The sequence below is a fragment of the Pseudoxanthomonas suwonensis genome, from assembly GCF_010093235.1.
GTDB classification, from domain to species: Bacteria; Pseudomonadota; Gammaproteobacteria; order Xanthomonadales; family Xanthomonadaceae; genus Pseudoxanthomonas; species Pseudoxanthomonas suwonensis.
In genome coordinates this window covers 56,084-100,334 of the sequence record NZ_PDWP01000014.1, presented here as the reverse complement: position 1 = coordinate 100,334, position 44,251 = coordinate 56,084, and the positions used below count along the sequence as shown (strand labels likewise).

The window sequence follows — 44,251 nt, the reverse complement described above, 5'->3', positions numbered from 1 at the left end:
ACTCATCTATCTTATCTGTGTAGATATGTTTTTTATTTTTTAAAGGAGCGGCGCACCCCCGAGCGCTCACCAGAGTAGATCGTCGGCAGCGTCAGATGTGTATAAGAGACGGGTGTGGTCGCGCGGCGCATGCGGGTTTTCCTTGCGGCGAGGGACATTCGGGCTCCCGTTCCCATGGGGGCGGGGACTGCCGTCATCAAGCTGAACGAGTGTGCGGGCAAGCCACTAAACCGTTGGTGAAGTCCCCCTTGACCTGCGCATTCCATTTGTTCCGTACGCCCCCGCCCGGAAGCCGGGTGCCGCCGTTGCTGGGTTTGTGCGATCGCAGTTGACACGGGTCGGGGCTACCCCTAGCTTGGGCCCCCTGTCGTGCCACTAGATATAGCGGTCGAACACAACGCTGGCCCCAGTGATGGTGTTTGGTGAATACGCCAAACAGCGGGGCCAAAACGCCGGAGCGGCGAGCGGATGGGACAGGAAACTGCGTACGGAAGCGGCCTTGCCGGCCGCGACAAACCCGGCGCCTGACTCCGGCAGGCGGCGCGCATGGCGTCGCCCGGGGCTTCCCGTTCCCTTCGCACCCTCCGGCCTCCAACTGGATTACGGTGCGAAGGAGTTTTCAAAGCATGAGTACGGTGCGCCTCGAAGTGGTCAACACGGACAAACCCGTGGCGGAGATCCCGCTGCAGCCAGCCTCCCTGGACATCTGGGACAAGAAGTACCGCCTGAAGACCAAGCAGGGGGTGCCGCTGGATGCTGACATCGACGGCACCTACCAGCGCGTGGCCCGGGCCCTGGCCGACGCCGAGCTGACCGAGGAGAAGCGCAACTACTGGTACGAGCGCTTCCTGTGGGCGCTGCGCCGCGGCGCCATCCCGGCCGGCCGCATCACCTCCAACGCCGGCGCCCAGGAACACAAGCCGGCCACCAGCACCATCAACTGCACCGTCTCCGGCACCATCGGCGACTCGATGGACGGCATCCTGCAGAAGGTCCACGAGGCGGGCCTGACCCTGAAGGCCGGCTGCGGCATCGGCTACGAGTTCTCGACCCTGCGCCCGCGCGGCGCGTTCGTGGCCGGCGCCGGCGCCTACACCTCCGGCCCGATGTCCTTCATGGATATCTTCGACAAGATGTGCTTCACCGTGTCCTCTGCCGGTGGCCGCCGCGGCGCGCAGATGGGCACCTTCGACGTCTCGCACCCGGACGTGAAGGACTTCATCCGCGCCAAGCGCGAGGACGGCCGCCTGCGCCAGTTCAACCTGTCGCTGCTGATCACCGACGGCTTCATGCAGGCGGTGGAAGCCGACGGCGACTGGCCGCTGGTGTTCCCGGTCAACAGGAAGGAAGAGGCCGACATCGACCTGTCCAACGCCGACCAGGTGGTCTGGCGCGACTGGCCGACCCACGACGACGCCTACATCATCCGCGACGACGGCCTGGTCGCCTGCAAGGTCTACGGCCACATCCGCGCCCGCCACCTGTGGGACATGATCATGGTCTCGACGTACGACTACGCCGAGCCGGGCTTCATCCTGATCGACCGCGTCAACGAGATGAACAACAACTGGTGGTGCGAGAACATCCGCGCCACCAACCCCTGCGGCGAGCAGCCGCTGCCGCCGTACGGCGCCTGCCTGCTGGGCTCGGTCAACCTGACCAAGTTCGTGCGCGACCCCTTTACCGACAAGGCCTCCTTCGACTGGGAGGAGTACAAGGAAGTGGTGCGCGTGTTCACCCGCATGCTCGACAACGTGGTCGAGGTCAACGGCCTGCCGCTGGAGCAGCAGCGCAACGAGATCATGCGCAAGCGTCGCCACGGCATGGGCTTCCTGGGCCTGGGCTCGACCCTGACGATGCTGCGCATGAAGTACGGCTCGGCCGACAGCCTGGAGTTCACCGAGCAGGTCGCCCGCGACATGGCGGTGGCCGGCTGGGAAGTGGGCCTGTCGCTGGCCAGGGAGAAGGGCCCGGCCCCGATCATGGACGAGCGCTTCACCGTGACCCCGCAGATGCTGCGCCAGCGCCCGGAGATGGCGAAGGACGGCTGGCGCGTGGGCCAGGAGATCGAGGGCAAGGTGCTGCACGCGCGCTACAGCCGCTACATGCAGCGCATCGCCGCCGTGGCCCCGGAGCTGGTGGAGGAGCTGGCCGAGACCGGCGCCCGCTTCACCCACCACAGCTCGATCGCCCCGACCGGCACCATCTCGCTGTCGCTGGCCAACAACGCCTCCAACGGCATCGAGCCCTCGTTCGCGCACCACTACAGCCGCAACGTGATCCGCGAGGGCAAGAAGTCCAAGGAGAAGGTGGACGTCTACAGCTTCGAGCTGCTGGCCTACCGCCACTTCGTGAACCCCAAGGCGATGCCGTTCTCCGACGACCCGGAGGCGCAGCTGCCGGAGTACTTCATCTCCGCCGACGACATCTCGCCGAAGGAGCACGTGGACGTGCAGGCCGCCGCCCAGAAGTGGGTGGACAGCTCCATCTCCAAGACCGCCAACGTCCCCACCGACTACCCGTACGAGCAGTTCAAGGACATCTACCGCTACGCCCACCAGCAGGGCCTGAAGGGCTGCACCACGTTCCGCTTCAACCCCGCCGCATTCCAGGGCGTGCTGGTCAAGGAGAAGGACCTGGAGAACACCCTGTACCGCTTCGAGCTGGAAGACGGCTCGGTGGTGGAGGTCAAGGGCAACGAGGAGATCGAGTACGACGGCGAGACCCACACCGCCGCCAACCTGTTCGACGCCCTCAAGGAAGGGTATTACGGCAAGTTCTGATCGACGCAAGCCGCGCCCCGGGTGAGAAAGGGGCGCGGCAGTCGAGGCAAAGGCCGTGGCGCGCGCTGTTCCGGGCGCCCGCCACGGCCGATCCGACCCACGGCGCCCGGAGCCAGTGAGAGTGTCCCGATGACCACGACCAATGAGCCCAAGGAGGGCACCATGAGCAATGGCAATGGTGTGACGGCGACCCTGACCGAGGACGCCGCCAGGACCCCCGAAGTTTCCACCGACCCCGTCGAGGCCGAAGCCCCGGCGACCCCCGAGGCCCAGGCCCCCGACAGCCTGACCGGGGCCGAGCCGGCTGCCACCGCCGAGCCCACCGACGCCGCCCAGGCCCCGGTGGTCGAGCGGGTGAAGAAGACCGTCGCCAGCACCCGCGCCAAGGTGGCGAAGAAGGCGTCGACCGTCGCGAAGAAGGCCTCCACCGCCGCCGCCAAGGCGAAGGAGAAGGCCGCCGCCGTGGCGAAGAAGGCCAGCAGCAAGGCCAGCACCGCGGCGCAGAAGGCCGGCACCCGGGCCAGCGCCGCCGCGAAGAAGGCCGCCGAGGCCGCGAAGAAGGCCAGGGCTGCCGCCGACAAGGCGCGTGGCACGGCGAAGAAGGCGGCCAAGAAGGCCGTGGCCACCACCCGGACGAAGCTGGAGCAGGCCAAGGCGAATGCGAAGGCCGAGGCCGGCACCGCCCGCAGCCGGATCGCCGACCGCGGCGCCGCGCGCAAGGCCGCGGCGAAGAAGACCGCGGTCAAGAAGGTGGCCGTGGCCCGCAAGGTCGTCGCAGCGAAGAAGGCCGCTGCCACGAAGAAGGCGGCCAGGAAGGTCGCCAAGGCCGCGAAGAAGGCCGTGAAGAAGGCCGCCCCGAAGAAGGCGGTGGCCAGGAAGGTGGTCGCGAAGAAGGCGGTAGCGAAGAAGGCCGCGCCCGCCCGCGCCACGAAGAAGGCCGCAGCGAAGAAGACCGTGGTGAAGAAGGCCACGGCCCGCAAGGCCAGGTAACCCATCCGGCTCCCCCGTCCAGGCGGGGGAGCCAGCGGCCCCGCCGCGAACCCGACACCCATACAAGAAACGAAAGAGCAGAGGATCCGCCCCAATGGCCGTGAAGATCGACAGGAAAATCAAGGGCTACGCCGTCGTCACCCCGGACGACAAGGCGCGCGAGACCGCCGCGCCGGCGCCCGTCGTCGCCGATCGCGAAGCGGCCAGCGAGCCGAAGGACAACGTCATCCACATGCACGAGCGCATCGAGCGCCCGGACGTCCTGATCGGCAGCACCTACAAGATCAAGTCGCCGCTGGTGGAGCACGCCATGTACGTGACCATCAACGACATCGTGCTCAACGCCGGCACCGAGCACGAGCTGCGCCGCCCGTTCGAGGTGTTCATCAACTCCAAGTCGATGGACCACTTCCAGTGGATCGTCGCCCTGACCCGCATCATGTCCGCCGTGTTCCGCAAGGGCGGCGACGTGACCTTCCTGGTGGAGGAGATGAAGGCCGTGTTCGACCCGCGCGGCGGCTACTTCAAGGCCGGCGGCGTGTACATGCCCTCCCTGGTCGCCGAGATCGGCGCCGTGGTCGAGGAGCACATGAAGTCCATCGGTCTGATCCACGACCCGGAGATGAGCGCCCACGCCAAGGCCCTGATCGCCGAGAAGCGCAAGCAGTACGAAGAGCGCGCCAAGGGCGCCAGCGCCGCCGTCAACGGCACCGCCGCCGCCACCCGCGAGGAAGACGTCGCCGTGACCGGCGAAGGCACCAGCTTTCCCCCCAGCGCCACCATGTGCCACAAGTGCAGCACCAAGGCCCTGGTGATCATGGACGGCTGCGCGACTTGCTTGAACTGCGGGTATAGCAAGTGCGGTTGAGTTGATCTAGACGACTTATCCAAGGGCCAGGCGCACAAATGATCTGGCCCTTTTTTTAGGCCCAGCGCACAACGGTACACGCATCAACCACTCAATCAGGCAGGGGGCTGAGTGACATGACAACCGCGGAAATGTTCTCGGCGTTCCTCAGCAATCTGACTATTTCGAACTCCGAAACGATTGGCCTCAGGTACGGGGAACTAACATCCGCTCTGAATCGTCATTTCCGCGAAACCGAATCAAAGGAAGCAAACACACTGCAAGTCGGTTCATTCGGCCGAAAGACCGGTATCAATGACATCTCGGACTTGGACATGCTCTACATCATGCCCAAGACGAAATGGGTTGACTACGACAAAAGCGGCGGTCAGCTCAAGCTGCTGCAAGATGTTCGGGACGCAATATTGAAGCGCTATCCGACCACCGAAATTCGCGTAGATCGCCTTGTCGTGACAGTCACGTACACGAACTTCCATGTTGAAGTGCAGCCTGTCTTTGAACAGGAAGACCAAAGTTACAGGTATCCCGATACGAAGAACGGCGGCAGCTGGAAAATTACAAAGCCCCGGCCGGAGATGCAGGCTGTCGCCGACCTCGACGGGGCCAAGAACTCGAATCTACGCCGTCTTTGCAAAATGACTCGTGCGTGGAAGAACAAGCACGGAGTGAGTATGGGCGGTCTACTCATCGACACTCTTGCGTTTAACTTTCTTAGTTCGACAGCCGCATACGACGCAAAGAGCTTCGGTTGCTACGACGAGCTTGGTCGCGACTTCTTTAAGTATCTTGCTGATCTCCCGGAGCAAAGCGAGTACGCAGCGCCCGGTAGCCGTCAGCGTGTGAAGGTCAAAAAGAAGTTTCAGCGCAAAGCACAAAAGGCTTATGACCTGTGCCTAAAGGCCATCGAGTCCGCGGGAAGCAGCAACGTCAACGACAAGTGGAAGAAGGTCTACGGCCGACCATTTCCTGCGCTTGCAACCACGGATGAGGCGCGCGCCGCGAGGACATGGGATCAGACCGAGGAATTCATTGAAGATCGATTCCCAATCGATATCCGCTGCCACATGAGGCTAAATTGCGAAGTAAAACAGAACGGCTTCCGGAAGTTCTTATTGCGTGATCTCTTGAGGAACAGGCTTCCCCTCCGCTCCAACAAGAAGCTGAACTTCTGGATTGAGGATATTTCGGTCGACCCGCCCTTTGACGTTTATTGGAAGGTGCTAAACCGAGGCGCAGAGGCCGAGCGGCGGAATTGCATCCGAGGCCAAATCGTTCCTGACGGTGGGCATCGAGCAAAGAGCGAGAGCTCCGATTTTCGTGGTGATCATGTCGTCGAGTGCTACTGCGTGAAGGATGGCGTGGTCGTGGCCAAGGACCGCATCCGTGTTCCCATCGAGGCAGACGGACGTGACTATGAATGATGCCGCAAGGGTCCTGGAAGGACAGATACGGGAGTGCTACGGTCGAGTCGTCTACACACATAAAACTCATGAGAAGTGCGCCGACTTGCTTCTTGAGCGTCACAAACGCATCAAGCTCCTCCAAATAATTTTGTCCGCCCTTGTGACTGGCGGAATTCTCACGACGCTGTCAGACGAGTGGGATCTATGGGCAACGGGGATAAGTGCCGTGCTCTCGACGGCACTTCTCGCACTTAACTCGTACACAAAAGACTACGACCTAGGTGAGATAGCCCAGAAACATCGCAGAGCAGCAGCAGATATATGGCTAGTCCGCGAAAAATATCTCTCGCTTCTCTCGGACTTGCGTTCTTCTAGTTCCGCACTAGGAGATGTGCGCATAGTAAGAGACTCTCTTCTCAGTGATCTCCATGCGATCTATACCGGCGCACCCAGCACAAACTACAAGGCCTACAGAGAAGCGCAGAGGGCGCTTCAGAGCCTGGAAGACATGACCTTCTCCGAGGCGGAAATTGACGCTTTTCTCCCCAGGGATTTGAAACGCGGCTCTTAGACTCAGAGAACAACAAAGGAAAGCAAGGTTCAGAGTCGGGTTTCCGCTCTGACCTTTTTGCATCGAGAGGTCGAGTGGTGGAAAAGCCACCGATTTTGAATAGCGGGGTTAGGTTTCCTTTCAGCTGAAGGGGGTAGGTTCACTCCAGCGGACGGGTTCCGGGCACAAGGCACTTCCTGCGGGATATTCGGCCTGAGCCTGTTCTCCGCGCGAGTCGATGCAATACTGCGCAGGCCGCGATGGTGGTTTCCAGGGAGCCATAAAGAAGCTGCTCTTCCTCCTGCTGCTGGCATGCGGAATCGCGCATGCGGAGTCTTCCGTTCCGGACCTCACGGCGGAGCAGTGGCAGGAAGACCTCGCCTTCCTCGCCCGATAACGGGGTCAGGTTCACTTCGGTGCAGAGCGTTCGCGCGTTGTCCCCAACTGGGTAACTCAACCTGACCCTGCTCGGGCCCGACCCTGTTCGGGCCCGGAATGCCCGCGCGCGCTGGCTACAATCGCACCATCGCGGCCAGGCGCTGCCGCCCCGGGGAAGGGCTGATGGCAACAGATTCGGTGTGGAAGTGGGTGTTCCTGCTGGCGCTGCTGCTGGTGGTTGCCGGCGTGGCGTTGCTCCGGCATCGTTCGTGCTGCCCGTTCCGCATCGGGCAGGTGCTGGGAAGCGCACTGATCTTCGGGCTGTTGGGTCCCCCGCTGGGCGGGCTGATGCTGGGCCTTGGTGTGCTGGTGATCGAATCCAGTTCCCGGGGAATCGGGCTGCTGCTCTTCCTGATGCTCGCCTCCTACCTGCTGGGTCTGGTCCCGGCGGTAGCGGGTGGCCTCTGTGCGGGCCTGCTGAGGCCGCTGATCGGCGGCTGGGCGCGCGTCGTAGTGGTGGCCTGGTTGTGCGCACTCACCAGCACGTTGTTCGGCCTGGCCATCTTCGGGCTCAAGGGCACGCCGCTGCTGCTGCTGCTTGGCGGGCTGTCGGGACTGGTGCTGGAGGCCGCCTGGCTGGCTGGGCAGTGTCTGCGCGCCTGGTGCGACGGCAAATCCGAAAACCGGGGTCGGAGTGCAGTTTTGGGGATTTTCTGACAGGCGGCCGCGTCTTGCTGGGGTAGAGCCGGAGTGCGCACCCAGGTTGTGCCGGTCTATTACTGGCATCCAATGCGTAACCGCCGTGATTTCGCCCTTCGCCTGGAGCAAACTCGGTTACCCATCCCCGTCGCCCCGGGTATCAGGGTGCGTAGGGGGGGCAATCCAGCACTGGCCAAGTAGGAGAGCAAGATGAAATGGAAAGTGTTTCTGGTTTTGCTCGTTGTGGTCTTCCAGGCAGAGGCGAAGGACCCGGTGGCGGTCGGCGAAGGCAGGTACATGCTGACGCACAAGGGGAAAACGATCTTCAGCAGCGCAGACAAGATCGTCGCGGACTTGATGGGCCAGGCACACAAGTTCTGTCAGCGAACGACCGGTCACGAGGCAAATCTGCTCGAATCATCCGGGCAGGAGGCACAGGTTGGGAGAGCGGGAGGAGCCTTGGGCACGCAGCCGGCCCAGGGTGCCGTAGGCACCATCTACTTCTCCTGTGGGCCCGCCACGGGAAGTGGCCAAACCGCAGGTGATCGCGGCGACATCTACGAGAACCTTGCGAGGCTCAAGGGGCTGCTGGACTCCGGCGCGATAAGTCAGTCCGAGTTCGATGCCGAGAAGGAAAAATTGCTTCAGTCCAAGGGGCACTGACGCCTCTTTCATCGATTGCCACGCACACGGGTACCTACCCGTGTGCGTGCATGTGGGCGTGCCGAAGCCGGGCTGCTCGTCGGGCGTCCCGGATGCGCCCGTCGGGCTTATCGGCTACTAACGGGGTCAGGTTCACTTCTGACGGTTTCGTGGCTCGGGTGTGCGAAGCGCAGCCGGGGGATTGAGTCGCCTCGTGGCCGAGGTCCCGGATGCGCCCTTCGGGCTTATCCGGGCTACGAGCGCCTCGCGTTGAGCGCCGTGGGGCGCCGGTTCTAGTCGGCCTCGGCCGCCGCGTCGCGGCCCTGCTGGCGGATCAGCGCTTCCTCGCGGGCATCGTTGATGGCGTGGCGTACGCCGTCGATGTCGGGGATGGATTCGTCGTGCTCGAAGTGGCCGGTCAACTCGGTGTCCGGGTGCAGGTCGCCGGCCTCGAACAGGGCCCACATCTCCTCGCCGTACCAGGTGTCCAGCAGTTCGGGAGCCGAGGTGCCGAGATACGCGGTGATGTTGTTGACGTCGCGCAGCAGCATGGTACGGGCGGCGTTGTTGCCGGCGGCGCTGACCACCTGGGGAAAGTCGATCACCACCGGGCCATCGGCGCCGACCAGCACGTTGTAGGGCGAGAGGTCGCCGTGGACCAGACCGGTGCAGAGCATCTTCACGATCTGCCGCACCAGGAAGCGGTGGTAGTCGCGCGCCTGGGCGGGTGAGAGCGCGACCTCGCCCAGGCGCGGGGCGGAACTGCCCTCGGCATCGGCGACCAGCTCCATCACCAGCACGCCGTGGACGTAGCCATGCGGCTCGGGTACGCGCACGCCGGCGTCGCGCAGCTGGTACAGCGCATCGACCTCGGTGTTCTTCCAGGCCGTTTCCTGCTGCTTGCGCCCGTACTTCGTGGCCTTGCCGATCGCGCGGGCCTCGCGGCTGCCGCGGACCTTGCGGCCTTCCTGGTACTGCACGCGCTGCTGGAAGCTGCGCTGGGCCATGTCCTTGTAGACCTTGGCGCAGCGGATCTCGTCGCCTGCGCGGACCACGTACACCGAGGCCTCCTTGCCGCTTTTGAGCGGGCGCAGCACGGCGTCGATCACGCCGTCGTCGATCAGCGCCTGCAGTCCGGCGGGAGTTTTCATGGCACCTCGTGGGGAGTGGTCGGGCGAGGGCCGGGGACCGGCGCCGGCGCGCCGGGGAGCGCGAACGATACACTGCGCGCCCCCGACCCCCATTGCGTGCCGTTCATGTCCAACCCGATCCGACTGGCCCGACGCGTGGCCGAACTGGTCCGATGCTCGCGCAGCGAGGCCGAGCAGTGCATCGAGGGTGGCTGGGTGAAGGTCGACGGCCAGGTGGTGGAACTGCCCGGCCACATGGTCACCGACGAGGTGGTGGAGATCGTCCCCGGCGCCCGTCCGCAGGCGATCGAGCCGGCGACCTTCCTGCTGCACAAGCCGGCCGGCGTGGACCTGGACGCCGCAGCCGGCGCGATCGCCGACCTGGTGCCCCCGGCCAACCGCTGGGACGGCGACACCACCGGCATCCGCATGCTGCGCAGGAACTTCCAGCGGCTGGCCTCGCTCGTGCCGCTGGAGCCGGAGGCCAGCGGCCTGGTGGTGCTGAGCCAGGACGGGCGCGTGCGCCGCCGGCTGGTAGAGGACTTCGCCACGATCGAGCAGGAGTTCGTTGTCGAGGTCGAAGGCTCGCTGGAACCCTGGGGCCTGTCCCGCCTCAACCACGGCCTGTCCTACGAAGGCCGCGCGCTGCCGCCGGCCAAGGTCAGCTGGCAGAACGAGACCCGCCTGCGCTTCGCGATCAAGGGCCCGCGCCCCGGCCAGCTGCGCGACATGTGCGCCCAGGTCGGCCTGCAGGTGATCTCGATCCGCCGCCTGCGCATCGGCCGCATCGCCCTGGCCAAGATGCCCGTCGGCGCCTGGCGCTACCTCCCCACCTCCGCCCGCTTCTAAAACCGGGGTCAGAGTCCACTTTTAGGGGTTTTCCGACAGCGGTCGTTGCGTAGCCCGGATAAGCGAAGCGTATCCGGGGGGCGCAGGCGAGCAACCGCGCCCTGTCCCTGCGCCGCCAACCACTCCCCGGATGCGGCCTGCGGCCTTATCCGGGCTACTCGCTACGAGCCGGAGGCTACGGCCATGCCGTGTAACGCCGTGCATGGATGGCTGGACGGCGCTTGGGCCGGCAGGCGTGGCCTGCCGGCATTTCAAGGGCTGACCACTGTCGGGTGTTGGCAAGCTTGCCTAGAACCCGACAAACCCGTTGCTGTCCAAGACGCCGATTGCTATCAGCGCGACAAATAGAAAGCCCAAGGTGGCGGGATAGGTCTCGCGCAGCAGTCGATGCCAGCGGACTGCTGGGTCGCCCTCGGAGCGGAGAGCATCGATATACGCCTTGTACTGTTTGATATGGCTATGCCAAATAACGGCGAGCACGGACAACGCGATCCACGTGATCAGGCGTCCGTGGCTGAGACAAGACATCCCGGTACCGAAGCCCAGAATCCCGAAGACCTGGTTCGTGGCCGTGAAGTAGTGGCCGAGTCCGTCGTGGACCGGCTCCGAGAGGTTCGCGGGCACCTCGGCGGCATTCACATTCGTCGTATTGGTCATTACTGACTGCTCTCCTTCAACGTGGATTGGAGGTGCACTTGGCGCACCCCGGGCTTCGGTCCTAATGGCCGTAGGTCCCATTCCACGGATAGCAGCAGCGCGGCTTCGCCAAAGTTAGCGACAAGGCCAAACCTGTCTCGTTCAGCTTCCTGGTAGGCCGCGAGCGCAGAGGGCTGCCAGATCGAGGAGTGGGTGGCGCGGATGCGGACGGTGCTGCCATCGTTCGCTGCAGCTTCCGATTCACACCCTGGCAGGGGAGACATAGTCGGCACCCTCGGCGGCCGGGTCGTAGGGCGCCTGCGATTCCCCGGTTATCAGCTGCGTGATCTGCAGCGTGCAGCTCTCCAACAGGGACCGATACGCCCCCCGGGGAGATACGCCCTCACCCGGACAAGCGCCTCCCGGATCATGCGCGATGGAAGCCCGGCCTCGCGCTTCGACCGCGCAAGGCCATGGCGACGCCTGGCGCCATCGCGCCAGGACGGTGGCGCTCCATCAACCCGCCCGCATGGTGTGCTCGATGAGCTTGGCTGCTTCGAGGAGTCCGGCCGACGTCTGCCTGCGGTACGCCCGGATGGCGCGGATCTTCCTGCCTTCCTTCGCGAGTGAAATGACCTTCCCGGAAGGGGGCGGCAGCTCGTCGATCCTCCTGACCCTGTGCATCCGGCCGGACGCCGTCATGAGCAGCACGATGAACACGGCAGTCAAACTGGCGAAGAGGGCTGCACCGAGGTCGGTATTCTCCACGGCCGTTATCCAGTTGAGGGTGATCGTCGGTCAGCGGTTCGCCTGCAGTCGCAGGTCCACGCACTGGTAGTAGATGTCGTCGGCGTCTTCGGCGGCCGGATCATAGGGCGCCTTCGACTCTTCGGTCATCAGCTGGATGATCTGGAGCGTGCAGTTCCCGCACTCCACGTCCGGCAGCTTGACCTGGGCGGTGTAGCGCCTGCCGTTCTCGGCCACGTCGTGGCGGCCGAAGTCGTCGAGCAGCACGGTTTCGTTGTTGTAGAAGTCGCCGTCGCCGCAGTTGGGTTCGCCTTCGGCGCAGGCGCGGCCGGCGGGGGCGATGCTGGCCGGATTCACGAAGTCGTCGTCGCCATCGCTGTCGAAGGCGATGCGGAAGTAGCCCGGGTGCGCCACGAACTCCACCCAGGAGACATCGATGGTCTCGCCGGGCTTGTAGGTATGCACCTTCTCCCCGCGCTCCCCGTCCGGGCGTCCGCAGGGCGGGGACTTGATCTCGCCGGGCCCGTAACGCGATTCGTGGGTGTCGCCCATTTCGACGGCGAAGTGGGCGTGGGCCGCGCCCGCGACCGTACCGGTCAGGAGCAGCAGCAGGCAGGCGGAAAGCCGGGAATGCATGGGCGACTCCTTCGGAAGGGGCGATGCGGACATTACACAAATCTGGCGGGCATTGGCCCCACGTCGTGGTTTCCCCGGTAACCGTTCCGCGCCAGCTCCGAAAGCCGGGTCAGCGTGCAATTTCTCTGAAGTAGGCGAGGGGCGCCCGCAAAGCCCAGAGCTCCAGGCGCAAGGCTCGGAGCTCCAACCGCAAGGCTCTGGGCTTTGCGTGCAAGGCTCAGAGCTCCATCCGCAGGGCTCCGGGCTTTGCGCACAAGGCCAAAAGCTCCAACCGCCAGGCTCCAAGCTCCAACTTCGAAGCTCAGCAACTCCAACGCCGGAGCTTTTTGCCTTGCGCCTGGAGCTCCGAGCTTTGCAGTTGGAGTTCCGAGCTTCGACTTCCGAAGCTCCGAGCCGTGCGCTTGGAGCTCACCAGCTTCGCGCGCAAGGCTTTTTGCTTTGCGCTTGAAGCAAAAAGCCTTGTGATCCGAGCTCCAGGGCTTGCGTACAAGGCTCCGGGCTTTGCCGTTGCAAGCCTCCTTGCCTTGCGGGCAAGGCAGGAGAGCCTTGCGCACGAGGCTCTGGGCCCGAAGTGCAAGGCCTGAAGCCTTGCGTGCAAGCCTCGAAGCCCGACGGTCGGGATTTGGAGCCTTGCGGGCCAGGGCCGGGAGTCCGTGATTCCCCTGCGCCCGGGCGGCCGCGAGGCAATCCGGCCTGGCCGGCCTGGGGATGTGCCGCGTTCCAGTCGTCCTGTAGGGATGGCTCGGGAGTACACCGTCACTGCGCCTGTCTTCGACGCGAACGAGTCCTCGCTCCGGACGCATCCGGTCGACCGCCATGCGGCTCGTCGGCAAATCCTTGGCGACCATGACCCGTGATGGCAGGATTGCCCGCTTTCCAGAGGGGAGTAGTGCCGATGCTGCATAGGGGAAAGCTTGCCGCCGCGATGATCCTGGCCCTGGCGGCCGCCGGCTGCGCGCAGGACACGACGCCGGCCAACGCGGGCGCACCGGCCCAGGCCGAGGCTGCGCCGGCCGAAGAGGCTGAGCCCAGCGAGGCCGCCGCGCCTGCACCGGTGGCCGCGACCGGCGGCAAGACCCGCGCCTGCATGATCGCCGGCGAGTTCGAGATCATGGGCCAGCGCATCCGCTCGCGCGACTGCCTGCAGGCCGACGAGAGCGTGTCGGAGGAGAGTCACCGCAAGATGTGCGAGTCGCTGGCCGAAGGCTCGGCGCAGATCGGCACCGGCAAGGCCGGCGGGATCACCTGGATGGATGCCTGCCCCAGCCCGAACCAGGGCAGCTGCAAGGGCCTCTTCGGCCAGTCCGGACTGACCGCGTTCTACTACGAGCGCAGCGGCGACGGCCTGACCTCGCTGCCGGCCAGCTGCCAGATGGGCGGCGGCACCTGGGAAGGCTGAAAAGCGGGCTCGGAGTGCGATTCCGCCAACGCCGATCCACGCAAGAGGCCAGGGCGCAAGTCCTGGCCTTTCTCGTTGCGGCGTGCGCCGTTGCGCACCATTCGGCGCGCCCGTCAATCCGCTACTGGACGCGGGAACCAGGCACTACAATGCGCGCCCCCGTTTTCCCAAGCAGTGCATGGACATCGTCGTACTCGAAGAGCTCAAGGCCTATATCGATCCGCTGACCAACGACGAGTACGAGGCACTGGAGCGCAGCCTGCTGGCCGAGGGCTGCCGCGACTCCCTGGTCCTGTGGGGCGACATCCTGGTCGACGGCCACAATCGCTACGGCATCTGCCAGAAGCACGGCATCCCCTTCAACACGGTGCAGAACACGCGCTTCCAGTCGATGGAGGACGTGCACCTGTGGATGATCGAGCAGCACCTGGGCCGGCGCAGCGTCTCCGACTACCAGCGCGGCGTGCTGGCCCTGCGCAAGCGCGAGATCCTCGCCCGCCGCCTGCAGGCCCAGCGCGAGGCCGACCTGGAGGCCCTGCGCGCCGCCCAGGCCGCCACTGCCGCCGCCGAAGCAGCCGAGGCCGAAGCCGCCGAGGCGGCGGCCGCGCTGAAGGCTAAGCCGGAGTCCGACGACCTGCCGCCCTGGGATCCGGTGCCGGTCAGCCGCGCCGAACTGGCGCGCGAGGCCAAGCTCAGCGCCAACCAGGTGGCGATGATCGAGCGCATCCACACCCAGGCCGCGCCGGAAGTGGTGGAGGCGTTGAAGGCCGGCGAGATCTCCATCAGCGCCGCGGCCGCGGTCGCCAGCCTGCCGGTGGAAGAACAGCGCAGCGCCGCGCAGGGCGGCAAGGCTGAGCTGAAGCAGGCCGCAAAGCGTGCGCGCGAGGCCAAGAAGCGTCCGCGCACCGAGTCCGCGGGCGAGGGCGCCAACGCGGAAGGCGGGGAAACCGGCGAGGGCGCGGAGTCGGCCACCGACGTGCGCGCCCTGCAGCGCCGCATCACCCGGCTCGAGCGCGAGAACGAAGAGCTGCGCTCCAAGGTCGCCACCCTGCAGAACCAGCTGGTGCGGATGCGCGAGGCCCACGCGCAGTCGGCGGGGTAGCCCGGGGTACGCGGCGCGCACCGCGCCGCTGCAACGTCGGGGCGGTGGCGAGGCCCGGCGCGTCGCCACGCGCTGCAGAAGTTGCCGTCGGACCGCACAGGCGGGTACGACCGCAGGTCTTCGTGGGTGTGGAGTCGGCCCCGGATGCGGCCTCCGGCCTTATCCGGGCTACGCGGGGAATCGAATCGCGCTTTGAGATGGCGAGGCCGTGGCGACGGCCCAGGCGTCGTCGCACTTCGGTCACGCAAGGGCGCGATGCGGCCTTCGGCCTTATCCGGGCTACGTTCCGCATGTCCCGTAGCCCGGGTAAGCGAAGCGCACCCGGCGTCGGGGCGCACGTGTGCCACGGAAGGACGGAGGTGATGGGCGTGGTGGGCTCCCGGATGCGGCCTCCGGCCTTATCCGGGCTACACGGGGAATCGTGCTTTGAGGTGGCGAGGGCGTGGCGACGGCCCAGGCGTCGTCGCACTTCGGTCACGCAGGGGCGCGATGCGGCCTTCCGGGCTACGGGTTGTAGCCCGGGTAAGCGAAGCGCACCCGGGGTCGGGGCGCATGTTGCCACGGAAGGACGAAGGTGATGGGCGTGGTGGGGCTCCCGGAGACGGCCTTCGGCCTTATCCGGGCTACACGGGGAATCGTGCTTTGAGGTGGCGAGGGCGTGGCAACGGCCCAGACGTCGTCGTGCTTCGGTCACGCAGGGGCGCGATGCGGCCTTCCGGGCTACCGGTTGTAGCCCGGGTAAGCGAAGCGCACCCGGGTCCCGACGCGACCGGAATGCATGAGAGGGGTCAGGATCGCCTGACACGCATGAGTGGCATCCACCGCTTCCACGGCGGCGATACCGCCGGAACACTCGTGGCATGGTGCGCTATCGCCGCAATCGGGTGCCCGGTGCCACGTACTTCTTCACGGTCACGCTGCGTGACCGCAACAGCGATCTGCTTGTCCGCCATGTAGGCGAACTCAGGACCGCATGGCGACGGGCGCATGAAAGGTACCCGCACCAGGTGGTGGCAGCGGTCGTGCTCCCCGAGCACCTGCATGCGGTCATCACCATGGCCGAGGGCGGCTGCGATTACGCGGGACTCTGGCGCGAGATCAAGAAGGGATTCACCCGACGCGTGGCGCACGACGGGCAATCGCCGTGGCAGTCGCGGTTCTGGGAGCACACCATCCGCAACGAGCGTGACCTGGCTGCGCACGTGGCGTATGTGCACGTCAATCCGGTGAAGCACGGCGTGGTGGCGCGTGTGGTGGATTGGCCGCACTCGACCTTCCATCGGTATGTGCGTGCCGGTCTTGTTGCGATGGATTGGGGCACCGAGGGCGTGGAGCTGCCTTCGCTGCGCACGGGGGAGTGAAGGCGTGGGGGGGCGGGAGGACATGTGGCGTCGGCCCCGGATGCGGGCTTCGGCCTTATCCGGGCTACGCGGGGAATCGAATCGCGCTTTGAGGTGGCGGGGCCGTAGCGACGGCCCAGGCGTCGTCGCACTTCGGTCACGCAGGGGCGCGATGCGGCCTTCGGCCTTGTCCGGGCTACGCGGTATGGGCCGAAGTCCCGTAGCCCGGGGTAAGCGAAGCGCACCCGGCGTCGGGGCGCACGTGTGTCACGGAAGGACGAAGGTGATGGGCGTGGTGGGGCTCCCGGATGCGGCCTTCGGCCTTATCCGGGCTACACGGGGAATCGTGCTTTGAGGTGGCGAGGGCGTGGCGACGGCCCAGGCGTCGTCGCGCTTCGGTCACGCAGGGGCGCGATGCGGCCTTAGGCCTTGTCCGGGCTACGTTCCGCATGTGCCGTAGCCCGGGTAAGCGAAGCGCACCCGGGGTCGGGGCGCACGTGTGCCACGGAAGGACGAAGGTGATGGGCGTGGTGGGGCTCCCGGATGCGGCCTCCGGCCTTATCCGGGCTACGCGGGGAATCGCGCTTTGAGGCGGCGAGGGCGTGGCGACGGCCCAGACGTCGTCGCGCTTCGGTCACGCAGGGGCGCGATGCGGCCTTCGGCCTTGTCCGGGCTACGTTCCGCATGTGCCGTAGCCCGGGTAAGCGAAGCGCACCCGGGGTCGGGGCGCATGTGTGCCACGGAAGGACGAAGGTGATGGGCGTGGTGGGGCTCCCGGATGCGGCCTCCGGCCTTATCCGGGCTACGCGGGGAATCGCGCTTTGAGGTGGCGAGGGCGTGGCGACGGCCAGGCGTCGTCGCACTTCGGTCACGCAGGGGCGCGATGCGGCCTTCGGCCTTGTCCGGGTTACGCGGGGATTGCGCTTTGAGGTGGCGGGGCCGTGGCGACGGCCCAGGCGTCGTCGCACTTCGGTCGCGCAGGGGCGCGATGCGGCCTTCGGCCTTGTCCGGGCTACGCGGTATGGGCCGAAGCGTATGTGGGCAAGGCCAGGTTATGGAGCGCCCTCCGCCAGTGGCCTCGCCCGCTGCACCAGGGTGAGCAGCAGCTTGCCGGGTTCCTCGGCCAGGATCTCGTGGGCCGAGTGTTCGAACCATTCGAAGTGCTTGTACGGCGCCTCGACCCGCTCGAACCATTCGTGCGCGACCTGCGAGTTGACGGTGCGGTCGTGGCGCCCGGCCAGCACGATCAGCGGGCAGCCCAGGCGGGTCCGTTCGCCGAGGTCCACGCCCAGCACGTCGCTGAGCAGGAACTCCTGCGACCAGCCATTGCCCTCGTAGGCGCGCGCGGCCTCGTCGTCGCTGTACTCCGGCGACAGGCGCACGGCGATGCCGTCCACCTGGCCGGGGCGGTAGGCCATCACCCCGCCGAAGTGGTCGGACCACCTGCGCTCCACGATGATCTTCTCCAGCGGGATGGGTTCGCCCTCGCGCGCATACGGCGCGATGGATTCCAGTTCGGCGACGGCCTGGTGGTTGCCGGCGCGGCGGGCCCGCTCCAGCGCCTCCGCGTAGCCACGGCGCTCGCTCTCTGGGCTGTCCACGGCTTGGCCCATGCCGATATAGGCATGCAGCCGCTCCGGATGGCGCAGCGCGTATTCCAGGCCGATGTAGCTGCCCCATGAGGTGCCGAGCAGGAACACCTTGTCCTGGCGGAATTCGCGCCGCAGCCAGTCCACCAGTTCGCCGGTGTCGTCGATGAAGCGCTCCGGCTGCATGGTCGGGGCGACCGTGGCCGGGTCGTTGGCCAGGAAGGTCTTGCCGGCACCGCGCTGGTCCCAGTGGACCACGGTGAAGTACTCCTCCAGGCCGCGCGTGGCCCACCAGGCGATGCCCGAGGTCGGAAATCCCGGCCCGCCATGCACGATCAGCAGCACCGGATTGGCGCGGTCCTGGCCGCGGATGCTGACGAACTGGTCGATGCCGCCGATGCGGACGTGCTCGTAGCGCTCGACGCCCCCGGGCGCGACGATGCGCCGCAGCTCGCGGATGAGGCCGACGGATTCCCCGCGACTGGAGGTCGCGGGTTCGGCGGCCGTCGCCGGGAAGAGCGCGAGCATGGAAAACGCAGCAGCGAACAACCGGATCGACCGCATGGGCGGGTCCTCGTCGGGCAGGCGTGGGCGGTACTGTAGCCCGGGTAAGCGAAGCGCACCCGGGACCAGGACGCCGACGAGCGCCGGGTATTGGCGCGCCGTCGGGCGTGGCGGAGGCCCCGGATGCGGCCTTCGGCCTTATCCGGGCTACGCGAAGCTCGCGCTTCGAGGTTGCAGGGCCGTGGCGACGGCCCACGCCTCACCGCGCTTCAAGCACGCGGGGGCGCGATGCAGCCTACGGCCTTATCCGGGCTACGCCCGGGACGGACCCTGCGTAGCCCGGGTAAGCGAAGCGCACCCGGGAGCTGGACGCGCGCGAGCGCCGGGTATTGGCGCGCCGTCGGGCGTGGCGGAGGTCCCGGATGCGGCCTGCGGCCTTATCCGGGCTACGGGGCTACGCCTGGGACGGGCGTAGCCCGGGTAAGCGAAGCGCACCCGGGACCAGGACGCCCGCGAGCGCCGGGTATTGGCGCGCGGTCAGGCGTGGCGGAGGTCCCGGATGCGGCCTGCGGCCTTATCCGGGCTACGGGGCTACGCCCGGGACGGGCGTAGCCCGGGTAAGCGAAGCGCACCCGGGACAGGACGCCCGCGAGCGCCGGGTATTGGAGCGTGGTCAGGCGTGGCGGAGGTCCCGGATGCGGCCTTCGGCCTTATCCGGGCTACGGGGCTACGCCCGGGACGGGCGTAGCCCGGGTAAGCGAAGCGCACCCGGGACCTGGACGCCCGCGAGCGCCGGGTATTGGGGTGCGGTCAGGCGTGGCGGAGGTCCCGGATGCGGCCTTCGGCCTTATCCGGGCTACGTGGAGTTCGCACTTCAAGGTCGCGGGGCCGTGGCGACGGCCCAGGCCTCGCCGCGCTTCAAGCGCGCGGGGGCGCGATGCGGCCTACGGCCTTATCCGGGCTACGTGGAGTTCGCGCTTCAAGGTCGCGGGGCCGTGGCGAGGGTCCAGGCGGCGTCGCGCTTCAAGCGCGCGGAGGAGGCCGCTCGGCACGCGCGCGCGACAGCAGCGCATGCAGCAGGATCGCACCGAAGGTGGCGGTGCCGATGCCGCCGAGGGCGAACTCGCCGAACTTCAGGGTGAACTCGCCGGTGCCCAGGATCAGGGTGATGGCGGCCACGATCAGGTTCTTCGTGTCGGAGAAGTCGACGCGGTTGTCGACCCAGATGCGCGCGCCGGCCACGGCGATGAGGCCGAACACGACGATCGACACGCCGCCCATCACCGGCAGCGGGATGGCCTGGATCAGCGCGCCGAACTTGGGCGAGAAGCCGAGCAGGATGGCGATCACCGCCGCGCACACGAACACCGCGGTGGAGTAGATGCGGGTGGCGGCCATCACCCCGATGTTCTCGGCATAGGTGGTCACGCCCGTGCCGCCGGCCGCGCCGGAGATCATGGTCGCCACGCCGTCGCCGATGAAGGCGCGACCCATGTAGCGGTCGAGGTTGCGCCCGGTCATCGCGGTCACCGCCTTGATGTGGCCCAGGTTCTCGGCCACCAGGATGATCACGACCGGCACGATGAGCGTGACCGCACGGGTATCGAACACCGGCGCGTGCAGCGAGGGCAGCCCGAACCAGGGCGCGGCCATCACCGCGGACATGTCCACCGGCTTGCCCAGGCCCAGGCCGTTGGTCAGCGTCGCGTAGACCAGGCTGGCCAGCACCAGGCCGACCAGGATCAGCAGGCGCTGGACCATGCCGCGGGTGAACACCGCCACCAGCGCCACGCACAGGAAGGTCACCGCCTGCATCCACGCGTCGAAGTTGCCGGCGGCCATGTTCCTGATCGGGATCGAAGCCAGGTTGAGGCCGATCACTGCCACCACCGCGCCGGTCACCACCGGCGGCATCAATCGTTCGATCCAGCCGGTGCCGGCTACGTGCACCAGCACGCCGACCAGGGTGTAGACCAGCCCGCAGGCGATGATCCCGCCGAGGGCCAGGCCGATGTTGGGGTTGGCGCCCTGGCTGGCGACGTAGCCGGTGGCGACGTTGACCACGCCGATGAAGGCGAACGAGGAGCCGAGGTAGCTGGGCACCTTGCCGCCGGTGATGAGGAAGAAGACCAGGGTGCCGATGCCGCTCATCAGCACCGCCAGGTTCGGGTCGAAGCCCATCAGGATCGGCGCCAGCACGGTCGAGCCGAACATGGCGATGACGTGCTGCACGCCCATCAGCCCGGTCTGTCCCCAGGGCAGGCGCTCGTCCGGTGCGATGACGCCACCGTCGCGCAGGACGGCCGGGGACCTTCCGGTCCACGAGAACATGCCCATGTCTTTACCCCGGGAGATTGGCCCGGCCGATCCTAGAGGATGACGGGCGGCGGGGAACGCCGACGGGCGTGGACCGGGCCGGTTGCTGCCGGGGGTCGGCTTTGCGAGGATGCGGGCACTGCTTGCAGTGGCGCCCGCACGGAGTGGCGGGGACTTGGGGAAGTCGGCCGCCTGGGTAGCGGCGCAGGGAGGCAGGATGCACTACAGGGGAACCGTGAATGCGCCCGTGGCGGCTTCGGTGCTGCCGTGGCTGCTGGTCGTGGCGCTGCTGGGCGCGATCGGCCTGGCGATGCTCGATCCGGGGAAGGCAGTGGAACTGCTGGGCGACGGCCGCTACATGCTGGTGGACGGCGATGCGCTGCCGCCGCCGCCCGAGCCCTGTCCCACGGTGGCCGCGCCGGCAGCCGCACCGGTTGCCGTGCCGGCACCGCCTGGACCGGCACCCATGCGGGAGAGCGCGATCGCCGTGCAAGCGCAGCCCGTGGCCGCGCGCGAGGCCGCGCCTGCCGCGCCGCGCCAGGTCCAGGGATCGGGCCTTCCGCACGGCGAGGCCGGGCTGGCCGTGCTGATCCGGGCCGGCGTCCTGCGTCCGGGCTCGCCCGCCGAGTTCGACAACTGGCGCAACCGCCATGCGGTCAGCACCGGGCGGATGCCTTCCCGGCGGATGGACGACCTGGGGTACAGGTCGCTGTACACCATCATCGGCCCGGTGGAGTTCCCGCAGGGGCTGACCGGCCCGCACGCGGTGGTCTTCATCCTTGGCGAAGGCGCACCGTACCCCGGCGGCGACCCGGGTCATTCGGTGGTGCTCGACCCGTCCAGCGGCGCCTGCCTGGGCCTGACCTGCAGGATGCTGCTGGCCGATTGACGCGCGCCGGAAGGTCCCCTGCCTGACGGCACATGAGCAGGGGCGTGGCGCGGCCTAAGGTCGCACCGCTTCCATCCGACGGATACGTGCATGTCGATGCTTTCGCTGGTGCTGTTCGCGGCCACGGCCGCAGGTCCCGCCCACGCGCCCGACGCCGCCACGCGCGCGGCCATCGAGGCCACCTGCTTCGACTACCTGGACGGGCAGCTGGAGGGCGATCCGGACCGCGTCGCCCGTTCGCTGCATCCGGACCTGGCCAAGCGCCGGGTGCTCGGCGACACCCCGGACGAACGCCTGGGCCTGCGCCGCATGGGGCGCGACGAGCTGGTCGAACTCACCCGCCAGGGCGTGCTGAAGACCCCGAAGGAACAGTGGGACCGCTCCTGCACCGTGCTGGACGTGGCCGGCGAGGCCGCGGTGGTGCGCGCGGAGACCCCCTGGTTCGTGGACTTCTTCCACATGGGCCGCTTCGGCGACCGCTGGATCATCGTCAACGCACTGTGGCACGCCAGGCCGAGGAAGTAGGCGCGCTCAGCCGGCCGGGGCCGGCGCAGGAGAATCGAGGCCTGCATCCGCGTCTGCCGTGGCGGTGGCCAGGCGGTAGTAACCGAGGCGGCCGAGCATCGACACCGAGGGCATGGCCCGGGCCAGCACGCGGGCGAAGCGCCGGCTGGTGAGGGCCACGACGTCATGGGAGGTCGACATGCGTACCAGCCGCGCCCGGCCGAGGATGTCGCCGCGGTGTTCGGGTATCACCGAATAGCCATTGGCCATGTAGGCATTGCCGCCCATCGCCACCAGGGATCCCGCGCCCACCGCCACGCCATCGACCGTGAACAGGTACAGGCGCACCTCATACGCCTGGCGTAGCCGCGTGGTGGTCTGTTCGAGCCGTGCCAGCGCCGTCCACGGGCTTCCGGCCACGTAGGTGCGACACCACTGGCCTGCATCGTCGGTCCGGACGCAGGCGAAGCGGTGTTCGTCCCGCCCGGTCGTGCCGTTGCAGGCATCGGCGGGTACGAGGATCGCCGCGCAGTCGTGGTCAGGCGCGACGACCGGGTCGTAGCGCACCAGGTAGCCCTCGCGGCCCAGCCTTGCATGGTGGTCGCGCAGGCGTTGCAGCAACGCTGCGTCGTAGCGGAAGCCGGGATGCAGTGGGTAGAACGCGTTGACGTGGAAGCTTGGTTCGGCGGCGCTGCCCAGCAGGGCGCCTCCGGGGGAGAAATCGCGGTCGCAGTCGACGCCGAGCGCCAGCAGGTCGACCTGGAATCGGATCACGTCCATCAGTTCCATCCGGCACCCCGTTCCGTCGGATCTTCCGTGAGGGTAAGGCAATGCGCGGAGGAACGGATCCTGCTGGGCGAACCGGCGAGCCTCAGTCCTCGATCGGATCGGCCTCGGCCCCCAACGAGGCGATGTGCGCGCGCATCTGCTCCAGGCGCGCGGGCGGATGCCCGATCCAGCCGTGTACCTCGCCGACCACGCGCAGCGGGTGCGCCGAGCGGTAGGAGCGGGTGGGATTGCCCGGGTAGCGCTTGTTGGTGAGGTTGGGGTCGTCCTCGATCGGCCCGGTCGGTTCGACGATGTAGACGCGCGCCGGCGCCTCGCCCACCGCCAGTTCCGCGCCCCAGATCGCCGCTTCCAGCGTCGCCGACAGGTAGATGTAGCGCGAGGTCCTGCGGCTGCCGTAGTTCGAGCGGCGACCGGGTTCGAGGAGATCGCCGGGGGCGAGTCCGGCGCGGGTGCCGTGGTAGTAGATCGTAGTGCCGTGCATCGTTGCCTCCACTGTCCTGCCATGCGGCAGGCGGGCGATCCTGCACCACGGCGGCGGCGTTGCCGCAAGCCCCGGGGGCGCGTACAACGTCAGTACGGGAGGCGCAGCGCGCCTCCCTTTTTTTGCCTGACCTGCGCCGTCTTCCGTTCGCCGCAGCGGGGTTTCCGTCGCCACAGGGCGCGCTTCGTCGCGTAGTGCTGGGCATGCGCATGCGCGGCATGCCAGCCTGTGTCCCATCCTTCGGAACTGGAGCGTGCCATGGCGCGACGCATGGACTGGACCGGCGGGCTCGTCGCACTGGCGGTGATGTGTGCGCGACGGCGGCGCAGGCATCGCAGCCGCGATGCGAGGTCGGCAGCTGGCGCCTGGAAGACGGGCGCGTGCTTGATATCGGCCCGGCCGGCGAGGACGCCTTGCGCTGGCGCCTGCCCGACGGCCGCAGTGGCGCGCTGGCGCCGGATGGGAGGGGCGGCTGGTCCAGCACGCTGGGATGGACCGGGCGCCCGGACGGACACCGCGTGGCCTTCGATGGCTGCGAACGCATCCGCTTCGACGGCGTGGCCGGCGGGCGCATCGCCCTGGTGCAGACCGATACGCGATTCCGTGGCAGCGGAGTCGAACTGGCAGGGCGCCTGACGATGCCGCCTGGCCAGGATCCCGTGCCGGTGGTGGTGCTGGTGCATGGCGCCGAACACGATGCCGCGCTTGGGCGGTACTCGCTGCAGCGCGAGTTCGCCGCGGCGGGCATTGGCGTGTTCGCCTACGACAAGCGCGGCACTGGTGCGTCCGGCGGCCGCTATACGCAGGACTACCTGACCCTGGCGATCGATGCGATCCACGCCGTGCGCGAGGCGCGGCGGCTGGCCGGGGCGCGCGCCGGGCGTATCGGCTACCAGGCCGGGAGCCAGGGCGGCTGGGTGGCGCCGCTGGCGGCGCGGATCGCACCGGTGGATTTCGTGGTCGTCAGCTTCGGACTGGCGGTCTCGCCGCTGGAGGAGGACCGCGAGGCGATCGCCGCCGACATCGCGCGCGCCGGCTTCGGCGCCGACGCGCTGGCCGGGGCGATGGAGATCGCCGATGCCACTGCCGCGCTGATCGACAGCGGATTCAGCGAAGGCTATGCGCAGCTGGAAGCGGCCAAGGCCCGGCATGGCGACGCGCCGTGGTATCCGGCAGTGCGTGGCAACTTCACCGGCTACCTCCTCGCACGGGACGAGGCGACCATCCGCCGCGAGGCACCGGGACTGGTGCGCGGCGTGCCAGCGCACTACGACCCGATGCCGGTGCTGGAGACCCTGGACGTGCCGCAGCTGTGGCTGTTCGGCGGCGAAGACCGCGACGCGCCCCCGGGCGAGACGCTGCGGCGGCTGGCCGCGCTGCAGCGTGCGGGCCGGCCCATCGTCACCGCGGTGTTTCCCCGCGCCGAGCACGGCATGTACGAGTTCGAGACCGCCCCCGACGGCGAACGGCTCTCGACCCGCCAACCCGATGGCTACCTGCGCCTGATGGCGGATTTCATCCGTGGTGTGCGGTTGCAGCCGCGTTACGGCGACGCCACGCCTTCAACACCGTAGCCCGGGTAAGCGAAGCGCACCCGGGGCCGGGATGCCTGGGTGAACCGGGTGTTGGCGTGCCGTCATGCGTGGCGGAGGCCCCGGATGCGGCCTCCGGCCTTATCCGGGCTACGCGAAGCGGATGGCGGATTTGATCCGTGGTGTACGGTTGCAGCCGCGTTACGGCGACGCCACGCCTTCAACACCGTAGCCCGGGTAAGCGAAGCGCACCCGGGGCCGGGACGCCCGGGTGCGTTGTGGATGGCGGATGGCGGATGGCGGACGTGGCGGGGGTCCCGGATGCGGCCTTCGGCCTTATCCGGGCTACGCGAAGCTCGCACTTCGACGTCGCGGGGCCGTGGCGACGGCCCTGGCCTCGTCGCACTTCAGGCGCGCGGGGGCGCGATGCGGCCTTCGGCCTTATCCGGGCTACGCGAAGCTCGCACTTCGACGTCGCGGGGCCGTGGCGACGGCCCTGGCCTCGTCGCACTTCGGGCGCGCGGGGGCGCGATGCGGCCTTCGGCCTTATCCGGGCTACGCGAAGCGGATGGCGGATTTGATCCGTGGTGTGCGGCTGCAGCCGCGTTACGGCGACGCCACGCCTTCAACACCGTAGCCCGGGTAAGCGAAGCGCACCCGGGACCGGGACGCCCGGGTGCGTTGGGCGTTGGCGGGCCGTCATGCGTGGCGGCGGCCCCGGATGCGGCCTTCGGCCTTATCCGGGCTACGCGAAGCGGATGGCGGATTTCATCCGTGGTGTACGGTTGCAGCCGCGTTACGGCGACGCCACGCCTTCAACACCGTAGCCCGGGTAAGCGAAGCGCACCCGGGGCCGGGACGCCCGGGTGCGTTGTGGATGGCGGATGGCGGATGGCGGACGTGGCGGGGGTCCCGGATGCGGCCTTCAGCCTTATCCGGGCTACGCGAAGCTCGCACTTCGAGATGGCGGGGCCGTGGCGACGGCCCGGACCTCGCCACGCTTCAAGCGCGCGGGGGCGCGATGCGGCCTTCAGCCTTATCCGGGCTACGCGAAGCTCGCGCTTTGAGGTCGCGGGGCCGTGGCGACGGCCCGGACCTCGCCACGCTTCAAGCGCGCGGGGGCGCGATGCGGCCTTCGGCCTTATCCGGGCTACGCGAAGCTCGCGCTTCGAGGTCGCGGGGCCGTGGCGACGGCCCTGGCCTCGTCGCACTTCAGGCGCGCGGGGGCGCGATGCGGCCTTCGGCCTTATCCGGGCTACGCGAAGCTCGCGCTTCGAGGTCGCGGGGCCGTGGCGACGGCCCTGGCCTCGTCGCACTTCGGGCGCGCGGGGGCGCGATGCGGCCTTCGGCCTTATCCGGGCTACGCGAAGCTCGCTGCGGTCGCCGTGCGGCCCCGTGGATCGCCACGCACATCGGGACACACCATGGCCTTGACCACCACCGCCTCCGGCCTGCAGTGGCAGTAGCCCGGGTAAGCGAAGCGCACCCGGGGCCGGGACGCCCGGGTGCGTTGTGGATGGCGGATGGCGGATGGCGGACGTGGCGGGGGTCCCGGATGCGGCCTTCGGCCTTATCCGGGCTACGCGAAGCTCGCGCTTTGAGATCGCGGGGCCGTGGCGACGGCCCTGGCCTCGTCGCACTTCAGGCGCGCGGGGGCGCGATGCGGCCTTCGGCCTTATCCGGGCTACGCGAAGCTCGCTGCGGTCGCCGTGCGGCCCCGTGGATCGCCACGCACATCGGGACACACCATGGCCTTGACCACCACCGCCTCCGGCCTGCAGTGGCAGTAGCCCGGGTAAGCGAAGCGCACCCGGGGACAGGACGCCCGGGTGTGTTGTGGATGGCGGATTAGCGGACGTGGCGGAGGTCCCGGATGCGGCCTCCGGCCTTATCCGGGCTACGCGGCTACGTGGCTACGTGGCTACGTGGCTACGTGGCTACGTGGCTACGTGGCCCGGCCGGGCACGGCGGCCGCTTCCTGTGGCCTGGCATCGCGATGCGCGCGGCCCAGCCATAGGCCCAGGCCTGCCCAGGCCACGGCCAGCGGCGCGACCACCGCGGCCAGTCCGCCCAGGGCCAGGCCCAGCTGGCCGAGCACGCCTTCGACCTGGGCCCCGGTCACGTCGCCGGCGCGGTAGATGAAGGTGTCGATGAAGGCCTTGGCCTTGTAGCGGTCCTCGCGGCCGACCAGGGTGAACAGGGCTTCGCGCGCCGGACGGGTGATGCCGCGCTGCACGGCGCGATTGGTCGCCTCCAGCAGCACCAGGACCAGGAAGGATCCGTAGATCGCCAGGCCGATGAAGCCGATCGCGGTGGCCACCGGCAGGATGGCCAGCGCCACTCCCAGCCCGAAGCGCTGCACGATCTTGCCGGTCAGGGCCAACTGCAGCACCAGCACCGCGACCTGGGTCCACATGTCGATGCTGCCCATCAGCGCGGCGCGCGCATCGGTGTCGCCGGCCACCTCGGCGACCATCTGCAGGCGGGTGAAGTACACGAAGGTCGCCATCACCGTCATCAGCAGGATGTAGCCGGCGATGCCGGTCAGGTAGCGCGAGCGGAACACGGCCACCAGCCCGGCCCAGGGCGTGCCGCCCAGCGGCGGCGCATTGGCCTGTTCGCGCATCGACGCCACCTGCGAGCCGAAGCGTTCGGCGGCCATGCGCATCAGCATCCAGGCCAGCGCCACCGCCACCAGCAGGAAGCCGCCGGCCACCAGCAGCAAAGCGGGCGTGCCCAGCGGCTCGGCCAGGCGCGAGGTCAGCCACGGACCGCAGATGGCGCCGAGCGTGCCGCCGACGGAGATCAACGCGAACAGGCGGCGTGCCTGGTCGCTGCTGAAGCAGTCGGCCATCAGTGCCCAGAACACCATGGTGATGAACAGGTTGGACACGCTGAACCAGACATAGAACACCTGGCCACTGCGTTCGCCCACCGCGCCGGGTGCCAGGACCAGCAGCGCCCAGAAACCGACGAGTCCGGCCACGAAGAAGCCGTAGGTGGTCGCGACCAGGCCCAGGCGCCGCACCCGGCCGGCGAGCCAGCCGAACAGCGGGTTGACCAGCAGGGTCGCCAGCGCAGTGCCGACGAACAGCCAGCGGATGCTCTCGATGCCGCGTTCCATGCCCAGGGCGTCGCGCGCCGGGCGCAGCAGCATCAGCGCGGTGAGGATGCAGAAGAAGAACAGGGCCGCCAGCAGCACCGGGCCTGTCTCGCCGTGGCGGAGGTTGAACAGGTCCTGCAGCCGGCGGCGTTGCGCGAACGTATTCATCGGGGGATTCCGTTGGGGAAACGCCGACCCCGGGACTCCGGGGCCGGCAGGCGGACAGGCTCAGTGCGCGTTGAGCTGCTGGACGGTCTGTTCGAAGCGGTTCTCGAGCTCGGCGCGGCGCTGGAAGTTCACCCGCTCCACCAGGATCTCGTCCGGCACCGGGGTGCGCCCGAACTGGACCATCACCTCCTCGATGAACTGCTGCAGCGGCATGAAGCCCGCGCGCGTGGACTGGCCCGGCGTCAGTTCGGTCTGCACCGCCGGCGGCACCAGCTCGATCACCTGCACGCGGTCGCGAAGCCGGTGGCGCAGCGACACCGTGTACGAGTGCACGGCGGCCTTGGTCGCGCTGTAGGTGGCCGCGTCGGTGCGGGGCACGAAGGCCAGGCCGGAGGACACGTTGACGATGGCGGCGTTCGGCTGGGCCCCCAGGTGCTCGACCAGCGCGTCGGTCACGCGGATCGGGCCGAGCAGGTTGGTGGCGATGGTCGCCTCGGCGTCGGACAGGTCGCGGCGGCGGGTGAGGTCCTCGAAGCGCATGATGCCGGCGTTGTTGACCAGCACGTTGGCGCGCGGATGTTCGGCGACCAGGCGGCGGGAGAAGGCCTCGATGCTGTGCGGATCGGTGACGTCCAGCAGCATCGCGTGCATGTTGGCGCGGTCGCCGATGGTTTCCTGCAGCGGAGCGAGGCTGCGTCCGGCGACCACCACGGTGTTGCCCAGCGCGTGGAAGCGGCGTGCCAGTTCACGGCCGATGCCGGAGCCGCCCCCGGTGATGACGATGGTGTTGCCCGACTGTTTCATGCCGTTGCTCTCCGTGGATCGTGGCGTATCGTTGGCGATGGCCGAAGGCGCGATGGCGGCCAGGCAGAACGCGGCCAGCACGAACATCAGCTGTATCGGATGCGTGGTTTTCATGGGATGCTCCATGCCTGCATGGGAAGAGGAAACGCCTGTGGCGAGGCGTGGATGCAGGATAGGAAGCACGCTTCCGATGCGTAAGACGGCACCGGAAAGTGCGTTACTGACGCGGCGATAAGCCGGTTACCTGACGGGAAGTGAGCCCATGTCGATCGATATCGCCAGGCACGAGGAGATACGGCGGAAGCTGGCCGAGGAGTCGGCCGCCACCGATCCGCGCGTGGAAGCGCTGGTCACCGAGATCATCGGCCGCGTGGCCGACAAGTGGACCATGATCGTGCTCGACGTGCTGGCCGAGCACGGCGAGCTGCGCTTCACCCGCATCGCGCGGCTGGTGCCTGGCATCAGCCAGCGCATGCTGACCCAGACGCTGCGCGCCATGGAGCGCGAGGGGCTGGTCGTGCGCACGGTGCATCCGACGGTGCCGCCGCGGGTGGAATACCGCCTTACCGACCTGGGCCTTGGCCTGGGCGAGGCGTTCTGCGGCGTGTGGCACTGGGCCCAGGACAACCTGGAGCGGATCGAGCGTGCACGGGCGCGGTTCGATGCGCGGTGCGAGGGGGAGGAATAGGCCCAGGTCGGGCCGCGTGGGTGCGTGTTGCGCGGCCTGGCGACCGGGCGGGGTGTGCAGCGGGAGCGCGGGAGTGCGACCGCTCCCAGCCCCCGGTGGGACAGGGGCTTCGTGTTACACGGGTAGCGATGCCGGGGCTTCGGTCCGCTCCATGGTCCTTCGTCCCGGGTCGGCGTCCTGCGCGCGGGCGGATGCATTGCGACGCGCGTACTCGCGCGGCGGACAGCCCATGATCCGCTTGAAGGCCGTGCTGAACGCACTCTCGGATTCATAGCCCAGGGCGGCGGCGACCACCGACACCGGATCGCGGGTGTTCTCCAGGCGATCGCCGGCCAGCAGCATGCGCCAGCGGGTGACGTACTCCATCGGTGCCGTGCCGGTGACTTCGCGGAACCTCTGCGCGAAGGCCGAGCGCGACATGTGCGCGCGCGCGGCCAGCGACTGCAGCGTCCAGCGCTGCGCGGGCGCGGCGTGGACCGCGGCGATGGCAGGACCCAGCTGGCGGTCGGAGAGTGCGTACAGCCAGCCACTGGCCTGGCCCATGTGCAGGCGCAGCGCCTGCACCAGCATCATGTGCGCCAGGTGGCGGGCGATCAGGTCGCCGCCGGGCGCGCCTTCGCGCAGCTCCTGCATCATGCGCTCCACCGCCCAGCGCATCGCGGCCTTCTCCGCCTCGCCATGGATATGGACGATGGGCGGAAGCATCGCCATCAGCAGCGGCGCATGGCCCCCGCTGACGCCGAAGCGGCTGCCGACGAGGAACACCCCGCCGCCGTCGTTGATCCTGACCACCGCGCCCGGATGCCTCGGCGGGAAGTAGCGGCTCGAGGGCTCGGGCGGCAGGGCCAGGTCGCTGCCGATCCGGAACGCGCGGCCGCTGGGCAGTACGAAGCAGTCGCCCTGGCGCAGGTGAACGGGGGCCGGTCCGCCCTCGACCACCAGGCGGCATTCGCCGGACACCACGGCGTAGCACTTCAGCTGCCGTTCCAGGTCCGGGAAGCGCAGGCACCAGTCGCCACCGGCATCGACGCCGGCGGACACGTAGCTGCGCGGCTTCAGCAGCGAAAGCACGTCCGAAAGCGGATCCATGGTCAATCGGCCCAGGTGGGGGAGGGTCGCAATCTAGCGCACGTGCCGCTGCGGGACCGGCCCATCGCCGCCGTGGCCTTCCAGCAGCATGCTGCGCAGGCGTTCGCGGCGGCGCTGGAGTTCGGCGATCTGCCGGTCCAGCATCTCCAGTCGCCGGCGCTGCACGTCGGAGATTTCGCTACAGGCGCGCGCGCCTTCGACCAGGAGCATGCACTCGGGGAAGCCGCGGATCTCCTCGATGCTGAAGCCCGCGGCGATCAGCCGCTGGATCTGCCTGACCTGGGCCACGGCACGGGGCGCGAACAGGCGGTAGCCGTTGGCGCCGCGACTGGAAGCGAGCAGGCCATGGGCGTCGTAATGGCGGATGGAACGCTCGCTGGCGCCGGTGGCCCGGGCCAGCGCGCCGATGCGCATGGGTGCCTGGTGGGGGGAGGTGGACATGGCGCGACTCCCGCGTTGGGGTGCTTGACCTTGACACCAGTGTAAGGGCCTAGCCTGCACCTCCCTACGCGAAGGAGTACACGCAATGTTGCATCCAGTGACACGGCCGCGCCGTTGGCGTTGGCTGGCCGGACCGATGCTGCTGGTCCTGGCCACGATCGCCCAGGCGGCACAGACGTATACGGTGACCACCCCCGACGGCGTCGCCATCGCGGTACAGGAATCCGGCGACCCGGACGGACCGCCGGTGGTCCTGGTCCACGGACTGCTGGGCAGCCACCTGAGCTGGGAGGCGCAGGTCTCCGACCCCGCGCTGCGCGGATACCGGCTGATCAGGTACGACATGCGCGGCCATGGACTGTCCGGAAAGCCGGAACAGGCCGAGGCCTATACCGAAGGCCGCCGCTGGGCCGACGAGCTGCATGCGGTGATCTCGGCCTCGGGGGCCCGGCAGCCGGTGCTGGTGGGCTGGTCGCTGGGCGCGGCGGTGATCTCCAACTACCTGGCCGCCCATGGCGACGACGCAATCGCCGCGGCGATGTACGTCGGTGGCGTGATCGAGCTCGATCCGCGGCAGATCGCGCCGCAGCCGGAGGTGTACCGGGACCTGGCCGCGGACGACCTGCGCACCCACCTCGATGCCGAGCGTGCCTTCCTGGCGCTGTGCTTCCAGTCCCGGCCGGACGCAGTGACGTTCCAGCGCCTGCTGGCCAACGCGGCGCTGGCTTCCGGCCACATGCAGCGCGCGGTGCATCGCATGTCGGTCGATGCGGCCGGCGGACTGCCGCGCCTGCGCAAGCCGCTGCTGCTGCTGTACGGCGGAAAGGACGCGCTGGTGCTGCCCGAGCCGTCGATCCGGCGCGCCCTCGCCCTGAAGGCGGACGCGCGCGTGCTGGTGTACCCGGACTCGGGCCACGCGCCGTTCCTGGAGGAGGCCGGGCGTTTCGGCCGCGACCTGGCGGCTTTCGTCGACACGGTGTCGGCGCGCCGAGACGCGCCACGCGTCGCTGGACGATCGCGAAGGTATCGCGGATGGATGCGCATGGATGCGCCGGCGCCGGCTTCCCAACATTGCGCCATGGCTGGAACTGGCAACGACCGGGAGACGGAAACATGGAACGCGATGACGAGGCGCGCCGCCGGCGCGGAGCGGTGCAACAGGCGCCCGATGCATGGCGCAGGCGCATCCTGCGCGGGCTTGCGGCCGGCGCAGGAGCAGGCATGACCGGAGGACTGGGCATGGGCATGGCACGCGTGGCCGAAGCGGCGGCGGGAACGGGAGCGGGTGCGGCCGGTGCGGGTGGCGGTCGCATCGTGGTCACGACCCCGACCGGAAACATCGGCGGCAAGGTGCTCGCGCAACTGCTGGCCGCCGGCGCGAAGGTGCGGGTGGTGGTGCGCGATGGGTCGCGCCTGCCCGAAGCGGTGCGGGGCAAGGTCGAGGTGGTGCAGGGCTCCCACTCCGATCCGGCCGTGGTGGACCAGGCGTTCCGCGACGTGGAGTCGGTGTTCTGGGTATGTCCGCCGGATCCGCGCGCCGACAGCGTGATGTCCGCCTACCTGGATTTCACCCGTCCCGCCTGCGCCGCGCTCCGCCGCCACGGCGTGCGCCGCGTGGTCGCGGTCTCGGCGCTGGGTCGCGGCACGCCGATGGCGGCCAACGCCGGCTTCGTCACTGCCTCGCTGGCCATGTGCGACCTGATCGAGGCCACGGGCGTGGCCCTGCGCGCGTTGGCGATGCCTTCGTTCATGGACAACATCGCGCGCCAGGCGGCGGCGATCCGGGAGCAGGGCGCGTTCTACCTGGCGATCGACGGCGACCGCAGGATGCCTTCGGTCGCCACCCGCGACATCGCCGCGGTGGCTTCCGGGCTGCTGCTGGACCGCCGCTGGAACGACAGCCGCGAGGTGCCGGTGCTGGGTCCGGAGGACCTGTCGTCCAACGACATGGCGCGGATCATGGGCGAGGTGCTGGGGCGGCCGGTGCACTACCGCCAGGTCCCGCTCGAGGCCTATCGGGCCGGCTTCGTCCAGCGCGGCATGTCCGAAGCCATGGCCCAGGGCATGACCGACATGGCGCGGGCCAAGAACGAGGGCCTGGACAACGCGGTGCCGCGCACGGCGGAGCACAGCACGCCGACCACGTTCCGGCAGTGGTGCGGCGAGGAACTGCGACCGCTGGTGGTGGCCTGACGTCCCTGGGGTGGCGTGCCGTGCTTGCGGAGAAACCGGACCTGCTTCGCCTTGCGCGTGGCGCGCCTGGCGCTAGCATTGGCGCGCGGGGGTTCGATACATGGAGGCGTGGATGGAGCTGCGCGAAACCATCGGGTCCGGGGTCCGGATCGAGCTTACGGCGGTGGCGGCCGTGCTGATGCTGGGGTGGGGGGCAAAGCCCGGCGGCGCGGCCGCGCTGCTGGGTTACTACCTGGCCGGCGTGGCGGCGATGGCCCTGGTGGCGTACCTCACCCACAGGCCCGGACAGGACGCGTTCCTGGGCTGGCATCGCGATGGACGCCTGCGCATCGGCCTGGCGCAGGCGCCGGCGCTGGCAATGCTGGCCCTGCTCGGCCTGTCCGCGCCGCATGTTCCGTATGCGTGGGTCGCGGGCATCTGCGGCCTGTGGCTCGGGCAGCGCGTGGGCTGGCTGCTGCGGAACTCCCGCTCCGAAGGACAGGCACGGCGCTGAGCGCCCCCGCGCGCAACGTGGTCGCGCGTGATGGATCGCGCCTGGTGCTTGGGACTCAGTTGCCGCGCGCGCCGGAACGCAGGCCGTCGCACAGCAGGGCCACCATCCGCCGGGCCTCGGCGGTATTGCCTTCGCTGGCCGGCGCGGCCAGGCGCAGGGTGGCCAGCAGGAACTCGCGTGGATCGACGTCGTCGCGGATCGCGCCAGCGGCTGCGGCCGCCTGGAGCAGGGATTCCAGCGCGGGCGTGAGCTGTCCGAGCACGTAGTCGGGCAGCGCCTGGTAGGCCGCGTCGCCGGAGTGCAGGGCCGGGCCGAGGCCGCGCTTGGTCGCGGCGAGGTCGACCAGTTTCTGCATCCAGGCCGCAAGCGCCTGCTCCGGATCGTGGCGCGCGGCGAGGGCTGCGGCGTGGCTGGCGCAGGCATCGACCTCGCGCTGGATGATCGCCTTGATCAGGTCCGAGCGCTGCGGGAAGTGCCGGTACAGGGTGCCGACCCCGACCCCCGCGCGCGCCGCGATCTCGCGCATGGGCGCATCCACGCCCGATTCGGCGAACACCTCCACCCCCGCGCGCAGCAGCGCATCGAGGTTGCGCTGGGCGTCGGCGCGGCGGCCGCCCCGCGCCGGTTCCGCCCCTTGTCCGATTTCGGCTTTCTTCGCCATTCCAGATCCACGTTTGCAAAGCGGAACATTGTTCCGTATAAACGGAATCGTGTTCCGTTTTCAATCCGACATACCTGGCCATCCGCGGCCGGGCCACAGGAGGCAATCATGCACTACCGCACGCTCGGCCGAACCGGCATCCATGTCAGCCCCTACTGCCTGGGCGCGATGATGTTCGGGAAACTGGCCAATCCCGACCACGACGACTGCATCCGCATGGTCCACAGGGCCCTGGAGGCGGGGATCAACTTCATCGACACCGCCGATGCCTACAGCGAGGGCGAATCGGAGGTGATCGTCGGCAAGGCGCTCAAGGGCCGGCGCGACCAGGTGGTGCTGGCGACCAAGGCGGCCCTGCCGATGGGCGAGGACCCCAACCACCGCGGTGGTTCGCGCCGCTGGCTGGTCCGCGCGGTGGACGATTCGCTGCGCCGGCTGCAGACCGACTACATCGACCTCTACCAGCTGCACCGGCCGGACCCGGCCACCGACATCGAGGAGACCCTGTCGGCCCTCACCGACCTGGTGCGCGCGGGCAAGGTGCGCGCGATCGGCGCCTCCACGTTCCCCGCCGCGGACATCGTCGAGGCGCAATGGGTGGCCGAACGCAGGGGACTGGCGCGCTTCCACACCGAGCAGCCGCCGTATTCGATCCTCAACCGCGCCATCGAACGGGAGGTGCTGCCGACCTGCCAGCGCTACGGCATGGGCGTGATGGCCTGGAGTCCGCTGGCCAAGGGCATGCTCACCGGCAAGTACCGCAAGGGCCGCGAGACGCCGGATTCGCTACGGGTGAAGTTCTTCCCCGGAGCGATGACCGACGACGCCAGCCTCGAGGCGGTCGAGCGGCTGCTTCCGCTGGCCGCCGGGGCCGGCATGTCGCTGACGCACATGGCGCTGGCCTTCGTGGTGTCGCACCCGGCGGTGACCGCCGCGATCATCGGCCCGCGCACGATGGAACAGCTGGAGGACCTGCTCGCCGGTGCCTCCGTGACGCTGGACGACGCGCTGCTGGACGCGATCGATGCCGTCGTCCCGCCCGGTGCGGACATCGCCCCGCTGGAACGGGCCGCCTACGTGCCGCCGTCGCTGGCGGAAACCGCGCTGCGCCGGCGCCCGCCCGCCGGACGCATCGTCGCGGCGGCCTGACCGCGGCCGCCGCCGACTAGACTGTGCGCCCCGTGGATCGCCACATACACAAGGAATGCCAATGGCTTTCACCACCACCGCCTCCGGCCTGCAGTACGAGGACACGGTCGTCGGCAACGGCCCGGAGGCGGCGCCGGGCCGCAACGTGACCGTGCACTACACCGGCTGGCTGTACCAGGACGGCGAGCAGGGCGCCAAGTTCGATTCCAGCAAGGACCGCGACGAGCCCTTCATCTTCCCGCTGGGCGCGGGCATGGTGATCAAGGGCTGGGACGAGGGCGTGGCCGGCATGAAGGTCGGCGGCACCCGCGTCCTGGTCATCCCGCCGGCACTGGGCTACGGCGCGCGCGGCGCCGGTGGCGTGATCCCGCCCAACGCCACCCTGAAGTTCGAAGTGGAGCTGCTCGGCACCTGAGCCGCTGCGTCGCGGCGATGGCGGAACGCCTGCGCGGCGCCCGCCATCGGCCGCCCATGGCGCGCCCCGCGCCGTGGTTCACGCCTTCCTGTGCGCCTGCCTGCGATGGTCGCGGCATGGAAGGCGGCATCCTCTACCTGGTATTCGTCGAACCGGACGCGGGACTGGATCCGGCGCCGGGCCTGCGCCCGCTCGGTGGCGGGCTGTACCTGGCGGCCTCGGCGCACAGCCGCTCGCAGCTGTACCACGCGCTGAAACGGAAGGCGCGACCGGCACGGCTGCTGGTGGCGCCGCTGGCCGACGCGCCGAAGTTCATGGGCATGGCGCCCGGCGCGCTGGCATGGCTGCGGAAGCTGCAGCCGGACCCGGGCGCGGCGGCACAGGTCCCAGGGCCGCCGGCCGGAGCCGGGTTCAGCGCTCCAGCGAAGCCTGCAGCGCGGAAGCCAGCGCGGCGTCGCCGCTGACCAGGTCGCTCCAGGCCAGCTCCAGGCCCTTGCGCCGGCCCTTGGGCACCAGCTTCAGGCCCTCGGGGCTGATGGTGAGCGTGTACAGCTCGTCGCCTATGGCCAGTTCGCGACGGATGGGCTTGTCCAGTGGCGTCATGCAACGGCTCCTCAGGCTTGGCGGGTGGCGGCGCCCGGAGGGCCGCCGTCGCCGGCAGCATAGCTGGCGGGCCGGCGGCGGTCCGTGGGAGACTCGCGCGGGACCCTGCGACGCTGCACCCCGGATACCGGGGGGCGAGCTGGACGCTCCGGCCAACCCCATGCGGCACCCGCCATGGCGCCGGTCGAGCCGGGCGAAACAATGCGCGCGCGGGTGCGGGTGGCGGTCGGGCTTTGCGTGGCCGCGTTCGTGCCCGGGATCCCGCCGGTGTCCCGTCGACACCGGCATCTCGCTGTGCATCGCCGCCGGGGTGATGCTGCTGTTGCCGGTCATGGCCCAGTGGTTCGGCCTGCCGGACGACCCGCGCAGCTGACCGGGCGCGGGGACGGCGGGGTATTCTTCCGCCGGGGAAAGTCGCCGGACAGGGCGGGCGCGCTGGCGCCAGGCCCCCCCGGTGCCTACGCCCCGCCATTCATGCAAGGTGGCATGTCGCCACTACTCGACAGGGGGGAAGAATGGGGAACAAGACCAACATGCGCCTGCTGGGCGTGGCGCTGGCGCTGGCGTCGCCGCTGCTGGCCGCCGAGGCCGCGGCCGAGCGCATCAGCGGCAAGGAGGCGCTGGCGGTGATGCGTTCGATGGACCTGTCGCCGGAACTGGCGACCGATGGCGTCGGCGATCCGCAGATCAACTTCGTGATCGACGGCCTGCACGCGCGCCTGAACTTCTACGACTGCAAGAAGGACGGCCGCTGTGGTTCGCTGCAGCTGGAGACGGCGCTGGACCTGGACGACGGCACCACGTACTTCGTCGCCAACCGCTTCAACAAGCAGTACCGCTACGTGCGCATGTTCCTGGACGAGGAGATGGACCCGTACCTGCAGTACGACTTCGAGGTCCTGCACGCCGATGCCCAGGCCCACCTGCGCAGCCAGGTCGAGATGTTCCGGACCCTGCTGGTCAACTTCAAGGACGCCGTGGACTTCTGATCCGCCGCCGGCGCGGCGCGGGATCCGCCGCCGCGCCGCGCCCGCGCCGTACCGGGCACCACCCGGTGCGGCCTGCTTCCTGCGGCGGGACGTCCGCTCCCGCCTGCCACGGCGCCAGCGCCGCTTCCAGCGCCTCCCGGACGTCCGGTGAAGTTTCCCGGACGCTGCATCACCTCCGGGAAACGTCCTCCACGCACAGTAACTCCACCGGCAGCGCACCGCGCCGGGACTTCTCCCCCTTCCCAGGAGCACTGTCATGGATACCCGCAATTCGACCGTTTCCCGCACCGCCAACTACGTCACCACCCGCGATGGCGTGCAGCTGTACTACAAGGACTGGGGCCCGAAGGACGGCCCGGTCGTCACCTTCAGCCACGGCTGGCCGCTGAGCTCGGACAGCTGGGAATCGCAGATGCTGTTCCTGGCCGACCACGGCTTCCGCGTCGTCGCCCATGACCGCCGCGGCCATGGCCGTTCCAGCCAGCCGTGGGACGGCAACGACATGGACCACTACGCCGACGACCTGGCCGCGGTGATCGAGGCGCTGGACCTGCGCGACGCCACCCTGGTCGGCTTCTCCACCGGCGGCGGCGAGGTCGCGCGCTACATCGGCCGCCACGGCACCTCGCGGGTCAAGGCCGCGGTGCTGGTCTCGTCGGTTCCGCCGCTGATGCTCAAGACCGACGACAACCCGGGCGGCCTGCCGATCGAAGTGTTCGACGGCCTGCGCAAGGGTTCGATCGAGAACCGCTCGCAGCTGTACCTGGACATCGCCTCCGGTCCGTTCTTCGGCTTCAACCGTCCGGGCGCCAAGCCGAACCAGGGCCTGATCCAGTCGTTCTGGGCGCAGGGCATGCAGGGCGGCCACAAGAACACCTACGACTCGATCGCCGCGTTCTCGGCCACCGACTTCCGCGAGGACCTGAAGAAGTTCGACGTGCGGACCCTGGTGATCCATGGCGACGACGACCAGGTGGTGCCGATCGACCTTTCCGGCCGCGCTTCGGCGGCGCTGGTGAAGGGCGCGGAGCTGATCGTGTATCCGGGCGGCCCGCACGGCATCACCGACACCCACAAGGACCGGCTCAACCAGGACCTGCTGGACTTCCTGCGCCACTGAGCCGCGCGCCGCGCCCCCCCCCCCCCACGACGGGCGGCATTGCCGCCCGTCGTGCTGCCGGTCGCAAGCCGGCGTTCAAGCCGGGGCTGTTACGGTGTCCACATGCCGCCTTCCGGCGGCGCCCGGAACCGTCCCATGCGCACGATCACGTTCCCTGCCTTCCTGGGCCTGGCCCTGCTGGTCGCCGCCATGCCTGCCGCCGCCGCCGAACCGGGCGCTGGCGAGGGCGAAAGCGCCGAAGCGCTGGACCTGGCCCTGCCGCAGTCCGCGCTGGCCGGCTACCGCAACGACCCGCCGGGCACCTGGTACGGAGACACTTCCGGCGTGCCGTCGCAGCCGGAGCGCCCGCTGGTCGTGCGCCGACCCGCCTGCCCGACCTCGCCGGATGGCGAGGAGACCGACATCACCGGCTCGGTCGAGGCCGGGGTCGGTTATTCGAAGCGTGGCGGCAACAGCAACTGGCAGGCGGCCACGATCAACTACTGCAAGGAATACGCGACCGACGACGGCGGCTCGCGGACGATGAACCTGCAGTTGAACATCGGTACCTACGACGGTCCGCACGGGTTCCATGGTCCCTATGGACCGGGGCCGGGCTGGGGACCGTATCCGCTGTCCGCGCCCGGTCCGCGCCCGGCCGGGCGCTGAGCCGCACCGCGAAGCGTCGCGGACCGTTCCCGTTGCGTCACCTGTCCAACCATGCGCTGGCGGACGGAGCCGGCGACGACGTGGCGGATTGACGCAGGCGGCCGATAGCGGCGACCTTGGCCGCGCGCATGCGCGCACCTGCCTCGCCGCCACCGGGATCCGCCATGACCAAGCCGCAGTTCCGGCGCGCACCTGCGCGCGCGATCCACGTCTTGTGCACCGCGCTGCTCGCAGCCGTTATGCCGGCATCCGCCGCGCCCGCGGCCTGGTCGGCAGCGGTGGCGACGCAGGGCGCGCCGCACGCGCGGCACGAGACGCCTTCGTCGCCGTGGATGGCCGGCTCTACCTGCTCGGCGGACGCGGCGGGCGTCCGCGGGCCATCTTCGATCCGGCGCCCGGGGCCTGGACGCGGGGTGCCGCACCGCCGATGGAGATCCACCATTTCCAGGCCGTCGCCCACGCCGGGCGCCTGTACGTGCTGGGCGCATTCACCGGCCAATACCCGGAAGAGCAGCCGCTGACCCATGTGCTGGTCTACGACCCCGGGGCCGACCGCTGGAGCCAGACCGCGGAAATCCCCGCGCACCGCCGCCGCGGTGCCGCCGGCGTGGTCTCGCATGGAGGCCGCATCTACCTGGCGGGCGGCAATACCCGCGGGCACATGAGCGGCTACGTGCCGTGGCTGGATGCGTTCGATCCGGCCACCGGGCGCTGGGAGGAACTGCCCGACGCGCCGCATGCGCGAGACCACTTCCACGCCGCGGTGCTGGACGGAAAGCTCTACGCCGCGGGCGGACGCCGTACCTCGCATGACACCGGCGACACGCTGTCGCTGACCATCACCGCCGTCGACGTGTATGACTTCGAGGCCGCGCGCTGGAGCACGCTCGACGCGCCGCTGCCGACCCCGCGCGCCGGCGCCGGTGCGGTGGCCCTGGGTGGCCGGCTGCTGGTGATGGGCGGCGAAAGCGCGCGCCAGGTGCCGGCACACGCCGAGGTGGAAGCCTACGATCCGCGCAGCGGCCGCTGGAGCGCGCTGCCGCCGTTGCCGCGCGGCCGCCACGGCACCCAGGCCACGGTGCTGGACGAAGCGGTGCACGTGGCCGCCGGCAGCGGCGACCGTGGCGGCGGCCCGGAACTGGACGACCACCTGCGCTTTCCCCGTTGATCAGGCGGGGGGTGCTGCTGTGCAGTGCAGCGTGGCGGCGTGGGTAAGGGCGGGTATAAGGGGGCTCGGCCGCAGCATGTCCCCGGCCGGACGCGACCGGAAGGGGCGGTCGCGAAGCAGCATCCCGTAGCTGCCCGGGCAATCGCCGCGGGCCCGTCCAGAACGAAAGGGAGCTTCCATGTCCTTGACGCCCGTCTTCGTGTTCCTCGCCATCGGCCTGGCCGCCATCGTCGGCCTGGCGACCTTCGCCCTGCGCCGCGAGCGCAGCCGCTGAAGCGGCGCGCCCGTCCGGGCGCGTGATCCCGTCCCATCCCGTCGCGACGCGCGCCTTGCGTGGGGACCGCGTCCATGCGCCTGCAGCTTGCGCATGGCGCGTGGATCGGCCGTGCGCGGAGGATTCACCGGCCATGGACGGGTGGCTGGCCAAGCATGGTCCGCGATGCCGGGCGCGGTGCCTGGCCGACGAGGAGCCAGGCCATGCTGCTGACCATCACCAACGACGCCGCCGCCACGGGCATGAATGTGCTCATGATCGCCGCCGGCATCTTCGCCCTGATCCTGACCGTGCTGTGGATCCTGGTGCCGTTTGCCGTGTTCGGGATCAAGCCGCTGCTGCGCCAGTTGATCGCCGAGCAGCGCCGCACCAACGACCTGCTGACCACGCCCCCGGTGGCCGCCGCCGCGCCTGCCGCGACCACCGTGCGCACCGACGTGCAGGGCGATCCGGTCTACGTGCGGCGCAGCCTGCCCTGAGCCTCGCATTGAACGGTTCATCGGCAAGGTAGGTGCGTCTCACCCGCTGAGACGGGTGCCGGCCAACGTGCCGGCATGGAGCTGACCGACAAGCTGGCGATCCTCGCTGACGCGGCCAAGTACGACGCCTCCTGCGCCTCCAGCGGTGCAGGGCGTCGCGACGCGCGCGGCACGAAGGGCGTCGGCAGCACCGAGGGCATGGGCATCTGCCACTCGTATACGCCCGACGGCCGCTGCGTATCGCTGCTCAAGATCCTGCTGACGAACTTCTGCATCTACGACTGCGCCTACTGCATCAACCGGGCCAGCAGCAACGTGCGCCGCGCCCGCTTCGCCACCGGCGAGGTGGTCCGGCTTACGCTGGACTTCTACAAGCGCAACTACATCGAGGGCCTGTTCCTCTCCAGCGGCATCATCCGCAATGGCGACTACACCATGGAGCAGCTGGTGGAGGTGGCGCGCAGCCTGCGCGAGGACCACCACTTCGCCGGGTACATCCACCTCAAGACCATTCCGGAGGCCTCGCCGGAACTGCTGGAGAAGGCCGGGCGCTACGCCGACCGGCTCAGCATCAATGTCGAACTGCCGACGGTCGAGGGCCTGGCGAGACTGGCGCCGGAAAAGCGCGCCGACGGCATCCGCGATGCCATGGGCGAGCTGCGCTGGCGCATGGATGAGAACGCCGAGGCGCGTCGCGCCGCGAAGGCCACGCCCCGGCGCCGGCCGCCCCGGTTCGCGCCGGCCGGGCAGAGCACGCAGATGATCGTGGGCGCCGATGGCGCCGACGACGCGGTGATCCTGCGCACCAGCAGCGCGCTGTACGGCGATTTCCGCATGAGGCGGGTGTACTACTCGGCCTTCAGCCCGATCCCGGATGCCTCGGCGCAGCTGCCGCCGCGCGCACCGCCGCTGCAGCGCGAGCACCGGCTCTACCAGGCCGACTGGCTGCTGCGCTTCTACGGGTTCGGCGTGGAGGAGATCGTGCCCGATCGCCCCGGGGACGGTGGCGGCATGCTCGACCTGGACATCGATCCCAAGCTGGCCTGGGCCTTGCGCAATCCGGAACGCTTCCCGGTGGACCTCAACACCGCGCCGCGCGAGATGCTGCTGCGCGTGCCCGGCTTGGGTGCGCGCAATGTCGACCGCCTGGTGAGCGCGCGCCGCCATGGCCGGCTGCGCCTGGACGACCTCGCCCGCCTGCGCGCGCCGCTGAAGAAGCTGCTGCCATTCGTGAGCGTGCTGGACCACCATCCGCGTACGCGCCTGGATGATCCGGCCCGGCTGCGCGCGCAGCTGGCGCCCAGGCCGCGCCAGGCCGACCTGTTCGCGTGACCGGCTTCCGCGCCCGGGTCGATCCGCCGTGGGACCTGGCGTCCTGGCGTGCCGCCGCACGCCATGCCTTCGCCGCCGGGCTGGCGCCGGAGCAGATGGACTGGAGCGGCGATGCCCAGGGCGGCCTGCTGCCATGGCCGGGGCTGGACCAGGCGCCGTTGGCGCCGGATCCGCCGCAGCCGGCGGTCCCGGCCGCGTTCCTCGATCTTGCCGCGCGCGTGCTCTGCCATCGCGACCCGCAGCGGCATGCGCTGCTGTACCGGATGCTCTGCCGCATCGGCCATGGCCAGCGCCAGCTGCTGGAGCGCAGCACCGATGCCGACGTGGTCCGGGCCCGCGCGCTGGAAAAGTCGGTGCGCCGCGATACCCACAAGATGAAGGCCTTCGTGCGCTTCCGCGCGGTGCCGGGCGAGGAGGAGACCTACATCGCCTGGTTCGAGCCGGAGCACTTCATCGTCGACCGGGTGGCGCCGTTCTTCGCGCGCCGTTTCGCCGGCATGCGCTGGACCATCGTCACCCCGTACCGCAGCGCCCGCTGGGATGGCGAACGGTTGTGGGCCGGTCCCGGAGGCCCGCGTGCCGATGTTCCGGCGGAGGATGCGCATGACGGGCTGTGGCGCACCTACTACGCCAGCATCTTCAACCCGGCGCGCCTGAACACCCGGATGATGCGCCAGGAGATGCCGCAGAAATACTGGCATCTGCTGCCGGAGGCGCAGCTGCTGCCGACCCTGGTGCGCGAGGCGGGCTTGCGGGTCCGCGACATGGCCGAGCGCGAACCGCAGCCGCCGCGCAGGCGCCTCCCTCGCCGCCCCTGAAAGAGGTGCGCCGGCGTGCGTCCGGTCACGGTCGTGCGGGCGTGCGCGGCGGCTCCCGCAGTGCGTCACGCCAGTGCCTTGCTGCTGTGCTAGCCTCCGTCGCGTACTGCACTGGACCCAGCCTGAAAAGGTAGGCACGTGGAGCAGGATGCCGGCCCCAAGATGGAGGTCACACGGCGGCAGGAGCGCATCGCGTTCCTGTTGGTGACAGCGGTGGTGTTCCCGCTGCTGGCGATCCTGATCGTGGCCGGATACGGCTTCATGGTCTGGATGTGGCAGCTGCTGTTCGCAGGCCCGCCCACAGGTCCATGACCATGGCCGGCGCCGCACTCTCCCGACGGAAACTGCTGTTCGGCGCCGGCCCCTGCGGCCCGCGCCCACCCTGGGCGATCCCCGAAGCACGGTTCGTCGAATACTGCACCAGCTGCGACGCGTGCATCGGCGCCTGTCCGGAGCGTGTGCTGGGGCGCGCCGCCGATGGCCTGCCCCGGTTCGACCCGGCTGCCGGCATCGGCGAGTGCACGTTCTGTGGCGCCTGCGTGGAGGCCTGCGGCACCGGTGCATTGCAGCGCACGCGGCTGCCCCCCTGGGGCCTGCGTGCGACGGTCGCCGGAGCCTGCCTGGCCGGTTCCGGGATCGTATGCGCCAGCTGCCGCGAAGTCTGTCCGGAGCGGGCGATCCGCGTCCCACCCGGCGGGCGCGGCGCCGCCTCCGTCGATGCCCTGCGTTGCACCGGTTGTGGCGCCTGCGTCGGCGTATGCCCGGCCAGTGCGATCTCGCTGGCCGGAATGGAGGAGGCCTGCGCATGAACGCACCGGACGAGGTCCACATCGCCTCCTTCGTGCTCCAGCACCGCGCCG

Annotated in this window: 42 protein-coding genes and 3 pseudogenes (1 of these 45 only partly in view); 31 read left to right on the top strand and 14 right to left on the bottom strand. The window is 69.2% G+C overall.

Annotated elements, in window-relative coordinates:
• Positions 1–626 precede the first annotated feature (626 nt).
• From CSC68_RS08635 to CSC68_RS08605, 7 genes are all read left to right on the top strand, one after another.
• Positions 627–2,783 (top strand): adenosylcobalamin-dependent ribonucleoside-diphosphate reductase, encoded by a 2,157-nt coding sequence (locus CSC68_RS08635; RefSeq protein ID WP_162203153.1) that lies wholly within the window; start codon positions 627–629, stop codon positions 2,781–2,783.
• A gap of 129 nt (positions 2,784–2,912) precedes the next feature.
• On the top strand, positions 2,913–3,773 hold the full coding sequence (locus CSC68_RS08630) for a histone H1-like protein (protein WP_162203152.1): 861 nt from the start codon (positions 2,913–2,915) through the stop codon (positions 3,771–3,773).
• A 94-nt stretch (positions 3,774–3,867) separates the two neighbouring features.
• Complete coding sequence (locus CSC68_RS08625; protein WP_162203151.1) at positions 3,868–4,641, top strand: TSCPD domain-containing protein; 774 nt, start codon at positions 3,868–3,870, stop codon at positions 4,639–4,641.
• Between the two features lie 116 nt (positions 4,642–4,757).
• A complete protein-coding gene (locus CSC68_RS08620) occupies positions 4,758–6,062 on the top strand; it encodes a nucleotide-binding domain-containing protein (protein ID WP_162203150.1) in 1,305 nt (434 codons plus the stop codon).
• Positions 6,055–6,615 (top strand): SLATT domain-containing protein, encoded by a 561-nt coding sequence (locus tag CSC68_RS08615; RefSeq protein WP_162203149.1) that lies wholly within the window; start codon positions 6,055–6,057, stop codon positions 6,613–6,615. Before CSC68_RS08620 ends, CSC68_RS08615 begins: the two co-directional genes overlap by 8 nt.
• A 540-nt stretch (positions 6,616–7,155) precedes the next feature.
• A complete protein-coding gene (locus CSC68_RS08610) occupies positions 7,156–7,689 on the top strand; it encodes a hypothetical protein (protein WP_162203148.1) in 534 nt (177 codons plus the stop codon).
• 192 nt (positions 7,690–7,881) lie between these two features.
• On the top strand, positions 7,882–8,334 hold the full coding sequence (locus CSC68_RS08605; protein WP_125108865.1) for an SHOCT domain-containing protein: 453 nt from the start codon (positions 7,882–7,884) through the stop codon (positions 8,332–8,334).
• A 272-nt stretch (positions 8,335–8,606) separates the two neighbouring features.
• Here CSC68_RS08605 and CSC68_RS08600 read toward each other — a convergent pair whose 3' ends face one another.
• A complete protein-coding gene (locus CSC68_RS08600; RefSeq protein ID WP_162203147.1) occupies positions 8,607–9,464 on the bottom strand; it encodes a PA4780 family RIO1-like protein kinase in 858 nt (285 codons plus the stop codon).
• A 105-nt stretch (positions 9,465–9,569) separates the two neighbouring features.
• On the opposite strand from CSC68_RS08600, the gene CSC68_RS08595 reads away from it, so the two are divergent.
• A complete protein-coding gene (locus tag CSC68_RS08595) occupies positions 9,570–10,292 on the top strand; it encodes an rRNA pseudouridine synthase (RefSeq protein WP_162203146.1) in 723 nt (240 codons plus the stop codon).
• Positions 10,293–10,580: 288 nt separating this feature from the next.
• On the opposite strand, the gene CSC68_RS08590 is transcribed toward CSC68_RS08595, so the two are convergent.
• From CSC68_RS08590 to CSC68_RS08580, 3 genes are all read right to left on the bottom strand, one after another.
• The gene (locus CSC68_RS08590) at positions 10,581–10,949 is read right to left on the bottom strand and encodes a hypothetical protein (RefSeq protein WP_162203145.1); all 369 of its coding nucleotides are present in this window, start codon (positions 10,947–10,949) and stop codon (positions 10,581–10,583) included.
• A 495-nt stretch (positions 10,950–11,444) separates the two neighbouring features.
• On the bottom strand, positions 11,445–11,696 hold the full coding sequence (locus CSC68_RS08585; protein ID WP_211365721.1) for a hypothetical protein: 252 nt from the start codon (positions 11,694–11,696) through the stop codon (positions 11,445–11,447).
• 30 nt (positions 11,697–11,726) lie between these two features.
• A complete protein-coding gene (locus tag CSC68_RS08580) occupies positions 11,727–12,311 on the bottom strand; it encodes an SCE4755 family polysaccharide monooxygenase-like protein (RefSeq protein WP_162203144.1) in 585 nt (194 codons plus the stop codon).
• Between the two features lie 895 nt (positions 12,312–13,206).
• Between CSC68_RS08580 and CSC68_RS08575 the strand changes: the two genes are divergently transcribed.
• The 3 genes from CSC68_RS08575 to CSC68_RS08565 all read left to right on the top strand — a co-directional run bounded on the left by CSC68_RS08575 (position 13,207) and on the right by CSC68_RS08565 (position 16,173).
• Complete coding sequence (locus CSC68_RS08575; RefSeq protein ID WP_162203143.1) at positions 13,207–13,710, top strand: hypothetical protein; 504 nt, start codon at positions 13,207–13,209, stop codon at positions 13,708–13,710.
• Between the two features lie 178 nt (positions 13,711–13,888).
• Positions 13,889–14,812 carry a ParB N-terminal domain-containing protein gene (locus CSC68_RS08570; protein ID WP_162203142.1) on the top strand — a complete coding sequence of 308 codons (924 nt, stop codon included), beginning with the start codon at positions 13,889–13,891 and terminating at the stop codon, positions 14,810–14,812.
• 860 nt (positions 14,813–15,672) lie between these two features.
• Positions 15,673–16,173 (top strand): REP-associated tyrosine transposase, encoded by a 501-nt coding sequence (locus tag CSC68_RS08565; protein WP_162203141.1) that lies wholly within the window; start codon positions 15,673–15,675, stop codon positions 16,171–16,173.
• Between the two features lie 1,031 nt (positions 16,174–17,204).
• On the opposite strand, the gene CSC68_RS08560 is transcribed toward CSC68_RS08565, so the two are convergent.
• Positions 17,205–18,269 carry an alpha/beta hydrolase gene (locus tag CSC68_RS08560; RefSeq protein WP_246193497.1) on the bottom strand — a complete coding sequence of 355 codons (1,065 nt, stop codon included), beginning with the start codon at positions 18,267–18,269 and terminating at the stop codon, positions 17,205–17,207.
• A gap of 999 nt (positions 18,270–19,268) precedes the next feature.
• Positions 19,269–20,576 carry a solute carrier family 23 protein gene (locus CSC68_RS08555; protein ID WP_246193496.1) on the bottom strand — a complete coding sequence of 436 codons (1,308 nt, stop codon included), beginning with the start codon at positions 20,574–20,576 and terminating at the stop codon, positions 19,269–19,271.
• A gap of 202 nt (positions 20,577–20,778) precedes the next feature.
• On the opposite strand from CSC68_RS08555, the gene CSC68_RS08550 reads away from it, so the two are divergent.
• The gene (locus CSC68_RS08550) at positions 20,779–21,450 is read left to right on the top strand and encodes a hypothetical protein (RefSeq protein WP_162203138.1); all 672 of its coding nucleotides are present in this window, start codon (positions 20,779–20,781) and stop codon (positions 21,448–21,450) included.
• Between the two features lie 90 nt (positions 21,451–21,540).
• On the top strand, positions 21,541–21,975 hold the full coding sequence (locus tag CSC68_RS08545) for a nuclear transport factor 2 family protein (protein WP_162203137.1): 435 nt from the start codon (positions 21,541–21,543) through the stop codon (positions 21,973–21,975).
• Positions 21,976–21,981: 6 nt separating this feature from the next.
• On the opposite strand, the gene CSC68_RS08540 is transcribed toward CSC68_RS08545, so the two are convergent.
• Positions 21,982–22,734 (bottom strand): hypothetical protein, encoded by a 753-nt coding sequence (locus CSC68_RS08540; protein WP_162203136.1) that lies wholly within the window; start codon positions 22,732–22,734, stop codon positions 21,982–21,984.
• Positions 22,735–22,825: 91 nt separating this feature from the next.
• On the bottom strand, positions 22,826–23,224 hold the full coding sequence (gene arr, locus CSC68_RS08535; protein ID WP_162203135.1) for an NAD(+)--rifampin ADP-ribosyltransferase: 399 nt from the start codon (positions 23,222–23,224) through the stop codon (positions 22,826–22,828).
• A 380-nt stretch (positions 23,225–23,604) separates the two neighbouring features.
• Between arr and CSC68_RS08530 the strand changes: the two genes are divergently transcribed.
• Complete coding sequence (locus tag CSC68_RS08530) at positions 23,605–24,798, top strand: alpha/beta hydrolase family protein (RefSeq protein WP_246193495.1); 1,194 nt, start codon at positions 23,605–23,607, stop codon at positions 24,796–24,798.
• A 1,903-nt stretch (positions 24,799–26,701) separates the two neighbouring features.
• On the opposite strand, the gene CSC68_RS08525 is transcribed toward CSC68_RS08530, so the two are convergent.
• Complete coding sequence (locus CSC68_RS08525) at positions 26,702–28,027, bottom strand: NTP/NDP exchange transporter (RefSeq protein WP_162203133.1); 1,326 nt, start codon at positions 28,025–28,027, stop codon at positions 26,702–26,704.
• Between the two features lie 60 nt (positions 28,028–28,087).
• Positions 28,088–28,945: an SDR family oxidoreductase gene (locus CSC68_RS08520; RefSeq protein WP_211365720.1), complete on the bottom strand. Its 858-nt coding sequence runs from the start codon at positions 28,943–28,945 to the stop codon at positions 28,088–28,090.
• Positions 28,946–29,093: 148 nt separating this feature from the next.
• Here CSC68_RS08520 and CSC68_RS08515 point away from each other — a divergent pair, with 148 nt between their 5' ends.
• Complete coding sequence (locus CSC68_RS08515) at positions 29,094–29,519, top strand: winged helix-turn-helix transcriptional regulator (protein WP_162203132.1); 426 nt, start codon at positions 29,094–29,096, stop codon at positions 29,517–29,519.
• A gap of 114 nt (positions 29,520–29,633) precedes the next feature.
• Here the strand turns inward: CSC68_RS08515 and CSC68_RS08510 are convergent, their stop codons facing one another.
• The gene (locus CSC68_RS08510) at positions 29,634–30,608 is read right to left on the bottom strand and encodes an AraC family transcriptional regulator (RefSeq protein WP_162203131.1); all 975 of its coding nucleotides are present in this window, start codon (positions 30,606–30,608) and stop codon (positions 29,634–29,636) included.
• Between the two features lie 33 nt (positions 30,609–30,641).
• Entirely contained in the window at positions 30,642–31,049 is a 408-nt protein-coding gene (locus CSC68_RS08505; RefSeq protein ID WP_162203130.1) for a MerR family transcriptional regulator, read from the bottom strand.
• A gap of 85 nt (positions 31,050–31,134) precedes the next feature.
• On the opposite strand from CSC68_RS08505, the pseudogene CSC68_RS08500 reads away from it, so the two are divergent.
• The 3 genes and pseudogenes from CSC68_RS08500 to CSC68_RS08490 form a co-directional block, all read left to right on the top strand.
• Positions 31,135–32,049: pseudogene (locus CSC68_RS08500) on the top strand (alpha/beta fold hydrolase); the annotation flags it as partial.
• A 221-nt stretch (positions 32,050–32,270) separates the two neighbouring features.
• Positions 32,271–33,242, top strand: a complete 972-nt coding sequence (locus CSC68_RS08495; RefSeq protein WP_211365719.1) for an NmrA family NAD(P)-binding protein — start codon at positions 32,271–32,273, stop codon at positions 33,240–33,242.
• Between the two features lie 112 nt (positions 33,243–33,354).
• Positions 33,355–33,735 (top strand): hypothetical protein, encoded by a 381-nt coding sequence (locus CSC68_RS08490; protein WP_162203128.1) that lies wholly within the window; start codon positions 33,355–33,357, stop codon positions 33,733–33,735.
• Between the two features lie 55 nt (positions 33,736–33,790).
• Here the strand turns inward: CSC68_RS08490 and CSC68_RS08485 are convergent, their stop codons facing one another.
• Complete coding sequence (locus CSC68_RS08485; RefSeq protein ID WP_162203127.1) at positions 33,791–34,396, bottom strand: TetR/AcrR family transcriptional regulator; 606 nt, start codon at positions 34,394–34,396, stop codon at positions 33,791–33,793.
• Positions 34,397–34,504: 108 nt separating this feature from the next.
• Here CSC68_RS08485 and CSC68_RS08480 point away from each other — a divergent pair, with 108 nt between their 5' ends.
• From CSC68_RS08480 to CSC68_RS08470, 3 genes are all read left to right on the top strand, one after another.
• Positions 34,505–35,545 (top strand): aldo/keto reductase, encoded by a 1,041-nt coding sequence (locus CSC68_RS08480; protein WP_162203126.1) that lies wholly within the window; start codon positions 34,505–34,507, stop codon positions 35,543–35,545.
• Between the two features lie 61 nt (positions 35,546–35,606).
• A complete protein-coding gene (locus CSC68_RS08475; protein ID WP_162203125.1) occupies positions 35,607–35,960 on the top strand; it encodes an FKBP-type peptidyl-prolyl cis-trans isomerase in 354 nt (117 codons plus the stop codon).
• 116 nt (positions 35,961–36,076) lie between these two features.
• Positions 36,077–36,424, top strand: a complete 348-nt coding sequence (locus tag CSC68_RS08470; RefSeq protein WP_162203124.1) for a hypothetical protein — start codon at positions 36,077–36,079, stop codon at positions 36,422–36,424.
• Here CSC68_RS08470 and CSC68_RS08465 read toward each other — a convergent pair.
• Positions 36,372–36,563 (bottom strand): hypothetical protein, encoded by a 192-nt coding sequence (locus tag CSC68_RS08465; RefSeq protein ID WP_162203123.1) that lies wholly within the window; start codon positions 36,561–36,563, stop codon positions 36,372–36,374. The genes CSC68_RS08470 and CSC68_RS08465 overlap by 53 nt on opposite strands.
• Before the next feature lie 515 nt (positions 36,564–37,078).
• Between CSC68_RS08465 and CSC68_RS08460 the strand changes: the two genes are divergently transcribed.
• From CSC68_RS08460 to CSC68_RS08415, 10 genes and pseudogenes are all read left to right on the top strand, one after another.
• Entirely contained in the window at positions 37,079–37,552 is a 474-nt protein-coding gene (locus CSC68_RS08460) for a YbjN domain-containing protein (RefSeq protein WP_162203122.1), read from the top strand.
• Between the two features lie 256 nt (positions 37,553–37,808).
• The gene (locus CSC68_RS08455) at positions 37,809–38,672 is read left to right on the top strand and encodes an alpha/beta fold hydrolase (protein WP_162203121.1); all 864 of its coding nucleotides are present in this window, start codon (positions 37,809–37,811) and stop codon (positions 38,670–38,672) included.
• A gap of 135 nt (positions 38,673–38,807) precedes the next feature.
• Positions 38,808–39,320, top strand: a complete 513-nt coding sequence (locus tag CSC68_RS08450) for a hypothetical protein (RefSeq protein ID WP_162203120.1) — start codon at positions 38,808–38,810, stop codon at positions 39,318–39,320.
• 203 nt (positions 39,321–39,523) lie between these two features.
• Positions 39,524–40,488 (top strand): annotated as a pseudogene (locus CSC68_RS08445) (Kelch repeat-containing protein).
• A gap of 477 nt (positions 40,489–40,965) precedes the next feature.
• Positions 40,966–41,241, top strand: coding sequence for a hypothetical protein (locus CSC68_RS08440; protein WP_162203119.1), 276 nt, complete (start codon positions 40,966–40,968; stop codon positions 41,239–41,241).
• 75 nt (positions 41,242–41,316) lie between these two features.
• Positions 41,317–42,573, top strand: coding sequence for a putative DNA modification/repair radical SAM protein (locus CSC68_RS08435; protein WP_162203118.1), 1,257 nt, complete (start codon positions 41,317–41,319; stop codon positions 42,571–42,573).
• Positions 42,570–43,388: pseudogene (locus tag CSC68_RS08430) on the top strand (TIGR03915 family putative DNA repair protein); the annotation flags it as partial. The gene CSC68_RS08435 and the pseudogene CSC68_RS08430, both read left to right, overlap by 4 nt.
• A gap of 141 nt (positions 43,389–43,529) precedes the next feature.
• Positions 43,530–43,703, top strand: a complete 174-nt coding sequence (locus tag CSC68_RS08425; protein WP_343039879.1) for a periplasmic nitrate reductase, NapE protein — start codon at positions 43,530–43,532, stop codon at positions 43,701–43,703.
• Entirely contained in the window at positions 43,700–44,200 is a 501-nt protein-coding gene (locus CSC68_RS08420; RefSeq protein WP_246193494.1) for a ferredoxin-type protein NapF, read from the top strand. Before CSC68_RS08425 ends, CSC68_RS08420 begins: the two co-directional genes overlap by 4 nt.
• Positions 44,197–44,251 carry the 5' portion of a chaperone NapD gene (locus CSC68_RS08415; RefSeq protein WP_162203116.1) on the top strand. 245 nt of this gene lie beyond the right edge of the window, so 55 of the gene's 300 nt are visible here — the first part of the coding sequence; it begins with the start codon at positions 44,197–44,199; the stop codon falls past the right edge of the window. The genes CSC68_RS08420 and CSC68_RS08415 overlap by 4 nt, the downstream gene beginning before the upstream one ends.

Excerpts from the sequence above, each read along its gene's own strand:
- CSC68_RS08635 (WP_162203153.1), top strand. The coding sequence starts at position 627 with ATGAGTACGGTGCGCCTCGAAGTGGTCAACACGGACAAACCCGTGGCG.
- CSC68_RS08630 (WP_162203152.1), top strand. The coding sequence starts at position 2,913 with ATGACCACGACCAATGAGCCCAAGGAGGGCACCATGAGCAATGGCAAT.
- CSC68_RS08625 (WP_162203151.1), top strand. The coding sequence starts at position 3,868 with ATGGCCGTGAAGATCGACAGGAAAATCAAGGGCTACGCCGTCGTCACC.
- CSC68_RS08620 (WP_162203150.1), top strand. The coding sequence starts at position 4,758 with ATGACAACCGCGGAAATGTTCTCGGCGTTCCTCAGCAATCTGACTATT.
- CSC68_RS08615 (WP_162203149.1), top strand. The coding sequence starts at position 6,055 with ATGAATGATGCCGCAAGGGTCCTGGAAGGACAGATACGGGAGTGCTAC.
- CSC68_RS08610 (WP_162203148.1), top strand. The coding sequence starts at position 7,156 with ATGGCAACAGATTCGGTGTGGAAGTGGGTGTTCCTGCTGGCGCTGCTG.
- CSC68_RS08605 (WP_125108865.1), top strand. The coding sequence starts at position 7,882 with ATGAAATGGAAAGTGTTTCTGGTTTTGCTCGTTGTGGTCTTCCAGGCA.
- CSC68_RS08600 (WP_162203147.1), bottom strand. The coding sequence starts at position 9,464 with ATGAAAACTCCCGCCGGACTGCAGGCGCTGATCGACGACGGCGTGATC.
- CSC68_RS08595 (WP_162203146.1), top strand. The coding sequence starts at position 9,570 with ATGTCCAACCCGATCCGACTGGCCCGACGCGTGGCCGAACTGGTCCGA.
- CSC68_RS08590 (WP_162203145.1), bottom strand. The coding sequence starts at position 10,949 with ATGACCAATACGACGAATGTGAATGCCGCCGAGGTGCCCGCGAACCTC.
- CSC68_RS08580 (WP_162203144.1), bottom strand. The coding sequence starts at position 12,311 with ATGCATTCCCGGCTTTCCGCCTGCCTGCTGCTGCTCCTGACCGGTACG.
- CSC68_RS08575 (WP_162203143.1), top strand. The coding sequence starts at position 13,207 with ATGCTGCATAGGGGAAAGCTTGCCGCCGCGATGATCCTGGCCCTGGCG.
- CSC68_RS08570 (WP_162203142.1), top strand. The coding sequence starts at position 13,889 with ATGGACATCGTCGTACTCGAAGAGCTCAAGGCCTATATCGATCCGCTG.
- CSC68_RS08565 (WP_162203141.1), top strand. The coding sequence starts at position 15,673 with ATGGTGCGCTATCGCCGCAATCGGGTGCCCGGTGCCACGTACTTCTTC.
- CSC68_RS08560 (WP_246193497.1), bottom strand. The coding sequence starts at position 18,269 with ATGCTCGCGCTCTTCCCGGCGACGGCCGCCGAACCCGCGACCTCCAGT.
- CSC68_RS08555 (WP_246193496.1), bottom strand. The coding sequence starts at position 20,576 with ATGTTCTCGTGGACCGGAAGGTCCCCGGCCGTCCTGCGCGACGGTGGC.
- CSC68_RS08550 (WP_162203138.1), top strand. The coding sequence starts at position 20,779 with ATGCACTACAGGGGAACCGTGAATGCGCCCGTGGCGGCTTCGGTGCTG.
- CSC68_RS08545 (WP_162203137.1), top strand. The coding sequence starts at position 21,541 with ATGTCGATGCTTTCGCTGGTGCTGTTCGCGGCCACGGCCGCAGGTCCC.
- CSC68_RS08540 (WP_162203136.1), bottom strand. The coding sequence starts at position 22,734 with ATGGACGTGATCCGATTCCAGGTCGACCTGCTGGCGCTCGGCGTCGAC.
- arr (WP_162203135.1), bottom strand. The coding sequence starts at position 23,224 with ATGCACGGCACTACGATCTACTACCACGGCACCCGCGCCGGACTCGCC.
- CSC68_RS08525 (WP_162203133.1), bottom strand. The coding sequence starts at position 28,027 with ATGAATACGTTCGCGCAACGCCGCCGGCTGCAGGACCTGTTCAACCTC.
- CSC68_RS08520 (WP_211365720.1), bottom strand. The coding sequence starts at position 28,945 with ATGAAAACCACGCATCCGATACAGCTGATGTTCGTGCTGGCCGCGTTC.
- CSC68_RS08515 (WP_162203132.1), top strand. The coding sequence starts at position 29,094 with ATGTCGATCGATATCGCCAGGCACGAGGAGATACGGCGGAAGCTGGCC.
- CSC68_RS08510 (WP_162203131.1), bottom strand. The coding sequence starts at position 30,608 with ATGGATCCGCTTTCGGACGTGCTTTCGCTGCTGAAGCCGCGCAGCTAC.
- CSC68_RS08505 (WP_162203130.1), bottom strand. The coding sequence starts at position 31,049 with ATGTCCACCTCCCCCCACCAGGCACCCATGCGCATCGGCGCGCTGGCC.
- CSC68_RS08495 (WP_211365719.1), top strand. The coding sequence starts at position 32,271 with ATGACCGGAGGACTGGGCATGGGCATGGCACGCGTGGCCGAAGCGGCG.
- CSC68_RS08490 (WP_162203128.1), top strand. The coding sequence starts at position 33,355 with ATGGAGCTGCGCGAAACCATCGGGTCCGGGGTCCGGATCGAGCTTACG.
- CSC68_RS08485 (WP_162203127.1), bottom strand. The coding sequence starts at position 34,396 with ATGGCGAAGAAAGCCGAAATCGGACAAGGGGCGGAACCGGCGCGGGGC.
- CSC68_RS08480 (WP_162203126.1), top strand. The coding sequence starts at position 34,505 with ATGCACTACCGCACGCTCGGCCGAACCGGCATCCATGTCAGCCCCTAC.
- CSC68_RS08475 (WP_162203125.1), top strand. The coding sequence starts at position 35,607 with ATGGCTTTCACCACCACCGCCTCCGGCCTGCAGTACGAGGACACGGTC.
- CSC68_RS08470 (WP_162203124.1), top strand. The coding sequence starts at position 36,077 with ATGGAAGGCGGCATCCTCTACCTGGTATTCGTCGAACCGGACGCGGGA.
- CSC68_RS08465 (WP_162203123.1), bottom strand. The coding sequence starts at position 36,563 with ATGACGCCACTGGACAAGCCCATCCGTCGCGAACTGGCCATAGGCGAC.
- CSC68_RS08460 (WP_162203122.1), top strand. The coding sequence starts at position 37,079 with ATGGGGAACAAGACCAACATGCGCCTGCTGGGCGTGGCGCTGGCGCTG.
- CSC68_RS08455 (WP_162203121.1), top strand. The coding sequence starts at position 37,809 with ATGGATACCCGCAATTCGACCGTTTCCCGCACCGCCAACTACGTCACC.
- CSC68_RS08450 (WP_162203120.1), top strand. The coding sequence starts at position 38,808 with ATGCGCACGATCACGTTCCCTGCCTTCCTGGGCCTGGCCCTGCTGGTC.
- CSC68_RS08440 (WP_162203119.1), top strand. The coding sequence starts at position 40,966 with ATGCTGCTGACCATCACCAACGACGCCGCCGCCACGGGCATGAATGTG.
- CSC68_RS08435 (WP_162203118.1), top strand. The coding sequence starts at position 41,317 with ATGGAGCTGACCGACAAGCTGGCGATCCTCGCTGACGCGGCCAAGTAC.
- CSC68_RS08420 (WP_246193494.1), top strand. The coding sequence starts at position 43,700 with ATGACCATGGCCGGCGCCGCACTCTCCCGACGGAAACTGCTGTTCGGC.